The organism is Halopseudomonas salegens (genome assembly GCF_900105655.1).
GTDB lineage: Bacteria > Pseudomonadota > Gammaproteobacteria > Pseudomonadales > Pseudomonadaceae > Halopseudomonas > Halopseudomonas salegens.
In genome coordinates, this window is record NZ_LT629787.1 from 803,661 (window position 1) to 859,593 (window position 55,933).

Sequence of the window (55,933 nt, forward strand, 5' to 3'; positions counted from 1 at the left end):
GGCCGCCGAAGCAGCGCTGGCGGCCGAACGTCAGCCCTTGCGGGTACTGATTGATGGTCGCTTGCGCGTGCCTTTGCAACAGCGACTGTTTCAACTGGCAGGTCCTACCCTGGTCGCGACCTTGAGCGATCAGCGCCAGAGCGACTATCAGGCTGTCGGCAGCGAATTGCTGGCGCTGCCGAATGCCGACGCCAGCCAGGTAGATTTGCATCGCTTGCTGACCGTTCTGGCCCAGCGAGGTTGTAACGAAGTATTGGTCGAATCCGGCGCGCGTCTTGCCGCGGCCTTCTGGCAGGCCGGGCTGGTTGATGAACTGCTGGTCTATATGGCTCCGCGCCTGCTCGGCAGCAGTGCCCGGCCCTTGCTCGAGCTGCCCTTTACGCAGATGAGCGAAGCCCGGGATGTGCACATCGAAGAGCTGCGCGCCGTGGGTAATGACTGGCTGATTCGCGCGCGTCCTGCGGCCACCTGAGGTTGGTCGCACGCATTTTGCCGGCCCCGCCGACACACGGTGACACTGCAGGGGCAGCCAATCGCCCCCGGCTTGGGTATAATGCCGCGTTTTCCATTTTCTGCGAGCAACCCGACTATGTTCACTGGCATCATCGAAGCCGTTGGCCAGATTCAACGCATGCAGCCGCGCGGTGGCGATGTGCGTCTCTATGTGCACACCGGCAAGCTTGACCTGTCTGACGTCAAGTTGGGTGACAGCATCGCCGTCAATGGGGTGTGTCTTACTGCCGTCGAGCTGCCGGGTGATGGCTTCTGGGCTGATGTCAGCCAGGAAACCATTCGGCGCAGCGCCCTGAGCAACCTCAAGGAAGGCAGTCGAGTCAACCTGGAAAAGGCGTTGACGCCGGCTTCACGACTCGGTGGCCATCTGGTCAGCGGCCATGTCGATGGCGTCGGCAAGGTGTTGACCCTGGAGCAGGATGCGCGCTCCTGGCACTTTCGTATCGAAGCGCCGGCAAGCCTGGCCAAATACATCGCCGAGAAAGGCTCGATCACCGTCGATGGCATCAGTCTCACGGTCAATGCCGTTGAAGGTGCTATCTTTCATTTGAATATCGTGCCGCACACCATGCAGGAAACCGTGATGGGCGACTACCAGCCCGGTACGACGGTGAATCTGGAAGTGGATGTGATTGCCCGTTATCTGGAACGCCTGTTGCTGGGTGACAAGGCCGCCGAGCCTGGTACCGACAGCAACATCAGTATGGCCTTTCTGGCCGACAACGGCTTCCTCAAGTCCTGATCAAGTGCCCGGGAGGGCCGCATGCAGCTGAACAGTATCGAAGAAATCATTGAAGACATTCGTGCCGGTAAAATGGTCATCCTGATGGATGATGAAGATCGCGAGAATGAAGGCGACCTGATCATGGCTGCGCAGGCAGTACAGCCTGAGCACATCAATTTCATGGCCCGTTTTGGTCGTGGGCTGATCTGCATGCCGATGAGTCTGGAACGCTGCGAACGTTTGCAGCTGCCTTTGATGGTACAGCGCAACGGCTCAGGCTTCGGCACCAAGTTCACCGTCTCGATCGAAGCGGCAGTGGGTGTCAGCACCGGAATTTCTGCGGCAGACCGGGCGCGAACCGTGCAAGCCGCGGGGGCGCCTGGCGCCGTCGCCAAGGATATCGTCAGCCCGGGCCATATCTTCCCGCTCATGGCTCAACCCGGTGGTGTGCTGGCGCGAGCCGGGCACACCGAAGCTTCCTGCGATCTGGCCCGTATGGCGGGTTTCGAGGAGGCTGCGGTAATCTGCGAGATCATGAATGAAGACGGCACCATGTCGCGGCGCCCCGAGCTGGAAACGTTTGCCGAAGAGCATGGCGTGAAAATCGGTACCATTGCCGACCTGATTCACTATCGCTTGCTGAATGAGCGTACCGTGCAGCGGGTATCCGAACAGACGCTGACCAGTGAGTTGGGCACGTTCAACCTGATTGCCTATCGTGACAGTCTGGAGGGCCTGATCCACCTGGCGTTGACCCAGGGCGAGATTGCTCCGGAAGAGCCGACCCTGGTGCGTGTCCACAACATCGACCCGCTGCGCGATCTGTTGATGGTGCAGGAGCCGGGTCGCTGGAGCCTGCAGGACGCGATGAAAAAAGTTGCCGCCGATGGCAGCGGTGTGGTGCTTTTGCTGGGTAATCATATCGACAGCGATGGCCTGCTCAATCATGTCCGCAAGTTGTCCGGCGAAGAAGTCCCGGCTGCTCGTCGCCCGGCTACCTACAACACCGTGGGTGCCGGCTCGCAGATTCTGCGTGATCTGGGCGTGCGCAAGATGCGCCTGCTGTCGACACCAATGAAGTTCAATGCCATATCCGGTTTTGACCTGGAAGTAGTAGAATACTTGCCACGTCAGTAAATGCATCCCCGGCGGCACTTGCACGTGCCGCCCGTTCTTTAAATTCAGAGAGATTTGTCATGACTGCAATCCGTACTATCGAAGGCGATTTCGTTGCCGTAGAAGGCCGCTATGCCCTGGTGGTTGGCCGCTTCAACAGTTTTGTGGTGGAAAGCCTGCTGGCCGGCGCCCTCGATACGCTCAAACGCCACGGCGTGAAAGACGAAAACATCACCATCGTGCGCGTGCCGGGTGCTTTCGAAATGCCGCTGATGGTCAAGAAAGTGGCCGAACTCAAGCAGTATGACGCCATCGTTGCCCTCGGCGCCGTGATTCGTGGCGGCACCCCGCATTTCGAGTATGTGGCCGGTGAGTGCGTCAAGGGCCTGGGTGTGGTCTCTCTGGAATACGGCGTACCGGTTGCCTTCGGTGTGCTGACTGTCGACAGCATCGAGCAGGCCATTGAACGTTCCGGCACCAAGGCCGGTAACAAGGGTGCTGAAGCCACCTTGTCAGCGATTGAAATGGTCAGTGCGATCAAACAGCTGGGGGCCTGAGTGAGCGAGCAGCAGGCACGACCGGGCCGCTCCGGTCAACCCAAACCATCCGCCCGGCGCAAAGCGCGCAGCTATGCCATGCAGGCACTGTACGCCTGGCAGATGGCTGACCTGCCGATTCATGAGCTGGTTGCCCAGTTTCTGGTCGACAATGATTTCAGCAAGGTCGACGAGGTTTACTTCCGTGAACTGGTCAGTGGCGTGCCCGGGAACCTGGATGTGATCGACAATCACCTGGGTGACGTGCTGGATCGCCCGCTGAAGGAACTGGATCCGGTCGAGCTGGCAATTCTGCGCCTCGGGGTCTACGAACTGACCCAGCGTCTTGATGTGCCGTACCGGGTGGTGATCAACGAAGGCATCGAACTGGCCAAGACCTTCGGTGCCACCGACGGCCACAAGTATGTCAATGGCATTCTCGACAAGCTGGCGCCGCGTCTGCGTAGCGTGGAATTCAACGCGCCACGCCGGGGCTGAATCAGGATGAGCCAGGACGGCGCATCCGTCAGCGGTGAATTCGAACTGATTCACCGCTACTTTCAGCAGTCAGCCCTGACCGCTGCTGCCCCCGAATCCCTCCCCCTGCTCGGTATCGGTGACGATGCCGCGCTGTTACACATCGATCCAGGCCAGCATCTGGTTATCTCAACCGATAGCCAGGTATCCGGTGTTCACTTCCCGTTGACCTTTCAACCCGCTGATATTGCCTACCGCGGGTTGGCGGCCGCCGTCAGTGATCTCGCTGCCATGGGCGCTGCCCCCCTCGGTTTTACCCTCGCCCTGACGCTCCCGGATACCGCTGCCGACTGGCTGGCTGGTTTTGCTTCCGGGTTGGCGCAGTGTGCGCAGGATCACCGGATCAATCTGATCGGTGGCGATACCACCCGTGGACCGCTTAATCTGGGCTTTAGCGTACTGGGTCAGGTGCCTGACGGTCAGGCTTTGCGGCGTAGTGGTGCGCAACCGGGGGATTTGCTCTGTGTCGGCGGCTCGCTGGGCGACGGTGGTGCCGGCCTGCAACTGGCACTGCAGCAGCCACTGCCGGACGGGCTCAGCCAGGTGCAAGGTGATTACCTGCACCAGCGTTTCTGGCGCCCGCGTGCGCAATTGGACCTGGGTATCGCCCTGCGCGGCCGCGCCACTGCAGCGCTGGATATATCCGATGGCCTGCTGGCCGATGCGGCGCATATAGCGGCTGCCAGCGGTGTGGCTGTGCATATCGAGCAATCATCCCTGCCAGCCTCGGAAGCTCTGCAGGCCTGGCCGGAGAATGTCCGCAACCAATGGATGCTGCGCGCCGGGGATGACTACCGCTTGCTGTTCAGCCTGCCTGCCGCCATGCTTGCAGCCTTGCGTGCCGAACAGCCTGACATTCAGGTCATCGGCAAGGTTCAGGCGGGGAGTGGTGTCTGGCTGGATAGTGGTCAGGGGTTGCAGGCCGTCAGCGGATCTGCCGGCTATCAACATTTCTCCCCATCCTCAGCAGGAGCTGCCGATGAGTAACACACCCAACGGGCAACCCCACGCCCCCGCGTCGGTATGGCGCAATCCGGTGCACTTCCTCGCCTTTGGTTTTGGTAGTGGGGCTATCGCCAAGGCCCCAGGTACCTGGGGTACGCTGGCCGCAGTCCCTTTTGTCCTGCTCTGGCAACAATTGCCCCTGGCCGGTTATATTGCGGTGCTGGTAGTGACCACCCTGATCGGGATCTGGCTGTGCGATCGTACCGCCCGGGACCTGGGTGTGCACGATCATGGCGGCATTGTCTGGGATGAGTTTGTCGGCCTCTGGTTGACCATGCTGCTGGCTCCGCCGGGCTGGGGCTGGTTGCTGGCAGGGTTCCTGCTGTTCCGCCTGTTCGATATCTGGAAGCCCTGGCCGATTGGCTGGGTTGATCGGCGCGTCGGCGGCGGCCTCGGCATCATGCTGGATGATCTGATTGCCGGGGTAATGGCCCTGGTGGTTTTGCTGCTGGCAGAATGGCTGCTAATCTTGGGAGCCTCTGAACAACTCCTTGCCAGCTCAGGCTTTCAGGCTGGCGCGTAATCAAGGCGCAATTTTGTCGGTGTATGTCGATCCAGCAAAAAATTGCAACGATGAGTACGTGTCAGCCTGAAAGCCCCGAAGGGCGAGGCCTGAAGCGCACATCTGCGGCACTTTGTTGCTCGTAAAGGCAACCAGCCTTCACGTCGCAACCAAGCCCAGCATCTGCACGCTTCAGGTCACGCTGAGCACGCAAGGAGTTATTCAGAGGCTCCCTTGATCTGATACCGGGCATGGGCCCTGACAGGAACGTCACAATGAATCTTCTAGGCAGGATGGTGCTACTGGCCTTGATCGGGCTGTCTGGCTCGGCATGGGCTGACCCTGAGGTGCGCGTTGTCGGTTTGTTCAGCAATGCCGCGGTGGTCAATATTGACGGTCAAAGGCATATGCTGCGGGCCGGACGGCCAGCAGTGCAGGGCGTTGAACTGGTCACGGCTGACAGCCGTACAGCGACTCTGCGCATCAATGGTCGTGAACGGGTGCTGGGTCTTCAGCGCGATTACAGCGAAGGTTTTGCCGAGCCGGAGCGGCAATCTGTCAGCATAGGTCGCAGCCAGGGCGGGCATTTCCGAACCACGGGGTCGATCAATGGCCATAGTGTGCAGTTTATGGTCGATACCGGCGCCACCAGTGTTGCCCTGAACTCGCGGCAGGCGGCGCGCATGGGCCTCGATTATCGTAGCGGCACCATGGTGCAGGCAACCACTGCCAGCGGAAATGTCCCCGGTTATCTGGTGACCCTGAATCGTGTGCGCATCGGTGAAATCGAGTTGACCCAGGTGGAAGGCCTGGTACTTGAGGGCGGCTTCCCGACCGAAGTATTGCTCGGCAACAGCTTTCTCAGTCGCTTGCGAATGGAGGACCGGGGCTCAGTGCTGATTCTTGAACGGCGCTACTGAGCTTGCTGGCTCCTGGTTAAGCACATCCGGTCACCATTCAACGTCGCCGCCGGCGTCGACTCCTGCTAATATAGCGGCCCTTTTGCAAATGCTGCGGCTCACAGGAGTTCGGTGTGGCGGTTATCTATATTGCCTCGTCCCAGTTGCCTACCCAATGGGGTACTTTTACCATGCATGGCTTCCTGGAAGAGGAATCCGGCAAGGAGCATGTGGTGCTGACCATGGGCGATGTGGCCGATGGCGAGCCAGTGCTTGGTCGCTTGCATTCCGAATGCCTGACCGGTGATGCGCTGTTCAGCCTGCGCTGTGATTGTGGTTTTCAACTGGAAGCCGCGCTGGCGGCGATTGCCGCCGAAGGTCGTGGTGCGCTGTTTTACCTGCGTCAGGAAGGTCGGGGTATTGGCCTGATGAACAAGATTCGCGCCTATAACCTGCAAGATGGTGGCGCCGATACCGTGGAAGCCAACGAGCAGCTCGGTTTTGGCGCCGATCAGCGCGACTATGCCATCTGCCAGCCGATGCTCGCCCACCTCGGTATTACCAGTCTGAAGTTGTTGACCAACAACCCGCGCAAGGTCAAGGCGCTGGAAGGCTTCGGTATTGAAATTGCTCAGCGTTTGCCGCTTCAATTCGGCCTTAACCCCCACAACAGCAAGTACCTGGCGACCAAGGCTGGCAAGCTCGGTCACATGCTGGGCAACATGCATCAAGCGGAGGCAGACTGATGGATTCTGCAATCAACTGGAAAGCCCTGCAACGTAACTGGCGCATGCAAACCGGGGTGTCATTGATACTGCCGATTGCCCTGGTCTGGCTGCTGCGGGACAGTTCGGGTTCCTGGGAAGAGGCAGCTATTCCCTTGTTTGTGCTCGGCCTGGTCAGCATGTTTCTTACCCTCTGGCGTTTCAGCCCCTACAAGCGAGCACTGGTAGCGGTCGGTAACTTGAGTGAACAGGTCAATGCGGCGGATACCGAATCCACCTGGGCCAACCTGCATCATCAGCAAATGCTGGGTCTGCTGAACGCCAAGATACCCGGCTGGATCGGCATGCTGCATTTCGTCTGTACCGGTGAGCTGACGCCACTGATCTTGTTGGTACTGGCCAGTCAGGGTTTGTTGCTGCTGTATCGTCCGCCCAGTGCCTGGGTCAACGCGAGCCAGGCTTGATGCGTGGCTGGCTGTTTGCCGGCCTGTTACTGCTGACCCAGTCGGGCCTTGCCAGCGAGCGGGTGGTGAGTCTGGCCCCTTTTCTCACCGACCTGATGCTGCAGCTGGAGGCCGGTGAACGTCTGGTCGGTGTGATGGATGATGATCAGCGCGCCCCAGAGCTACCCGAGGTACCCCGTGTCGGCGGTTACCAGACGTTGTCTGCCGAACGCATCATCGCCCAGCGCCCCGATCTGATCCTCGCCTGGCCCTCCGGAAATCCATCCATATTGCTCGACCAGCTGGAAAGCTGGGGGATGCGCGTAGAGCGTTTCGAGCCCCAGCGGTTGGCTGATATCGAACCTATGGTGCGTGAGCTGGGCGAGCTACTCGATCTGACCGCTAGCGCCGAACAGCTGATTGCCGACTACAAGCGCGATCTGGCCAGGCTAGAGCGCCCGCTGATGGAAGACTCTCCCAAAGTATTTATCCAGCTGTGGGATGACCCCATCTATACCATCAGCGATCAGCAACTGCTCGGCGATGCCCTGCGTCATTGCGGCGCGCGCAATGTGTTTGCCGACTTGCGCATCCTCGCCCCGCAAATCGGCCGCGAAAGCGTCATTGCCGCTGACCCCGACATCATCCTGCTGTTCTCCGGTGAGCCAGAAAACGACCACCCCTGGCACCAGCGCTGGCGGCAGTTTCCACAAATGAGTGCAGTGCGCAATCAGCGCCTGCATGCGCTCGATGGCGATGCCCTGGTACGTCCGACACCACGCATAGCCGAGGGTCTGGCTGATTTGTGTGCGGTTATCTGGCAACAGAAAGACAGTGCCATCAAGCCGTCAGACCGGTAGCCCGGCCAGCCATTCCTGGTCCAGAAAATGCCCGGTCTCTCTGATGGCCGGCAAGAGCTGCTCATCGGCAAAGGGGCACCCGGTCTGCCCCGGATCGACCTGCCGGGTTTTGCCAGCTTGCTCCGGACGATGGCCGGCACCATTGCGCAGAGCTTCCAGCAGAGGCTGATAGCCGGATTGCCAGGCTTGCAATGATGGCAGGCTGTGACGCAGAGCCTTGAGGATGGCCATACCGGCATAGTCGAGGTCACCCCAGAACCAGGGTTGCACATTCAGCCATTGCTGTTGAAAAGCAGTGCTGTCAGAACCGGGCAAAAAGGCGAAACGGGTGTGCGCACTGAGCAGGCGCTCAGCACTGGCACGAAAGCCAGCGCTGTACACCAGCGCACAGTCGGCAGGGGGCTGGTCGGCCAGTTGCAGGAAGCTGTCCTGATTCTCGATCAGCAATACCTGGCTAAAGCTACTTGGTGCCCAGGCGTTGAGTAGCAGTGGCCGCGGCTGTATGGCCGCTGCACGCGGCCCATACAAGGCGAACAGGAGTTCACTGCGCTGGTCCAGCAGCTTGGAATGGCCGGCGAAGCAGCGTGCGGCAACATGCCTGGCGGTGGTCGCCTGACCAAGATAATCGCCGATGCGGGCAAACCCACCCACTAGCTCATCGGCGGCAAAGTCGGGCAGCTGGATCGGGTTGTTCAGCAACGCCTGACCCTGATCGATAAAGGCAACAGCGTGTCGCTGCACGGCGGCGGACCAGGCAAGCAGGTAAGGATCGACTTTGGGTTGCTGCAGCCAGGCGCGCAGAATGTCTTCCTTGGCCGGGTCAAGGCGCAACTGGGTGTTCAGATAAGGTTCGTCGTTTGGTCCGGCTTTACCTGGCTGGATAGTGAATATCGCGTGATCTTTGGCCAGGCTTTGTAGCAGTTGCCAGCGATAATCGGTGTCCTGGTTGAAGTCGAACAGCGCTGGCAGGTTACGCGGGGTGATGCGCCGGGTGACTGCACGCTGGCGGTCGTTGTGCAGCCGCTGCAAGCACCATAGCAGCAGGTCGCGCACCCAGGGCTCTTCGGCGAGCCAGGGTGGCGCAGCAGGATGCGTGCTCACACATCCTCCATAAAATCCAGCATGCCTTGCTGACGAATCACCCGGCGATGCTGTGCCCACAGGTCGGCGACCTTGTCGGTATTCAGCTGCTGGCGGTCGAGCAATACGCGGGTATTGAGTTCACCGAGGGCTTGCACGCTGGGCACCTTGCTGAACACGAACTGGTTGCTGATCAGGTCGAGGAAGGGGCCGGCCTTGCTGGTCGGCATGATAAAGATCAGCTGCAGGCCCAGGGTCTGCGTCAGGTAGCCGATGACCTCGCGCGAACGAATTTCATCCATGTGCATAAAGGCTTCGTCGACGATCACCATGCGCAGGTGGCTGTCACCGTCATTGAAGCGGAAGGCGCTGGTGACCGCGGCGGCGCGAATGATATAGGCCGGGGTTTCCAGCTGGCCACCGGAGCCGGTGCCGTATTCGCTGAGGCGAATCGCTGGTTTGTTCTGCGGGTGTTTGAGAATGTCGTAACGGCGATAACGGCGATAGTCGCTGAGCCGTTCCAGTTCACGCAGGGCCTGTTGCTCATCACCGTCAAGCAGCAATGCAAGCAGGCGATCGCGCACCTGGCTGGCTTGCTCGGACAGGCTGTTATCGAACAGGCTGGCGCCGTCTCCCAGGTTGGGCGTGTCGATAATCTCGCGGAAGAAGTCCCAGTACTCCTTGAACTCGGGAATCCAGCTCCATTCGAACTGGAAGCGTTCGCGGTCGGCGCCGAACTCATGGTGTTCGAGTTCCTTGTTGAGATTTTCCAGAATGCGCCGGCCGTCGTTGATGGCCTGGTGGATCTCGTGGCAGAGGTCGCTGACAAAGGTGGTGTTGAAGGTATCGCGCAGGCTGGCCAGCTGTTCCTGTTTGGCCAGCAGGACATTGTTGCGCAGCCGGTTGTAGAGGTTGTCCAGTTGCAGGCGCAGTTGGCCGACATGACGGTAGAAGGCGGCGCTGTGCAGCTCGGCGGGGCTGTCCTGGAGTACCAGGTCAGCCGGCTGCGCCTGCTGATTGTAATGCTCGATGGCGCGCTCCAGATCAACCGCTTGCTGGTGCAGGCGGCTGGTCATGGCAGCGCTCTGGTCGCTGAAGTCGAATTCGCCATGGGCCTGGGCCAGTTGATCATCCAGCGCCTGCAGACGGTCTTGCGGGTCAATGCCCGGCAACTCGGCGGCGGCATCCAGTAGGGCCTGCTCGGCAGCTTCTTTGCGCTCCAGCAGCTGATCGCTGTGATCGGCAAACTGGCGGACCTGGGCGCTGACCGTGGTCAGCTTTTCCTCCAGCCGACCCTGCTGCTGATCCTGCTCCTTGCCTTGTTGCTCCAGCTCTCGGTAGCGCTGGTCGGCCTGTTCCTGCTGTTGCTCAAGGTCGCGATACTCACCGAGGTCAATCCGCTCCAGCTGCTGCTCGATTTTGTGCAGCTGTTGTTGACTGGCGAGTAGCTGGTTGGCACAGGCGACATAATCCAGCGGCTGCAACTGGGCCAGGTACTTGTCCAGCTGACCCAGCAGGGCGTATTCCTGACGCAATTGCTGACGCTGAACCTGCAGCTGTTCCAGGGTGGCTAGCTGGGCCTTGAGGTTGCGCTCGCGGGCGGCGGCCCCGAACACCAGTTGGCTGTCGTCCAGGTCGCAGCGGAACAAGGCATAGTTGCCCGAGCCCAGCCCCTCCTGGGTAATGCCGCGGCGGGTTTTACGCAGCGCCTCTGCGTCGGCAACCCGCACTACGCTGCCATAGGAGGCGCGCAGGTAGTATTCGGCAATGCGGTGGCCAAAGCGCATGACGTGAACGATGGAGTCATCCGGCAGGGTCAGGCGCTCGGCATCCTGGCGCGCCTTGTCACCCTGAATCACCCGGGCACGGTTGCGATCACGACCGCTGAGTTGGCGCACAATGCGGATGGCACTGGCTTCATGTTCAGGCTCGACCAGAATGCCGTAACGGCTGCCGCCGATATAGCCTTCGATTGCCATTTGCCAATCGGGGTCGACCACGTCGATATAGTCGCAAAGCACCCGCGGGTCCGCTTGCGGGCATTGCTGGCGAATCGCGCGCAGGGCGTCTTCGACATATCCGGGGTAGGTCACCCGGCTGGAATTGAGCGCGGTAATGCGTTGTTCGGTCTGCTGGATCTGCCGATCGGCCTGATTCAGATCAGCCGCCTTGCCCTGGCTCTGACGATCCAGATGCTGGCGCAGGCTGACGCCTTCAGTGTCTTCTGCCTGCAGGCGTTCGACCAGCTGATTATGCGCCTGCTGCTGGCTGCGAATACGGTCCAGACCGGCATCCAGCGGGGCCAGGTCGAGCAGGTCACGGTTGAGCAACTGATCAAGCTCGGTGACCGGTTGCTGGTCGTCGGCCAGTACCGCGTTGACGGCTTGCTGCCAGCCGCGCGAGGCCAGTTGTGGCAGTTGCACAGCCAGGCTGTGCTGGGCCAGCAGTTGCCGGGTGCTCTCCAGTGCCTGGACATTGCGGTCGCGCTGGTGGGCCTGCTGCAACAGGGGAGCAATGGCACTCTGCACCTGGGTGCCCAGGTGTTCGCGCTGCTGCTTGAGCTGATCCTTGTTTTGCAAGGCCGGAATGCCCTGGCGTATGGCTTCGAGGCGAACCTGTTCGCTATGCGCCTGCTGCAACCGGTCGGCAGTCAGTTGCTGGTCCGCTTGCAGGCGTTGCAGGTCAGCGCTCAGCTGCTGCTGGCTGTCCTTGGCACTCAGATACCCTTGCTGGTTTTGCTGCCAGCGCTGGGCGGCAGCCAGATAATCCAGGCCGGTGCGCTCCAGCCAGCCGTTCTGATACTGCTCCGACTGTTCGCGCGCCAGTTGCAGGGCGTCGACGGCGCCTTTGATGCGACTGGCCTCCTGTTCCATGCCATGGACGGTACGCAGCAGGTCGCGGATGCGTTTGATGGTGTCGCCAAAGTCCCGTGCTTCCAGCACTTCCTCGGCAACAAACTGGTCAATGGACTTGACCGGCTTGTAGGCCATGAAGTTGGCAAAGGTACGCGCAGCATGCTTGGCTTCGCGCACCGAGACGGCATCCCGCTTGCCACGCAGGGCACCATACAGGCGGGCCAGATACTGGCTTTTCTTGTCGTAGACTTCGACCTGAGCCTTGCCCAGGCGCTGGCGAAGCAGGTTGGGCAGTTCGGTCAGCGGAATCAGGTGCCGTGCACCGTCCTGCTCCCGCTGAAAGTCACTCAGACTGAGCATTTCGCCGGGCAACAGCATCAACAGGAGTTCATCCTGCCGCGCCTGTCGGCTGCTGCCGGCGGCATCCAGATGCGCGCGCACGCCAATCACTGCGGTAAAGGCTTCGGCGCTTTCTCCCCTGGTGGGATGAAATACCCCGGCGATATAGCCGTCACTGTCCCAGGGGCGGGCGAAGGCGCCGTCATCGCAACCCAGTACGTAGGAGGCGAGGGTGCGTACCTGCTTGCCACCGCGGCCTCGCTGAGTGGTTTCATCCTGCCCGGGGTTGTAGTTGAACAGGTTGTCATGCGCGGCGGTCATCAGCGTCTGCAGGGCATCGGCGGCGGTGGTCTTGCCCGAGCCGTTACCCCCCGAGAACAGATTGACCGGGCCATAATCCAGCTCGGCATTGGGCAGGTTGCCCCAGTTGAGTGTGATCGAGCGTTTCAGATACATCAGCTGGGCTCCTGGTCGGACGCGGCGCTTGGTTCAGCGTCACTGTCATCCGTTGGACTGGCCAACTGGCCGAGTGCAGTGTCGGTGACCAGGCTGAGAATGCCGGGGCGAATGGTCAGCCAGGCTTCGCTGTCCGGGCCAGTGTCGGCCGGGCTGCGGATCAGGCGCAGTTGGCGCATACGCCGCAGCAATGCCTGACGTTCGCCCTGCTGATCGGGCAGGGTGCGCCCGAGCAGGTTGCGATAGGCGAGGTTGAGGGCTTCCAGCGACAGCATGACCTGACCCAGTTCATCCACATCGCCCTCACGCAGTGCCTTGTCGTATTCGGCACGCAACACCAGAATCAGCATCACTTCCTGTTGGTTCAGGCGTTCGCGCAGACCGCCCTGATCCTGTTCGGCCGCATCGATCAGGCCAGGCACTTCGGCGCCGGGCGGGAATACGCGCAGCAACTGAAAGCGTGGCTCATGCAGAATGCGGATGCGCAGGACCTGCAGGTAGTCTTCCACCAGTTCGGCGACTTTCAGATAGCGGTCATAGAGTTCGGCCTCGCGCTTGCTCTGATCGCGGCTGAGTACGCCGCGATCGAGCAAACGGATCATGAGTTCGGAGAAGTCGTCGTTGCTCAGGCCGCGTTCGCTGAGGGCGGCGTCGAGGGCATCACGCATGGTCGTCGTGTTCCAGTTCAATAATGAAGCCGTCGCGACGGCGGAAATAGGTATCGGCAGCCAGGGTGTGCCCGGTCGGTTCCACGCGCACACGCAGGCCGCGTGCGGCATGCTCGGCGCCGGCCAGCTCAATCAGATGGCTGAGCGCCAACAGGTCACTGGCGTTGTTGATCGGCAGGTCGCGGTTGTCTATCTGGCGTGCCTCACCCAATGCATTGCGCAGGTAGTCGCGCAGATCGCCGGCGTTGATGCTGAAGGCCTTGTCGAGCAACTGCTGGATGGCCAGTTCGCGCAGGGTAGCGGCATCCACTGCCTGCTCTTCGGCCATCAGGCTATTCACCGGCGGCCGCTGGCGCCGCTCGCGCAGGCGAATCTGGCCGGGATCAACCAACCCGATCTGCACGCTGGCCATCTGTTCGCCAGCCGCCTCCAGCCGCGCCTCACGCTCGGCATCCGGCAGTGTTGCCAGTTCACGGCACAGGGCAACTATGTCGTTGTGCTTCTGGCTGTGCAGGTAGCTGAGTTGGCGAATGATGATGTCGGCGCGCTGTGTAAAGCTCTGCAGGGTCTTGCGCAGGGCGGGCAGCATGATGTCGGCGGCATTGCGCAGGCGTTGCTCGATGCCATCGAGCAGTTGCCACAGCACCGAGCTCTGTTCATCCACCACCAGGTCAGGCGACAGCCGGCGCAGTTCACGCTCGGCATGGGCTTTCCAGTCACGGGGTTTGCGCCGGATGCGTTCAATGGTTTTGAGAATGCGTTCGCGGTGTTTTTCCACGCTGTCGGCGGACAGGCGAATCGCCAGATCGGGCTGGAAGCGTCGCTCCATGAATTCGAAGAACTGTTCGCTGGCCTGCTCGACCAGTTGCTGGGCCTCGACTTCGCGCACCAGCTCCCGCTTGCGCTCTTCCAGTTCGGCGATGATATCCGTGAAATCGGCGATAATGCGCTCGGACGCTTCATGCGCGTCCAGCAGGTCATACACTTCGCCGTGCTCAAGGAAGGCTGCCAGCGCGTTGAGCGTATTGCGCGTATTGCGATGACGGGTACGCACGCTACGTCCACCGGCCTCGACCAGTGACTGGGTAAACAGCCGGCCCATGCGGCTGAAGGGGTAGGTTGACTCGAAGGTAGCCTGGTCAACCTGACGTTCCAACCAGCCGTGTTCGATCAGATTGTTCAGAATCCAGGCGGCTTGCTCGCGGTTGCTCTTGAAACGACCGCTGTCCTGATCATCGCCATCCAGCAGGGGCGCGCGCTCCAGGGCCTCACTGAAAATATCCACCACCTGGTCGCGCTTGAGAGATTCGCCGTAATCGGCGCTGGCGCTGTACAGCCGCTCATGCAGCAGGCGCAGGCACTCGATAACCTGCTCACGGTATTTGCTGGTCAGCGGGCGAAAGAATTGCAGGCGCGCGGCAGTAAAGAACATGGGGCGTCCGATGCGGTGAAAAGTCAGCGGCTATTATGCCTGAAAGGGGGTGGCGGGCAGCAAGAGAGGTTTTCCCATTTCCGTTGGGTAGAGTGGCTTGTATCTTCCGTGCAACCGGTTACAATGGCGCGGCCCGCTTGCAGCGGGTTCGTTATGGTGGCCTCGTCGGTCCCCTCGCAACGATCAGCCGTGAACCTGGTCAGGCCCGGAAGGGAGCAGCCACAGCGGTTATATTGTGTGCCGGGGTGTGGCTGGCGAGGTTACCACCCATCATTATTCCCCTGTTCCCGATTGTTTCACTTCGCGTCGTTTGACCTTTGCCCCTCAATTACCCCGTGTTATATATATGGCCACTGGCCAAGCTTGCTTGACAGCACTCCTCCTTTTTGTGGCACGGACTGCCGACAACCCTGCTTGTGTGAAACGCCGCCAGACAGACACCCCGCACCCTTTGTTGTGCACCGGTGGGGCGGTAGCGTGCCTGAAATCGATGAATGTAAACCGGAAAAGTGATCATAACGACCGATATCCGGGAGAAAAAGTACATTCGATCGGTTTATTCTGGTTAATCAGCAGGTTAACGACGTAAAGACAAATGTTGATATGAGCCTTGATGACCGTTTTGTCGACGGGCTGATGGTTAGCGACCAAGCTGGGAGCAAGTCACTGCAAGGCTTGCACGCGATATTGGCCTAAATGGCAGGTAGACAAAATGATCAACGATATACTGGTCGGAGAGGCCGCTATATAAATGTTATACGCACTGGAGGCGATTATGAGTTGGTTAAATAAGATATTTGGAAAATCCAGTGAATCAGAGAATCTTCAAGACATAGTCACTAGCTTCAATTCAAAAATCGATGACATTCGTAAAGCTGGGTCGGTTGATGGGGAGCATTACACCGATAGCGTGGAGCAGATAAGGCAACTTAAACGCGAGGGAAAAAATCAAGAAGCAATCGAAGTACTTCTCCGCTCAATTGACGCAACCGAATCAGAATCGAAGTGTACAGGTGAAGGCTGGGGTGTGGCTCCGTGGTACTACGAACAGCTAGCTATCCTTTACCGTAAAGAAAAGTTATATCACAAAGAAGTCGAGATTTTAGAGCGCTATGAAAGCCAACCCAAAGCAGCTGGTGTAGGCCCTGAGAAGCTAGCTGCACGCTTGATAAAAGCTAAAGAGCTATTGGCGAAGCATGGCGTATAACAAGCGGCAGCACGGTGACCGCTTCTCCGCCGCTCCGCGGCTACAAATCGGCACATGTGCCGGGTGTTGGGCACCACAAGCTAATTTCGAGGTAACTCCCCATAATGCCGGCCCCTGAAAAAGAATATTTCACTTTGACTGAAATTATGGATCGCTGGGCTCGTTCAAAGGTCGATCAAACAACCTTGCTCGACTATGCAAGAAGAGATCTACTGGTTTACTCCGTTTACTTGAGAGAAATCGGGAGCCACAAACGCGAGACCATTGAACCCGATGGGGCAATCCGAACAACCACGGTAAGCGCCATGCAATTTGTTGCCCCAGATTTTACTTATCAGCCAATAAGATACCTCAAGGCAAACGATGCTCGGCGTATACTTGAAGCAAAAGTGGGCGAGCAAATTGCAGTATCAGTCCTGTACACGTCAGCAGAAAGAAATAAAGAAAGAGGCACAGGCTATGCACAGCCACTTTACTTTGAGTCCAAAGACTTGCTGATAACAAAATCAGAGAGAGACCGCTTTGAAAAGCAGCATAAGCTTAGCATTGGCAGCCGGAGTGAAGCTTCTTGGAAATGGCTAACAGACACTAGTAACCAAAAAGCCTTAACACTTATAGGCAGTGCTATTACAGCAGTCGGAATTACACTATGGCAGTTATACGTTCGCTTTTTAAGCTAATAAGGTGGGTGCGGTGCCCAACAATGCGCTCAAATCGCTCACTTCGTTCGCTGGGACGGGCTAAAGCCCGCCCCTTAGCTTAACCGTTAGAGCCCAAAAAGGGGCATTACGATGATTCGAGCACTACTCGCAATGCTGGTGACTTACGGCTTAATCCTTCTTCTGTTAAGACTGGTTCCGAGTCAGCTATTTATATCTGGTTGGTTCGTTTGGCTGATAACCTCAACCTGGTTTTTTATAGCTGCCGTTGGCGGGAGCATTTGTGCTTTGACCAGTCGAAATCATCCAGTTATTCGCGCACTTATCGTGGTTTCTGTTGGGATGATGCTCATACTAGTCCATGCGAACTGGGGGGCACTGGTGGAGTCAATTCAGTCAATGGTATTCATTGCAACTAAAAGCACCATGGTCGCAGGTACGGTTGCATTTTTAGTTGCGACAGCGCTTCAAGGCTCTAACAAAGCATTGCAGCGGACAAGCCGCTGAATGCGGCGTTAAATGTAATCATGAATCGACACAAAGTTATTGCTAAGCTCATCCAGTTGAGTGTTCTGGTCTTGAATTTATTTAGAACGCCGGCGGCGTGGCCGTATCCGTTTGAGAATCTAGCTCAATTTGAAGATGAAACGCTTGGCCGGGAGCTCTATAATTTCTTAAGTATTAGAAAACTAGGGTATCTACCAAAATACGAAGAGCACGATTCCTACCACGTGTTGCTGGGGTACGGAACGACAGTCACAGAAGAGTTGAAGCTTCAGGCGTTTATGTGGGGTAACAAGAATTCCACTTTCGCTGGTAAAGTCCTCTTTATACTTGGATGGATGGTTTTCCCGTCAAAGCATTCATTGTTTCGGAGAGAAATAATTCGAGGAAAGAGCGCTAAGCCTTTGTCTAACATTCCTGTTGCATCCATGATCCCAAAGAACCTTTCAGAATTAAGGCGTGATTTTTGTATAAGCTAATTGTAACCATAGCTGTTGTTTTTTTCGCATTTGTTTTGTGGGTAATCTACTTGGCGAATACAGGGGGGAGCAGTGTTTTCTTCGATTTTATTAGATCGATCCCTTACGGCGACAAGCTAGGGCATATGTGCCTTTTTGGTTTTTTGACTTTGGTCACTATTATCGGATCAAAGTTTCGGTCTTTTTCTTGCGGCGGGTTTGAACTATATTATGGTGCTGTGTTGGTTGGACTATTTGTAGTTGTGGAGGAACTTAGTCAGGCATTTATACCATCTAGAACTTTTGACTTTGTGGATTTAGCCGCAGACGCGGTGGGTATAGTAATCGCGGTCGGCATTGCCTACGTAGCAAGCAAACATTTAACAAATGTAGCCACCTGACACAAATTGCAACGCGCCTTTTGGTGTTCGCGTTGCTCACAATACACCAAAAGGCACGTCACAATTTGTGCAGGTGCTACAAGCGTTAGCGTTTAAAGGAGTCAGGAATGGAGAATAAGGCGACGAAAAAGCAGATCGCTCTTGGCTTGGTGGTGATATTCGCATTGCTTGCTCTCGTATTGTGGATTATTTCTTCGATATGGAATTGGTTTTCGAGCTTAAACTCTAATTTAGCTGTCGGCATGCTAACCGCTTCTTCGACCATAATTGTTGCAACAATTACATTGGTTCTCGGTAGGTTTTTTGAGCGCGTTAAAGAAGCAGAGGCTCACTTAAGAGCCCAAAAAATCGAAATATATGACGAGTTTTTAAAACGTTTCTTCTCATTGTTCTTCAACACGAAAAATGACGGTGAGGTCGATGATGAAGATCTGGTTCCATTTCTTCAAGAGTGGCAGAGAAAGCTTGTGGTATGGGGCGGACCAAAAGTGTTATCGAGTTTTGTCTCTTGGAAGCAATATCTAGCATCGGGAAAATCGGATGCACATAGTGTCTTTCTTATGGACGAGTTCTTTCGAGCAATGAGATCAGATATTGGTCTGTCAAACAGAGGACTTACCAAAGGATTCTTTTCGAATCTAATTTTGAGACACGCAAATGTCTTTTTAGAAGAGGCAAAAATTAATCCAAATATTACTTTGTCAGATCTTGCGAAAATTGAGAAGGATCGTGGACTTGAATAAAAGCGCTAACAAAGTAAACCAATTCGCGCCTGTCGGCGCCGGACGCTCACTACGTTCGCGCCGTTGTTTACGACGTTGAGGCTGTAGAAAAACCCCTGATTTGCTAGGATTTGGGCAGACCAACAAGGAGTGTTGCATGCCACGCTTCAAGCCCTGCGACTACAGCCAGCACAGCATGGTGGTGATCAACTACCAAGAGCAGCTCCAGCCAGGTACGTTCGAGTACGCCGTTCACTACCTGATTGAACACAAGCTGGATCTGTCGGTATTTCACCCGCGTTATCGCAATGAGGACACCGGCCGCCTGGCCTACGATCCAGCCATCCTGTTGAAGATCATTCTGTTCGCCTACTCCAAGGGCATTACCTCCAGCCGCCAGATTCAGTGGTGCTGTGAAACCAACATTCTGTTCAAGGCCCTGTCCTGCGATACGGTCCCGCACTTCACCACGCTGGCGAGCTTTGTCAGCGAGAATACAGAAGCTATCGAAGCTGTGTTTGAGCAGGTGCTGTTGGTTTGTCACCAGCAGGGTTTGCTGGGTAACGAGCTGTTTGCTATCGACGGTTGCAAGACCTCATCCAATGCCGCCAAGGAGTGGTCAGGCACCGGGGCGTACGTGCAAATGACAACGACATCCCAGTCGCTTACTTCGAAGGCAGACTGCTGCAATGCCGACACTGCCCCAAGCGCGAAGCCTGTATGCACAGCCCGCAGTCAGCAGAGCACCGCAAGGGCGCAGGACGACAAGTATCGTTCCAGCTTGAAGCCAAGCGGCCATCCAGTTACACCAACTAGATGAAGCACCGGGTGGATAGTCCTGAAGGCAGGGCGATCTACAGCCGCAGGATGTCAGTGGTGGAACCTGTGTTTGGCAATATCGGCAACAACAAGCGGTTGAATCGCTTCAGCTTGCGGGGCCGTAGAAAGGTCCAGAGCCAATGGCAGTTGTATTGCCTGGTACATAACATTGAGAAGCTGGCGAATTACGGACAATATGGCTGATAGCACTGGGTTGCCAAGCCTGCCAGAACACCAGTACAGCGATAAAATCAGCTTTTGGCCGGCAACTGAGAAAACACAACCCTGATGATTCGGGGTCACACATGAACAGGAAGGCGGCGGCTGGATGAGTCCGAAATGGTTTTTTCTACAGCCTCGTTAAATGTACGGTAACCCATGACTGAGAAAGCCACAGCTAAGCTCTCAACGCTAATAGGGCTCACCTTCTTGGTTGTGCTGTACCTCGTTGATATAGCCTTTGGCGGCTGGGGTCACCTGTTCTCTGAAGAGTCTACGGTAAGCGCAACATTGGCAACGCGCACTTTCTGGGGTGTAGGTTCTATTGGGCTTTTGGTAAATCTATTCTTGATGTGGCGAGATATGTATAGACGTGAAAAATGGAGCTGGTTTATAACTACTTTTTTCATATTTTTCTTTAGCGCTCTTGCCTATTATTTTGCTGAGTATAGGAAGCACGATGGATAATACATTTAACCAATCGAAACACTTTGCAGCCTTCGGCTGCCGGACGCTCGCAAGCTCGCGCCGGTGTTCTCGGCGTCAACATCCCGAGGAGAGATATTGATTTGAACGAATATGATTTTGATATTTTCATTAGTCACGCGAGTGAAGATAAGGACGACTTTGTGCGTCCCTTAGCGAATGCTCTAAAAAATGAGGGGGCAAAAGTATGGTATGACGAGATGTCACTCTCGGTTGGCGATAGCCTAACTAGGTCTATTGATAAAGGGTTGTCAAAATCCAGATATGGCCTTGTTGTTATATCTCGCTCTTTTGTCGAAAAACCTTGGCCTGAGTACGAAATTAGAGGATTAAATGCTAGGGAAATTGGTTCAGATAAAGTTGTTTTACCGATTTGGCACAATGTGTCACGAGAAGAAGTTTTAAAATTCAGTCCTTCATTAGCTGATAAGTTGGCGTTAAATTCGGATTTGCTATCGGTTAAAGAAATATGCAAACAGCTTTTAGCCATTATTAGGCCGGATCTTCTTACTAAGCTGCAGAGAAAGGAGCGCTACGCTCAGCTAAAGAAAAATGCAAAATTAGAAAAAGTTGAACCAAAACTTATTAAGGAAAGTGGCTATAAGCATAAAGCGCTTCCAAAAGATCTGCTTGGGCGTATTCGGTTAATAAGGGCCTCGCTCTGGGGTGTTGATACACACTCAATGGATCACTGGGTGGATGGGTTCAAAAGGGATTCTCATCCCTCAAATGAGATCGCTTGGTGGGAGCATGTTGCTGCGGTTTACACCGAATATGTCAAGTCAGTGGCAGGAGATGGAAAGGAGCAGCATTCGGCAATCTATAAAGCGATATTCCTTATTTGTAATGGGGAAGAGCCTGAAAACGTAAAGGGTTTCGTGGGCTTTCTAACTGAAGATGAATTTACGTTGCTTATTGGTGAATGTTGGTCTAGGGCGCCGCTAATAGATATAGAAGAACAATTTGAGTTTAAAAATACTGAGCTAGATGAATCCACTCTTGAATTGATCAATAAAATTGGAGTGGAAGATTTCAACTAAGTGTTTTAACAAAGCGTTCCACCGGACAAGCCGGTGAACGCGACGTTGAGGCTGTAGAAAAACCCCTGATTTGCTAGGATTTGGGCAGACCGACAAGGAGTGTTGCATGCCACGCTTCAAGACCTACGACTACATTCAGCACAGCATGGTAGTGATCAACTACCAGGAACAGCTCCAGCCAGGTACGTTCGAGTACGCCGTTCACTACCTGATTGAACACAAGCTAGATCTGTCGGTATTTTACCCGCGTTATCGCAATGAGGACACCAGCCGCCTGGCCTACGATCCAGCCATCCTGTTGAAAATCATTCTGTTCGCCTACTCCAAGGGCATTACCTCCAGCCGCCAGATTCAGTGGTGCTGCGAAACCAACATTCTGTTCAAGGCACTGCCCCAAGCGCGAAGCCTGTATGCATAACCCGCAGTCTGCAAAGCATCGCAAGGGCGCAGGACGACAAGTATCGCTCCAGCTTGAAGCCAAGCGGCCACCCAGCTACACCGACTGGATGAAGCTCCGAGTGGATAGCCCCGAGGGCAAAGCGATCTACAGTCACCGAATGTCGGTGGTGGAACCAGTATTTGGGAATATCGCCACCAAAAAGCGGTTGATTCGCTTCAGCTTGCGGGGCCGTAGAAAAGTCCAGGGCCAATGGCAGCTATATTGCCTGGTACACAACATTGAGAAGCTGGCGAATTACGGACAATATGGCTGATAGCACTGGATTGCCAAGCCTGCCAGAACACCAGTGCAGCGATAAAGTCAGCTCTTGGTTGGCAACTGAGAAAACACAACCCTGTTGATTCGGGTCAAACATGAACAGGAAAACGGCGGCTGGATGAGTCCGAAATGGTTTTTTCTACAGCCTCGTTATGCAAAGCGATTGGAAAAGAATCAGATTATTTATGAACCTTACTGAGCTAGATATTATTGTTGCTGAGCTGATGTTTCCGATTCTGGTGGAAATAGTGCACACCCGAGAGAAAGTTGGCTACAAGGAATTAGCTGATTTGATAAAGGCCAAGAATTTCCATGTGCCTGAAATTGCAAATATCACCCAGCGCCACATTGGCAGAAAGCTAGGAGTGATCTGGGAATTTACCAAGTCACAAGGCTGTCCCCATATCGGGTCGTTGGTGGTTTTACAGTCGGGTGAATGCGGAACTGGAATTTCTTCCGTAATCAAAGACTTGCCTGAAGAAAGAAAAAAAGTAAAAGAATTCGATTGGTCTAAAATATCTCTTGATTTTAAAAACTATATTTCCAAAGTAAAGTTTTCAAAGAAAGAGGGTGATGAAAAACTGATCAAACGATCGAGGGAGCAAGCCAAAGACAAATTTATTCAGTACTGGCAAGCGATAAAGGATGAGGCACCAGTTTCGCGAGACGAGGCGTATGAACTGAAAGAGCCTGTGTTGCAGCTAGTTCAAGAGGGTTATAGACCTGAGGTTGCTTTTTCTGAAGAGTTGCTAAAATTCGCACTAAAAAGACAACCAAAAAATCCCGAAAGCAGTTATGTCTACATTGGGCAGTATATTGAGTACGATACCAATGCTCCAATTTTTGACCAGCTAAAAATCGGTTATACGACAGATATCGATAGCCGCGCACAAGTGCTAAGTGGTGGTGTGGATGGCCCACTCAGGTTCGATGTGAAGTGTTATTGGGAGTTTGAAAGATATGTTGCTTATGCAATAGAGCAACGGTTACATGGAAAATTTTCAAGCTATCGAAAGCGAGGAGAGTTTTTCGAGAACATAGATGGATTGCTAGCTGAGCTTGTAGATGACGAAATAACGCAAAAATACGAACAATATTTAAAGTCTTCAAGCTATGAATAGTCGCATTGCATAACCAGTGAATCAAGCCGACCGTTTTCCGCTGGTGCTCCAAACGGCGACTTATTCTAGCGTTAAATGTACAGAAGGAGGTCCCCCATGGGGCTGAAGGGAAGCTGTTTGTGTGGCGAGATAAGTTACGAAATTGACTCAGTGGATATGCCGATTGTGCATTGCCATTGTCAGACTTGTCGTAAAGCCCATGCGGCACCGTTTGCCTCCACTGCAGGAGTAAAGCGCGAGAATTTTCGTTGGCTCAGCGGCATGAGTTCTATCTCTACGTTCGAATCCTCCCCGGGCAAGTTACGCCATTTTTGCAAACGCTGTGGTTCTCATTTGGTAGCCGAGAGGCCTGCGCAGCCACACGTAATTGTTCGGGTAGCCACTCTGGACGATGATCCCGGTTTAAAACCAGAGGCTCATATCTGGGCGTCGCACGATGTGCCATGGCTTGAGTACGATAGGGTATGTAGGCATAGAGAATCGCGAGACGACATTTAATAAATCAATCAAGTTCGTTCCCGGCCTGGCGGCGGTCCACCGGATGCCCCTGTCGGGTCACCGCTAATTTTTAGCGTTATGCGAGAAGGAGGATAAGGTGATTCGAGTAGTTTACCGCTGGAAAGTAAAGGAAGACGACTTCGTGAATTTCCAAGAGGTATGGAGCCGCACCACGAATCACATACATGAGACTGTGGCGGGAGCGTTGGGAAGCTTTATGCTTCGTAGCTCGGAAGATCCGACTGAAATTCTGACAGTGGCAAAGTGGGATTCAGTAGAGAACTGGAAGGCCTTCTGGGTGGCGGATAATCCTTCCGAGATGAAAGGGATGCGGGAGATAGGTGAGCGGATTTCCGTGACCGTATACGATGAAGTTGACGACTTTACGCGGAGTCACGTTGAGTAGCTCGACGGAATCGTTTACGTGCCACATAACCAGTGGCTTTGCGACGCACCTACAATGGCGCTTCGGTGCGTCGCAAAGCGAAGGCGTTAGTTTCCTTAAGGAGGAAGGATGCACCCACCAGCATACGAGCATGATGAAATAAGAAACTTGTACCCTGGCGTGTACTTTCTGCACGGGAGCATAAAAATGGGCCCGGGCATGAGGATGAACAGGAATATGATCATTCTCAAGGATGGTGACGAACTGAGTTTGATTAATCCGGTTAGAATGAATGATGAAAGTATTTCAACGCTAGATAAGCTTGGGAGCGTTAAACGTATTGTAAGACTCGGGGATTTTCATGGCCTTGACGATGCTTTTTATATTGAGCGGTACAAATGTGAGTTTTGGGCGCAAGATGGGCAAGAGACATACAAATCGCCGCAGATTACAAACCAAATATCTACCTCTGTAGAGAGCCCTTTTCCAGACTCAGAGTTTTTTATCTTCGAATCCGCTAAGTATCCGGAGGCAGCACTGCTCATAAAAAAGCAAAAGTTACTGATTACTACCGACAGCGTGCAGTACCATAGTGATTGGAGTTATTTCACTTGGTTCACGAAATCTGCTTTCAAGCTTTTAGGGTTCAAAACCGGAATTAATATTGGGCCTCCTTGGCTCAAGCGTGTAACCGCCAAAGGGGATTCTTTAAAAACTGATTTCAAAAAACTTTTGGAGTTGGATTTTGATTCTATTGTGGCGGCACATGGGCTGCCAATGCGGTCAGGGGCTAAGCAGGCGCTAAAGCAAGAGGTCAGCCGTGTATTCAAATAAGCTAGCAAGTAGCTTAAGTACGTTCCGGCCTTCGGCCGCCACCGGACGCCCTTGACAGGACGCCGCTAAACAAAAGCGTTATGCTCAGAGAGAATCATGTTTAAATTCAGTCAATTAGTTGGTGTCTTATTGGTGGCCATAGCGCTTACTGGTTGTTCCGGATTCAACAGCGCCATGGATGTGCAGGATGACTACGCATCGAGCATTGAAACCACCGAAAGCGCTAGATTCTTTATAAGTCAGGAATATAATCCCTCGATTACGAGGGGAATGATTGAAACGACATTCTCAGCTTCTGTCCCTGCGGGGTGGTACACACCTGTAGCTGATTCGGCAGGTCGTACCTTTTATCAGGCACCTGAAGGATTTGAATATCGTGCTGGAGAAAAAATCGAATCTCGGGTGGGCGGTTTGGTCCAAATAAAGGCAGAGGGGCACTCAAAATTCTATGTTTGGTATTTCCCCAAACTATTGGACTACTTAGAGGTTCAGCCGAACGGCACATGGATAGAAGAGGTTGAGCCAGGTTTTTTTAATATTGCTGCTAGACCATGGGTAGAAGCGGACCTCAGAGTTGAAAGCAGCATAACAAGTGACTGTGGTGTCAACGTTCATAATTAGGCCTTTTTTTCACGCTACGGCTCCTGGTTTTTCTCCACGGTGAACATCTCCATGAGCTGACTGCGCCGCGCCGACTGGCCCGCTGTGCCGGTCGTTAAACGCTTACAGGCCATGTGTTTCCGAAGCTATAGGAGGGATTCTTGCTTATATTGCGATTCGCCATTTATGGATTTATATTTTTTGGGATATCTGGGTTTATGACAGAACCTTACCCACCAACAGAGGGATGGCTGCGATTTTCGTTTTTGATGGGTTTGATAGGTGCTCATATAACGTCTTTAGGAGCTTTATCTGCTCGAATTTTATTTCTGCTCTACGCTGATCTTTTGAGAATTCCGGATGAATGATTTTGATCTGGCCGATGGATTTCTGTTTATTGCTCCCGCGCTGTTTCTGATTGCTTTTCTGGCTCTGTGGCCTTACATCTATATCCGAATCAAAAGGGGAAGCAATCAATTTTTGTTTGTGTCAGCATTTTTTGGGACCGTAGTTATCACAACTGCTCTTTTACAGGCAATTGCACTTCCTTTTGGAATTTTTATGATAAAGCTATATCCTCAATTTCAGGCACAAGGCATAGGGGGGTATCTGGAGCCCTTTATTTCGATTTTTGAATTTATTGCTGATTGGTGGGTTATTCTGGTTTATCCTAGTTTGTATCTATTTCTACCTCCTATGCTGCACCGGAGGTACGAAGTTTTTCGTTTAACAAGTGCAGGCAAGGGACGCTCCTAACGTCGCGTCCCTGCTAAAAGCGTTAGCAACCCTTGGCTCTGAAGCCTTTGTAAACGGAATTGAGAATGATCCGACCATGCCCGTCTTGTGGTAAGCCCGCATACACTCAGTTTCAACTATGGCGTCATGCTTTCATGGGCTCCGTTCTGACATGCCCTCATTGCTCATCAATTGCGTATATGAATCGAGGTTGGTTTGCTGAGTTGTTCTTGTTCATTTTTGTAGAACTGGCGTTCCTCATATTGCTGGTAGCGGCAATGGTTTTATGGGGAAATTTGCTGCTAGGACTCGCGATATTTGTTGCTAGCGCATGTTTTTTTGCTTGGAGACGGACTCGAGCTCCTTTATATGTGGTTCATGATGTATCTGATCGATAGATCAGTTGCTAACCAGTCGCTGCATCCGACGCCAGTTCCAGGCGCGGGTGAGCTACAACGTTATGTTTCTTGACCGCACCTGTTAACTGGTGCTATTAATAGGGCCAAATCGTTGACTGGGTAATCACTATGCAAGTGAAATTTTCCGAGGATGTCATTCCTCTATCAGAGCTGAAGATCAATCCTGGAAAGGTGGTTGGTCGAGCGCAAAATACGCATCGCCCCATCCTGCTCACCAGCCGTGGCCGCGGCATAGCTGTTGTTCAGGGGCTCGAGGATTATGAGAGAACCGCAGAGGAATTGCGGTTTGTAAAGGCGGTGGCGCAGGGGCTTATGGATGTTCGCGAGGGCAACACCGTATCGTTGGAGGACGCCAGGAAAGCGTTGGGCATCAAGTAAATGGAATTACGCATCGCACAGTCCGCTCTTGAGGACTTACAGGCTATTCAGGAGTATTACAAAGAGCAGGATGTGCCACATATCGGTAATGATTTCGTCGCTGCTATCCTGGAGCACTGTGAAATGCTTCAAATCCACCCTGATGCTGGCCGAATTGTTCCTGAATTCAACATGGATCATATTCGCGAATTGATTCACGCGCCGTTTCGAGTTGTCTATCTCAGGCAGGCTAAAGAGGTTGTGCTCATACGAGTCTGGCGGAGTGAGAGGCAGCTCGAATTACCAGCTAACGAAATATAACCAGGCCATGCACCGGATGCCAAAACCTCCGCTTCGTTGCGGTTCTGTCACCGGTGATGGCGGGCGGTATGCGTCCACTGGGAACGACAGATGACCGTAGATGTTAAGGGAGAACAGGTTCGTATTGGATCTAAGGTCAGAGTTTTATCTGTTCATTTGAAAGATTTGGATTGTTTGCCCGACGAAGAAGTTAGTCGCATCAATTCAATTGTTGGCCAAGTTTTGAGCGTCTATGACATCTCGTCTAAGTACGTGAGTGTTAAAAAGGTTTGGGAAGATGGAGGCGTCTTAAGTGAGGGACTATCGATGAATTTACTTTCGAACCAGATTGAACTGGTGGAGTTTTAGCGCACAGCTGAGAGTGAAATGCATAACCAGTCATTGTTGGCGGGCAATCATTCCACCGCGTCGCGGCTCCAAAATTGCCGCAAAGTTCTGCGTTATGCTCACACGAAGTCAGTCTTCGTCATATGAAACGTGAGAGCATTGAAATGCTCATCGATGGCTCGGGTAACATTACCATTGGCAGAGCTGGGCCGGTTCGCTGTGCGGCGACCGCGTCTGATGAAGACCCGTGTCTTGTGATGTTAGTTCGTCAGCCTGACGAGTCATTCGAGGATTTGCGTGCACGATTGGATCGCGCCATTGCAGTTGCAGTCTGGGTCGCCGTTAAATAAAAAATCATTCTTGGGAGCGGGTATGAGTCTGTCGGGTTTTTTCTTGCGTTTTACCATTATATACACCCTGGTTATGGCGGCAGCAGGCATTACGGCGGGCGTGTTGGGTCTGGGTCAGGTCAGCGCTTTGAATACACCTATTTTGCTGGCTATTGCATACTGGTGCTTCTATTCCTATTGGAATAAAAATGCACGCATTATCGAGGGTGGTGAACAATGGGCATTGATCTTCCTCGCGCTCGCAGGTGATGTTTTGGCCAGCATTTTGTTGGGTATGCCGACAGCGCTGGCAAGTGACATGCCCGTTGCATATCTGTTCCTGGGGCTGCTGGTTGTGACCCCACTGCATTTGCTGATGTTTGTGGCAGTCAATTTCGTGGTCAAAAAGCAAATCATCAAGCTGCACCCCGACTGGTGCAGTGCCAGTAAAGCCGCAAGCCCGTCACAACCCGATTGACTGTTGTCCATCGCGGGCCTGGCTGTGGATTGAGCAACGGATGCGTTGATCTGTTGCGTCCATCTTGCGTCTCGCAATGTCTGCCGGCATTGGTTACAGTAGCCGCTTGTTGACTGACCGATGTGGATATTCCCCAGCCCATGAGTTATCAGGTATTAGCCCGTAAATGGCGTCCGCGACTGTTCCGTGAAATGGTCGGGCAGACCCATGTGCTGCAAGCGCTGATCAATGCGCTGGACAACAATCGCCTGCATCATGCTTACCTGTTTACCGGCACGCGCGGCGTCGGCAAAACCACGATTGCGCGGATTCTGGCCAAGTGCCTGAACTGCGAGCAAGGTGTCAGTTCCGAGCCATGCGGCGTGTGTTCCGCTTGCCGGGAGATTGACGAGGGTCGCTTTGTCGACCTGATCGAAGTGGATGCTGCCAGCCGCACAAAGGTGGAAGATACCCGTGAATTGCTGGATAACGTGCAATATGCGCCCAGTCGCGGTCGCTTCAAGGTCTACCTGATCGACGAAGTTCACATGCTTTCCGGGCACAGTTTCAATGCCTTGCTGAAAACGCTGGAAGAGCCTCCGGAACACGTCAAATTCCTGCTTGCCACCACCGATCCGCAAAAACTGCCGGTTACCATCCTGTCACGCTGTCTGCAGTTTTCGTTGAAGAACATGACGCCGGACAAGATGGTCGATCATCTGCGGCATGTGCTGTCCGATGAGCAGATTCCGCATGATGACGAATCACTCTGGCTGCTCGGCCGGGCCGCGGATGGCTCCATGCGTGACGCCCTGAGTCTGACCGATCAGGCGATTGCCTTTGGCAATGGCCACCTGGAGGTCAGCCAGGTGCGCACTATGCTGGGCACGATTGACCATACCCAGGTGTTTGCGCTGCTGGATACCCTGGCCGCCGATGATGCCCGTGCCATGCTGACGCTGGTCGCCGAGCTGGCCGAGCAGGGGGCTGACTTTGCCGGTGTGCTCGCCGAATTGATTACTTCCCTGCAACGCATAGCTCTGGCGCAAGTCGTTCCGGAGGCTGCTGATGCCGGGCAGGGTGATGCTGCCCGGGTGCTGGAACTGGCGCGCAGCATCAGTGCCGAGGACGTACAGCTGTTCTATCAACTGGCGCTGCATGGCCGGCGTGACTTGCCGCTGGCGCCAGAGCCGCGGGGCGGGTTTGAAATGACGCTGTTACGCATGTTGGCGTTCCGTCCGGGAACCCTGGGTGAACCCGACAGTGCGCCACCCGACCCGGCGGGAAAGCCGGCGCGGAGCAGCCAGGCCCGGGCTGACTCCGCAGTGGCGGGGGCGCCGGCAGCAGTGCCTTCTGTTGCCGCTACACCCGCGGCTGCGAAGGAGCTTGCCAGCCCTGCCGGTGAGCCCGCCACACCCAGTAGCGGCGTCGCTGCGCCAGCGCAGGCCGCCGAATCGGTAGCCGCTGCAGCGGTTGCTGAAGACCAGGCCGCTGAAACCGGTGAGGCTGCGGATTCAGCGGGCATGGAGCCGGCAAAAGCCACTGCACCCCAGCCGTTGAATGCCGCCACTCCGGTCAAGCCGCCGCAGGATGAACCGCCCGCGGATTGGTTGCAGGCTGCCCCTGATGAGCCCGCCGATGAGCGTGCTGATTATGATGACGAGGCCGAGCTGGCTGAATATCAGGGTGACTGGACGCCGGCTGCCGAGCCGGAAGCCACAGGGGCCGATGCGATCAGTGATCTGCCGCTGGCCACAGGGTTGGCTGCTGAATGGTTGGCATTGTTCCCGCGCCTGGCCTTGAGCGGCCTTACCCTGAGTATTGCTGCTCACTGTCAGTGGGTGCGGCAAGAGGGTAACCAATGGTTGCTGCATCTGGACCCGAGCAACAGCGCCTTGTATAACGATAATCACCGTCAACGTCTGCAACAGGCTATCAGTGACTGTACCGGTGAGGCGGTTGAACTCATGGTTGAGGTTGCTGCTCCAACCGAGGAGACACCGGCGATTGCCGAGGCACGTCGCCGGCATCAACGACAGTGCGAGGCTGAAGCGACTATCAAGGCTGATCCGCTGGTTCAGGCGTTGATCTCCGAGTTTTCCGCGCGAATCTGCGACGACAGTATTCGCCCCCAGGACATACCGGCAAATTGAGTGAGGATGCAATGATGAAAGGTGGCATGGCAGGCCTGATGAAGCAGGCGCAAGAAATGCAGGAAAAAATGCAGAAAATGCAGGAAGAACTGGCCAATGCGGAAGTAACCGGGCAATCCGGTGCCGGCATGGTGTCGGTGGTGATGAACGGACGTCACGATGTGCGTCGGGTCAGCATTGATGACAGCCTGATGGGTGAAGACAAGGAAATCATCGAGGATCTGGTAGCCGCGGCCTTCAACGATGCCGTGCGCAAACTGGAACAGCAGAATCAGGAAAAAATGTCCGGTTTGACGTCCGGCATGAACCTGCCCGACGGTTTCAAGATGCCCTTTTGAGGCCACTGAATGAGCTTTAGTCCACGAATCCGGCAGTTGATCGACGGCTTGCGGGGGTTGCCTGGTGTCGGTCCGAAGACCGCCCAACGCATGGCCTTGCACTTGCTGGAACGTGATCGCGGTGCTGGCCGGCAGCTGGCTGTTGCGCTGGAAGCGGCGATGGATGGCGTTGGCTATTGCCAACGCTGCCGTAGCCTGAGCGAAGAAGACCTTTGCCGTCTCTGTTCCGACCCCGGGCGTGATGACAGCCTGCTCTGCGTGCTGCAAAGCCAGGCCGATGTATGGGCGGTCGAACAGGCAGGCGGGTTCAATGGTCGTTACTTCGTGCTCAAGGGCAGTCTGTCGCCGATTGACGGTCTGGGGCCGGAGGAAATCGGTATTCCTGCCCTGCTGGCGAGTATGCAAGGCAGGGCGGTGACCGAGGTGATTCTGGCCACCAACCCCACGGTAGAGGGTGAGGCCACCGCGCACTATATTGCCGGGTTACTGCGTCCCAAAGGTATCAGGCTGTCCCGTCTGGCCCACGGTATTCCTCTCGGGGGCGAGCTGGAGTTTGTCGACGGTGGCACCCTGGCGCATGCGCTTGCCGGGCGCACCGTCCTTGACTGAGCACCCAATCAGTACGCTTCAAGACGCTAAACGGCCACTCTGGTAATCCATTATGGCCTGCTCAATTTCCTGCCGGCTGTTCATCACGAATGGACCGTATTGGATAATTGGCTCGCCGATGGGTTTGCCGGCAATCAGCAGCGCCCGACTTCCCGTTACTCCTGCTTGCAGGGTCAACTGATTGCCCTGGCTCAGGCGTCCGAGTTGTTTGGGTTGCAGGATGGTGCTGCCCTGGCTGCCGTCAATTCGCACATCCCCTTCGTACACGTACAGCATCGCGGTGTGCTCCGTCGGCAGTGGCAGGCTCAGGGTCTCTTCCGCGTTGAGGTGCAGATCAAGATACAGCGGCTCGGTGCTTTTGCCCTGAATCGGCCCTTGCAGAGGCTTGCCGCTCAGGTTCAGAGTCCCGGCAATCACTTTGACGCTACCGCCACCCGGCAAGGTGCCGCTGGCGACTGCATCAGCCGGCAGGTCCTGATAATGGGCTGGCTGCATCTTTTCCGCTGCCGGCAGGTTGATCCACAACTGAAAGCCGCGCATGCGACCGCTGGTCTGTTGCGGCATTTCCGAGTGAATGATGCCGCGCCCGGCGGTCATCCATTGCACCCCGCCGGACTCGAGCAGGCCCTGATTACCCAGGTGGTCTTCATGCAGCATCCGGCCTTCGAGCATATACGTGACGGTCTCGAAACCACGGTGTGGGTGTGCGGGAAAGCCACCAATGTAGTCGGCAGCCGAGTCGGAACCGAATTCGTCCAGCATCAGGAAGGGATCGAAACGTTCAGGCCCCTGACCGCCGAAAACCCGGGTCAGTTTGACACCGTCGCCATCAGAGGCAGGGCGTCCGATCAGTTTTTCTACCAGATTACGGGTTTGAACAGTCATGCAAACCTCCTCGGTCAGCGGAGCCGGCGACACTGCCGACTCTGGTCATGACTGCATTCTAGGATTGAATTTTTTGCGATAAAAGCAGAATAAAGCGAATGTTTATATCAGTAAATTCGATGCTTTGTGCTTTTATTGGGTGTCGCTGTCGCTGTCGGTTTCTTTTTCCAGCTCTTCCACCTCGGCAATAATGCGGTCGTAGGCTTCACAAGCCGTGTGATCACTGCGGGTAGGGTCTTCTACCTGAAGCTCGATCAGCTTCTGGTTGATGCGCTGCAGCTTGTCGGCATCTCCATAGGCCACTCGCTCCAGAGTGGCGGCCAGTTCGGCGCCTTTCTCCATGGCGGCCTCGGGGGTACATTCGTCGGCAACAGCGGGCATGGCTGCAGCCAGCAGACTGGAGCACAGCAGGGTCGCAAGCAGAGGGCGTTTCATAAGTATTGTCCTTTGGTAAACAGACCTTCATCTTAGCCGGAGCCAGGCCAGCTTCCAAGCGCACAGGCTCAAACCAGAGCCTCGCGCACTTGCAGCAAACGCATTGAATTGGTCCCGCCGCGGGAGTTGTAGACATCGCCTTTGGTCAGAATTACCCAGTCTCCGGACTGCACCAGTTCACGGCTGAGCAGTGCCTCGATGGCAAACTGATCAACCTCGCTTGAGGGCATCTCCGTCGGGTTGAAAGCCACCCCGGTAACCCCGCGCAGCAGGGCGGCGCGGCCCAGCGTGTGCGGGTGCGGTGACAGGGCAAAAATACGCAGAGGTGAACGGATGCGTGACATGATCAAGGGTGTGTAGCCACTCTCCGTCAAGCTGATAACCGCGGTGACGCCGGGGAAATGATTGCTGGCATACATGGCTGACAGGGCAATGGTCTCGTCGCAGCGAGAAAACTCCTGATACAAACGATGTCCGGATTGCTGGCTGCTCGGGTGCTTTTCCGCCCCCTGGCAGATACGATCCATGGCCTTGACGGCATCCACCGGATAATCGCCAGCGGCAGTTTCAGCCGACAGCATCACGGCATCGGTGTAATCCAGCGTGGCATTGGCTACATCGGAAACTTCGGCCCTTGTCGGCATCGGGCTGTGAATCATCGATTCCATCATCTGGGTAGCGGTGATGACCAGTTTGTTCTGTTTGCGGGCACGGCTGATGATGTGTTTCTGGATGGCTACCAGCTCAGCATCGCCAATTTCCACCCCCAGATCGCCCCGCGCAACCATGACCCCATCGCTGGCCTGAATCAGCCCGTCCAGCGCGCTGTCATCGGCGACCGCTTCGGCACGCTCGATCTTGGCAATCAGCCAGGCGTCGGATTCATTGTCGGCAAGCAGTTTCCGCGCCTGTTGCATATCAGTGGCGTCGCGCGGGAAAGACACGGCGACATATTCCATCTGCAGTTCGGCGGCAAGGCTGATGTCAGCGTGGTCCTTGGGCGTGAGGGCGGTGGCTGACAGCCCGCCGCCGCGCCGGTTGATACCCTTTTGATTGGACAGATCACCACCGACAGTAACCTGACAGCGTACCTCGTCGCGGCCGACACTCTCGACACGCAGAACCACGCGGCCATCATCCAGCAGCAACTCGTCACCGGCGCGGCAATCCTCGACCAGTTGCGGATAGTCGATACCCACCACGTCCTGGTTGCCGGCATCCAGCGGGTGGCTGGTCGAGAGGCGGAAATTATCGCCCGGTTCCAGGTGAATATGGCCATCGGCGAAACGGGCAATACGGATTTTGGGACCCTGCAAATCACCCAGTAAGGCGACATGGCGGCCCTGCTCGGCAGCGGCTTCGCGTACCCAGGCGGCGCGTTGACGGTGCTCATCGGCATGCCCATGGGAAAAGTTCAGGCGGGCGACGTCCATGCCGGCGCTGATCAGCGCGGCAATGTGTTCCGGGCTGTCGCAGGCCGGTCCCAGGGTGGCAACAATCTTGCAGCGGCGTTGGGCCACGGGCAGCTCCTTCTGGCAATGGGGTTAAGTGCCACATACTATAGAACAGAATGAACAGCTCAAGTCCAGCGGAGATGACATGCATCCACGGGTAATTGAAGTAACCGAGCGCGTAGCCAGACGCAGTGCTGCCAGCCGGCGTGCCTGGCTGGCGCAAATGGATGCTGCCAGTGGTTCGCAAGAAGGCCGCCAGCGCTTGTCCTGCGGCAATCTTGCCCACGGAATGGCGGCCTGCAGCATGACGGACAAGCAACGCATTCGGCTGCCGGATGCGATCAATCTGGGCATTGTCACTGCTTACAATGACATGCTCTCGGCGCATCAGCCGTATGCCGAATTCCCACACCAGATCAAGCAAACGGCCCACGCCATGGGCTGCACGGCCCAGGTGGCCGGTGGGGTGCCGGCCATGTGTGATGGCGTTACCCAGGGGGAGCCCGGTATGGAGCTGTCATTGCACAGCCGGGATGTGATTGCCATGGGTACTGCGGTAGCGCTGTCGCACAATATGTTTGACGCGGTGTTGTGTCTCGGCATCTGCGACAAGATCGTGCCGGGTCTGCTGATGGGGGCCTTGCGTTTTGCCCAGTTACCGGTGTTGTTCGTGCCTGCGGGCCCCATGGCCTCGGGTTTGCCGAATGACGAGAAAGCTGCCGTGCGCCAGCGTTTTGCGGCTGGCGAGGCCAGTCGCGAGGAGCTGCTGGATGCCGAAACACGCTCCTATCACAGCCCGGGCACCTGCACCTTCTATGGCACGGCAAATACCAATCAACTGCTGCTGGAGGCCATGGGGCTGCAATTGCCGGGTAGCTCCTTTGTGCACCCGCACAGCCCATTGCGCGCGGCATTGACCACCGCAGCCAGCGAGCAGGCGATCAAGCTGGCACGCAACTCGGTACGCCTGGCAGACATGTTTGATGAGCGCAGTCTGATCAATGCAGTGGTCATGCTGCTGGCCAGTGGCGGCTCGACCAACCTGACCCTGCACCTGATCGCGATTGGTCAGTCCGCCGGTTTGCAGTTGCGTTGGGATGATATGGCCGATCTCTCGGCAGTCGTACCCAGTCTGGCGCGCATGTACCCCAATGGTAGCGCGGACGTCAATCAGTTCCAGGCTGCCGGTGGGCCGGCCTGGATGTTTCGCGAGCTGCTGGCTGCGGGAGTGCTGCACGCCGATGTGCGCACCGTTGCCGGAGAGGGACTGGAACATTACACCCGTGAGCCGGTATTGCGCGACGGTGTCCTGCATTGGCAGCAAGGGCCGGAAGCCAGCCTGGATGCGAGCATTTTGCGCTCTCACGGCGATCCTTTTTCCATTGAGGCCGGCTTGCGGTTGGTTGAAGGCAATCTCGGGCGCGGTATTGTCAAGGTGTCAGCTGTCGACCCTGCGCACTGGCATGTCAGCGCGCCCTGCCGGATATTTCACAGCCAGAGCGAGCTGATTGCCGCCTTTGAGGCCGGTGAGCTGGAGCGTGATCTGGTTGCGGTAGTGCGTTTTCAGGGGCCGCAAGCCAATGGCATGCCTGAGCTGCATAAGCTGACGCCTTATCTGGGTGTGTTGCAGGATCGTGGGTTCAAGGTCGCACTGGTGACCGATGGGCGTATGTCCGGTGCCTCAGGCAAGGTGCCGGCTGCCATCCATGTCTGTCCGGAAGCGTCTGCCGGTGGCCCATTGGCACGTTTGCGCGATGGTGATCTGATTGAGCTGGATGCGGGCAATGGCAGGCTGGCCGTGGCGGTCAGTCCGAGCGACTGGCAGGCCCGTGAGCCGGACCCAATGCCCAGTGAGCCGGCGCGTGGCTGGGGGCGTGAACTCTTTGCTGGCATGCGCGCAGCTGTCAGTCCGGCAGAAGAGGGCGCCAGCAGTTTTACTGCCGGCCTGCGCATTGCTGACAGTGATCAGCCGGTATGACGGTTATGGCAGACTGCAGCCGGCGGGGTGTCCAGTGGCATCCCTGCGCTGATGCCGAGGACCAGGCGCGCTGGCTGGCTACGCAGGTCGCAGAGACCCTGCAGCAGTGCATTCGTCAGCGCGGCGTAGCTCGCCTGGCCGTATCAGGGGGTCGCAGTCCGGAGGTTTTCTTACGTCAGCTTGCCCGTTTCTCGCTGGACTGGCAGTCGGTGCATCTGACGCTGGTCGACGAACGTTGGGTGCCACCGGAACATGCCGACAGCAATGCCGGGCTGGTGCAACGCTGCCTGGCCGAACACTGGTCGCTGATCAATTGGTTGCCATTGTATCGTGGTGTCAGTCCCGAGGCCGATGCGCAAGTGGCAGCGGCGGAGCTGGCTACCTGGCCCGGCCTTGACCTGATTGTGCTGGGCATGGGTAGCGACGGGCATACGGCTTCCTTGTTTCCGGATTTACCCGATTGGCCAATGCTGTGCGCGGTGGATTGTCCCTGGCGTTGTGTTGCCCTGCCGGCTACGGATGAACGCCAGGCCCGCCTGAGTCTGACCGGCCGACTGTTGCACAGTGCTCCGCGACAATTGCTCGCCATCAGCGGTCAGGCTAAGCTGGATACATTGCAACAGGCCTTTGAATCGCCGCTGGCACTGCCGGTCGGGGCTTTTCTCAAGCCACCTTTGGACATTGTCTACAGCCCATGAGGCTGAATGGATGCACATGAGCCTGGCTGACAATACACGAACACTTGACCGGATTTTTGCCCATTCACCTTTGCTGCCGGTGCTCAGCATCCAGCGCGAAGCGGATGTATTGCCATTGGCGGATGCCTTGGCGAAGGGCGGGGTGACTACTCTGGAAGTCACCCTGCGCACGCCCCTGGGGTTGAAGGCGATCGCTCGCCTGCGTGCCGAACGACCCGAGCTGACCGTTGGTGCCGGCACGGTGCTGGATGGTCGACAGTTTCAATCGGTGCTGGATGCCGGTGCACAATTCGTCGTTACCCCGGGTTGTACTGACGAGTTGTTGACCCTGGGGCTGGATAGTCCGGTGCCATTGCTGCCAGGCATCGCAACGGCTTCGGAAATCCTCATGGGCTATCGGCTGGGTTATCGTCGCTTCAAGCTGTTTCCGGCGGAAGTGGTCGGCGGCCAGGCGGCGTTGAAGTCATTTTCCGGCCCCTTTCACGGCATCCGTTTTTGCCCGACCGGTGGTATTGGCCTGAGCAAGCTGGCGGACTATCTGGCATTGGACAACGTGATGGCGGTGGGCGGCACCTGGATGGCGCCGCAGCGCATCGTGGAACAGGGTGATTGGGCTGCAATCACCGCGTTATGTCTCGAATCGAGAGCCATGTTGCCAACTACGCCCGGGGCGTAGTTGGCAAGGGTGCATCGAGGGAATCAGTGGTCGGGTTTGCTCGGATCGACAAAATCATCCGGCTTGATGACCAGTACATCGCAACCGGCCTCATCCAGCAAGCGCTCGGCGGTGTGACCGATCAGTGCGCTGTCCAGGCGTGAGCGTGATACCGCCCCCATCACCAGCAGATTGATGCTGTGTTGCTCGATGAATTCCGGGATGGCTTCTTCGGGATAACCCTGCAACAAGTGACTGTGTTCGGCATCCACCGCGCTATTCTCGGTCATCTCACTGAAGGCTTTGGCATGACGGTCACGAACATCGCCGGCGTAGCCGTCATAATCGGTTATCACGCTGGCATCAAACACCAGAGTCCGCGGCAACGGATTGTAGCAGTGGGCGATGTGTAGCTGGGCCGAGGCTCTTAGCGCGAGTGTTTCGGCAAAGCGGATCAGCTTGCGATCCAGGGCGGCCGGTTTGTCGGCATCATGCAAGGGGTCAACACTGGCACAAATGTGTTGCAAGGGATCGTCAGCCTTTTTGACCAGCCACAGAGGCGCCTCGCAGTGCCGGATCAATTGCCAGTCGGTATTGGTCAGGAAAAGCTTCTTGATCGGATTGTGATGGTGCGTGGTTTTCAGTACCAGATCGGGGTCATGTTCACTGATGGCGCGCAGGATATGCCGGTCCCGGCGCTTGCCCCAGACCGCCTGGGTGGTCACCTTGTTGCCCTTTTGCCGGATTGGCCTGGCCAGTTTTTCCAGCCGGCTTTCATGGTGCTCGAGCAAGGAAGCGCGCGCCTGCTCCAGGCCGGGCGTGTCAAACAGCCAGCCACCATCCAGCGCCGGTACATACTCGACCAGAAACAGGGTAACGTCAGCCTCCGGATACAGGTCACAGAGCTGGGCAGCCCGACGCAGGCAGGGTTGATCCTCTTCGCTGGTCGGATCAATGACGACCAATAAATGTTGCAGATCCATCAGTACACTCCTTGGCAAGGCATAGCGTCAGTCTAGAACACCCGGCACAGATGTGAAGTGATCCAGATCAAGTCAAGAATCTGTGCAGAGTGCCGATAATAATGACAATAATCACCGACTGAATAGTGACATCCATGATTGCCAAAACCGTATTGCTTGCATTGTGCGCCTCTGTTCTGCTGCTGTCCGGCTGTGCTGGCAGCCCGCAAAAACATCTGGGCCGTGCCTATCAGGCCTATGAAGCAGGTTCCTGTGAGCAGGCGCAGCAGGCGTTGATCAGGGCAGAACACCATAACTATTCCCGCGGCCACCTGCAGCCGGACATTTCCTTGTTGCGCGGGCTGTGTCTCGAGCGACAGGCGCTGTATCTGGATGCCGCTCAAACCTACCATTTTATCCTTCGGCACTATCCGCAAAGTGAACCCGGCTACCGTGCTGGCGCACGGCTGGAAACCCTGCGACAACTGGGCTACGTTGATCCGGCACAGCAACTGAAGCCGCAAGACTGAAAAAGCAAAGCAGTCGAGAATGTGCAGTTCCGATGCTGTCAATGAGCTGCTGATCGCACGCGCGCACGGAGTGCTTGTATCGCTGTTGCGGCAATGCAGATAATGTTTTCAGTGGTTTTCCAGGCGGCAGACTGACGCTGGCTGCGCTATGCTGACCCGGAAGCAAGCTCTTTCTGGTTAAACGAATATGCACGCAGAATATTCCCCGGTACCCCATCGGCGACTTATCGAACGGCACCAACTGAATGCCTATCTTCAGGTATTCAATGCCTGGAATCAGCGCAGTCTGGGTTATCTCGCCAACATTTCCTGCTTTGGTCTGATGCTGCACAGCCGTCTGCCGTTGATTGTCGGGGCTGAGTATCAGCTGTATTTGTGCCTGCCGGGGCTGGACGGGCAAACGCACAGGCTTGATTTTCGCGCGAGCAGTTGCTGGTGTCGGGCCGATCCGGTTGCCGGGGACTATGCGACCGGTTTGCAACTGCTCAGTGGCAAGCGCGAATTCGCCCAATTGGCTGCCGAGCTGAAGTCGTACTTCAGTTTTGTTGACCCGGTGCAGGCCTGATCGGTTAACCTGCCTATTTGCGGCGGGGACAGGCAATGGCAGACACTTTCTTCTGGTATGACTTCGAATCCACCGGGATTGATCCAAGGCGTGATCGCCCCTTGCAGGTCGCGGGCGTCCGCACCGATACCGAACTGAACGAAATTGCCGAACCGCTGTGTATCGACAGCCAGTTGTCGCCGGATATTCTGCCGCATCCGCAGGCCTGCCTGGTCACCGGTATTGGCCCTGATCGAGCCATGGCCGGTCTGCCGGAAGCCGAATTTATCGAGCGCTTGCAGAATGAAATGATGCAGCCTGGTACCTGCAGCGTTGGCTACAACAGCCTGCGTTTTGATGACGAGATGGCCCGCTTCAGCTTTTATCGCAACTTTCATGACCCCTATGCGCGTGAGTGGCAGGGCGGTAATAGCCGCTGGGATCTCATCGATGCCCTGCGGGCCGCGCACGCTTTGCGCCCCGAAGGGATTGAGTGGCCGGAGCAGGATGGTTTCACCTCACTGCGGTTGGAACGACTGACGGCGGCCAATGGCATTGATCATGGCCAGGCCCATGATGCCCTGGCCGATGTGCGGGCAACTATTGCCATGGCGCGGTTGCTGCGCCAGGCGCAACCCCGGCTGTATGGCTATTTGCTCGGGCTGCGCAACAAGCGTCAGGTAGCCAGCCTGATTGACCTGCAAGGGGTCAGGCCGCTGGTGCACGTGTCCGGCCGTTTTGGTCGCGAGCGACAAGGCCTGGGTGTGGTCTTGCCATTGGCCTGGCACCCGCACAACCGCAATGCGTTGATCGTGTACGACCTGACAGCGCCGCTGGAGTTGTTGATGGATCTGGATGCCGATCAACTGCGAGCACGGCTTTACACGGCCAATGATGATTTGGCGCCAGGTGAGCAGCGCCCCGGGCTGAAACTGGTGCACATCAACAAGTGCCCGGTGCTGGCTGATACCAAGGTCTTGCGCCCGGAAGATTGCCGCCGCTTGCAGGTCGATTTGCCCGCGGTTCAGGCACAGGCCGATGTCCTGGCAGGCAGGCGTGAGCAATTGCTGGGCAAGCTGCATCAGGTTTATAGCGACACGCCGCCGGCCAATGGCGACGAAGATGCCGAAACACAGCTCTATGCCGGCTTTATCAGTGATCAGGATCGACGCTTGTTGCCGGCTATTCGTCAGGCCGGAGGGGAGGCGCTGGGTAATGCGCAGTGGTCCTTGCAGGATCAACGCTTGCAGGATTTGTTGTTCCGTTACCAGGCACGTAACTTCCCTGAGTCCCTGTCTGCGTCACAATTGGACAGCTGGATGCAGTTCTGTCGTCAACGATTGTTGGGCGAAGTACCCGGTGCCCCCCGTACCTGGCATGCATTCAATAGTGAAATGGAGCAGGCCATGGCGCAAGCGAGTGAGGAACAAAAAACCTTGCTGAACGCGTGGAAAAGTTACAGTGCCGAATTGGCAGATTATTTGAAGTTATAAAGTCAGCCAGAGAATAACGCGCACAAAAAAGGGCAGTTAAAACTGCCCTTTAAAGTCGCTCAGCCGGATTAACCGATAATGGTCATCCAGGACTCAACGGTATCGTTACCGTATTCCTGTTTCCAGGCTTTCAGCGTCTTGTGGTTGCCGCCTTTGGTCTCGACAATTTCACCGGTCTTCGGGTTCTTGTATTGCTTGACCTTGCGCGCGCGCTTCGGACCAGAAGCCTTGGAGCCTTTGACTGAAGGGGCCAGCTTGTTATCCGGATCAATGATGGAGATAACGTCTTTCAGCGACTTGTCGTATTGATTCATCAAGTCACGCAGTTTTTCTTCAAATTCGATTTCTTTCTTCAGTTTGTCATCATTCGACAGTGCATGCAGCTTGTCGGTCAGGTCACGAATTTGATCTTCCAGCGAACGGTACTCTTGCAGCTTTGACATGAAGTGTCACCTGTTGGGAATAAAGGGAATGTTAAAACATGGACGGCACAATAATAGTTAGTTGTTGCGCCGAGTACAAGTGCTGGCAGCCTGTTGTTGAAGTGTTATAAGTGAATCGTCATGTTTCTGGACAAAACACAGTGTTAAGCCAAGTAATAGCCGCTGCATTTAACGGTCAGCAAGGGTACTATGCGAATCCTTGTAGAAAAGGTTCAACAGGCCATACGCATGCATACCTATCGTCTCGTGATTGCCTGCCCTGACCGGGTAGGCATTGTTTCCAGAGTCAGCAACCTTCTGGCCACCTATAATGGCTGGATTACCGAAGCCAATCATCACTCGGACAACTTGAGTGGCTGGTTCTTTATGCGGCATGAAATTCGGGCCGACTCCTTGCCTTTTGATCTGGACGGTCTGCGTACGGTTTTCGCGCCCATTGGCGAGGAATATCAGATGGATTGGTGGGTCAGTGATTCCCGACAGCAGAAAAAAGTAGTGCTGATGGCCAGCCGGGAATCCCACTGTCTGGCTGATTTGCTGCACCGTTGGCACAGCGGTGAGCTGGGTTGCGAGATTACCAGCGTGATTTCCAACCACAATGATCTGCGTTCAATGGTCGAATGGCATGGTATTCCCTTTCATCATGTGCCGGTTGATCCTGCCGACAAAACGCCGGCTTTTGCCCGGGTGAACGAACTGGTCAGGGCTCAGCAGGCTGATTGCATTGTTCTGGCGCGTTATATGCAAATTCTGCCGCCCGAGCTCTGTGCCGAATATGCCCATCGCATTATCAATATCCATCACAGCTTTTTGCCGTCCTTTGTTGGCGCCAAGCCTTACCATCAGGCAGCCGAGCGCGGGGTCAAGCTGATCGGAGCGACGTGTCACTATGTGACCGAGGAGCTCGATGCCGGTCCGATCATCGAGCAGGATGTGGCGCGCATCAGTCACCGACAGAATATCGAAGACCTGGTACGACTGGGCAAGGACGTGGAGAAAATGGTGCTATCCCGTGGGCTGCGCTATCACCTGGAAGACCGGGTGCTGGTTCACGACAACAAAACGGTGGTTTTCAGCTAAGCTGAAAAGAGATCAATTGCTTGCGCATACCAAGGAGTCAGCATGCTCAAATCGGTAAAGGTTCGGGATTACATGACCATTGATCTGGTCACTTTCAAGGCCGATATGGATCTTTTTCGCGCCATTGATGTGCTGCTTGCGCATCGGATTTCCGGCGCACCTGTCGTCGATGACGAAGGCCATTTGCTTGGGTTGTTGTCCGAGAGCGATTGCCTGCGCGGCATTTTGTCTGGCAGCTATCATGAAGAAGCCGGTGGCACAGTGGCTTCGGTAATGACCGTCGTGGTGGAAAATATTGATGCCGATGCCGATATTATCAAGGCTGCGGAGCACTTTATTCACAAGGGCCGGCGCCGTCTGCCGGTCATGGATGAAGGCTTGTTGGTCGGGCAGATAAGCCGCCGCGATGTATTGCGCGCGGTAAAAGCCTACAACGAACACGGCGCGCCCAAATGAAACCGGCTGCAGACGACGCAGAAACCAGCAATCCGCTTGACAAGGCGGTTGCCGAGGCGCCACCGACACTGGGCAGTGGCTGCCTTGCACGGTATGACATTGATGCCATGGACGACACGCTGGGTGCGGATTTTTCCTCTGCGACCCGCTTGTTACTTGTTGCAACAGAGTCACCGAAAGATCAGCCTTGCAGCTGATGTGAAATTGCTAGTATATGTCTTGCAGTCTTGATGGTTATCCGTTGCAAGCGATAGTTGTTCAGCGATTGGCGACAGGATGTTGTTCTTTACCGTTGTCTTTTGGTGACCCGGCCAATGTTGAAAAAGATTCCTGTCAGCCAGGTGCGCGAAGGTATGTTTGTGCACAAATTCTGCGGCTCCTGGCTGCAGCACCCCTTCTGGTCCAGCAAGCTGTTGATTGCCGACGCAGCGACCCTCGCAAGGATCCGCGCCTCCTCAATCAAAGAACTGATTATTGATCTGTCGCGCGGCTGTGATGTGGCGAGTGACCCGCTGGTACCCCCGTTTGAGCCCGACGCCGATGCTGATTCTACGGTGATTGCCGGTAACCACTTTGTTGATATGGCCAGCCAGCAAGCATCGCCGTCCGTGCTGCCGACTTCTTTTACTGAGGAAATTCGTCAGGCCCGAGATATTGTCAATCGGGGTAAAGAGGCAGTCATTACCATGTTCGCTGATGCTCGACTGGGGCGAACGCTGGAAACTGCAGGCCTGAATGAATTGCTTGATGACATGAGTGCTTCAATATCGCGTAACTCCCATGCCTTGATCAGTGTGGCCCGAATAAAACGCAAGGATGAATACACTTACCTGCATTCGGTGGCTGTTGCGGCGATGATGATCGGTATGGCCAGGCAGCTGGAACTGGATGAAGAGACGACCAGGCTGGCCGGCATGGCCGGTTTGCTGCATGACCTGGGCAAGGCAATGACCCCGGAGGACATTCTCAACAAACCGGGAAAACTGACCGATGAAGAGTTTGCCGTGATGCGTGAGCACCCGGTTCTGGGGCATCAGTTGCTGCAGTCCTGGGCGGGGGTGCCCGAGGCTGTGCTGGATGTGTGCCTGCATCATCATGAAAAGGTTGATGGGTCGGGCTACCCCTGGCAGCAGTCTGGTGAGCAAATCAGCTTGCTCTCGCGCATCGGTGCGATTTGTGACGTGTATGATGCGGTAACCTCTAACCGGCCATACAAGGCAGGCTGGGATCCGGCCGTTTCCATCAGTCGCATGACCAGTTGGCAAGGGCATTTTGATTCAGCCCTGTTGCAGAGCTTTGTTCGTATGCTGGGTATTTATCCGGTGGGGTCGCTGGTCAAGCTGGCTTCAAACCAGCTGGCGGTTGTGATCGAGCAGCATGCTGGCTCGTTACTGACGCCAAAAGTGAACGTATTTTATGCCATCAAGTTACGGCAGAAGATTGCGGTCAAGACTCTGGATCTGGCTGATAACCAGATAGATGACCGGATTGTCAGCCGCGAGAACCCGCAGGACTGGGGGTTGCAACAGCTCGAAAAGCTGTGGTTGCCAGACTGATTGACCGGGAGCTGGGTGATGCAGGGGAACAGGAAGGGGAGGCAGTGGGCTGCCTCCCCTCGTTTTTCAGGCCGAGACCGATTCTGGCTGGTCAGTCCTGGTGTCAGCCGGGTCCGCGGTGCGGATCAGATGATCAAAGGCAGCCAGCGCCGCCGTCGAACCTCCGCCCATGGCGACAATGATCTGCTTGAACGGCTCGGTAGTCGCATCCCCGGCGGCAAATACACCGGGTACGGACGTTTCACCGCGCGCGTTGATCTCGATCTCACCGAATTTGCTCAGCTGCAAGCCGCTGTCTTTCAGCCATTCGGTATTCGGGATCAAGCCAATCTGTACGAAAGTGCCGGCCACATCCAGTTGCTTGCTCTCACCAGTGACGCGATCGGTATAGGTCAAGCCAATGGCTTTCTTGCCATCGCCACGCACTTCGGTGGTTTGAGCGTTCTTGATAATGGTGATGTTGGCCATTGAGCGTGCCTTGCGCTGGAGCACTTCATCAGCGCGCAAGGTATCGGCAAATTCAAGTACGGTGACATGCTCGACAATACCAGCCAGGTCGATCGCTGCCTCGATACCCGAATTACCGCCACCAATCACGGCCACACGCTTGCCCTTGAACAAGGGGCCATCACAATGCGGGCAATAGGCAACGCCCTTGCCGCGGTATTCACGCTCACCGGGCACATTCATTTCACGCCAGCGCGCACCGGTGGACAGAATGACGGCCCGGCTGCGCAGGGTGGCGCCGTTTTCCAGGCCGATTTCCACATACTCACCACTTTTCAGCGAGCTGGCTTTCTGTTCGGTCATCAGGTCAACATCGTATTCCTTGACGTGCTGTTCCAGCTGGGCCACCAGTTTCGGACCTTCGGTGTAGGATACCGAGATAAAGTTCTCGATCCCGAGGGTGTCCATTACCTGGCCGCCAAAACGCTCAGCCACCACACCAGTGCGAATGCCTTTGCGTGCTGCATAGATGGCTGCAGAAGCACCCGCCGGACCACCCCCTACGACCAATACGTCATAGGGGGCTTTCTGGTTCAATTCCATCGACTTGCGCTTGGCGGCACCGGAGTCGATCTTGTTGACGATTTCGGCCAGGGTCATGCGACCACTACCGAAGGATTCACCATTCAGGAAGACGGAAGGCACGGCCATGATCTGGCGCTCTTCGACCTCATCCTGGAACAGGGCGCCATCGATCATCACGTGAGTAATGTTCGGATTCAGCGTCGCCATCAGGTTCAGGGCCTGCACTACGTCAGGGCAGTTCTGGCAGGACAGTGAAATATAGGTCTCGAAGTGAAACTCGCCCTTGATGTTGCGGATTTGCTCCAGCAGCGCCGGGTCCGCCTTGGACGGATGGCCACCGCTTTGCAGCAGGGCCAGCACCAGCGAGGTGAACTCGTGACCCATGGGGATACCGGCGAACTCGACGCGCGGTTCGGTGCCCTGCGCGGCGATACCGATACTCGGTGTGCGCTTGGCTGTACGGTTGATCAGGCCGATCTTGCTCGACATCTCGACAATCTCGACCGCCAGGTCACGTAATTCGTTGCCCTTGGGACTGTCATCCACGGACACGCTGATCTCGATCGGATTAACGATGTGCTGCAGGTACGTGTCCAGTTGCTTCTTCAGGTTGGCGTCCAACATATGCGTGTCCTTGTGTGAACAGGTAAAATTCAGGCGTAAAAAACCCGGCCCGCCGGAGGCAGCGCCAGGGCGCTGCAACGGGCCGGGTTGCTGGGCAGGTCTTAGATCTTGCCGACCAGATCCAGTGACGGAGCCAGAGTTGCGTCGCCTTCTTCCCACTTGGCCGGGCAGACTTCGCCCGGGTTGGCGCGAACGTACTGGGCTGCCTTGACCTTGCGCAGCAGGTCAACGGCGTTACGGCCGATACCTTCTGAGGTCACTTCAACGGCCTGGATGATGCCATCCGGGTCAACGATGAAGGTGCCACGGTCAGCCAGGCCCATGTCTTCGCGCATGTTGTCGAAGTTGCGGGTGAGGGCGCCAGTCGGGTCACCAATCATGGTGTACTGGATCTTGCCAATGGTTTCCGAGCTGTCATGCCAGGCTTTGTGGGTGAAATGGGTGTCAGTGGACACCGAATAGATTTCTACACCCATCTTCTGGAATTCGTCGTAGTAGTCAGCAACGTCGCCCAGTTCAGTGGGGCAGACGAAGGTGAAGTCAGCGGGATAAAAGAAAAATACCGCCCACTTGCCTTCGATATTGGCATCAGTGACTTCGATGAATTCGCCAGCCTTGTAGGCTTGTGCTTTGAACGGTTTTACCTTGGTATTGATTACAGACATATAAAACTCCTTGGTTAGGGGTTGGCAATGTGATGTGGAAGTCAGGCTTATAGTAAAGCGGGCGCTCCCATACTAAAAATAAATTTAGGCTAAATGATGGATAGGCAATCTCTATTCGTCAGGACGAAAGAAATCACCGTGCCTTTTGCCTACCCTTGATAAGTGGGTTCGAACCCTGTTTATTCAAGGGTCCGGCAAAAAAACGGTTGTTATTGGCAGCTTATGACTGGACGACTCACCTTGCGACCAGCACGTCATTAACACTACAGTACGCCCAAGCATAGTTAAAAGGTATCACTTGTGGGTGAAGACAGTGTTTCGGCAGTTTTACAGGACGGGTTGGGGCGGCGAATCGATTACCTGCGTATCTCGGTAACCGACCGCTGCGACTTCCGTTGTGTCTATTGCATGGCCGAAGAAATGACCTTCTTGCCCCGCGATCAGGTTCTCAGTCTGGAAGAAATCGAGCGTCTGGCGCGGTTGTTCGTCAGTCAGGGCGTGCGCAAGATTCGCTTGACCGGTGGCGAACCGCTGGTTCGTCGTGGCATCGTTGATTTGTGCCAGCGCTTGAGTGCCATACCGGGCCTGGATGAGCTGGTAATGACCACCAACGGCTCGCAGCTGGTCAAACTGGCACAGCCGCTGGCCGACGCCGGTCTCAAGCGCCTGAACATCAGCCTGGACAGCCTGGATGCAGACAAGTTTGCCGCCATTACCCGTACTGGCCAGTTGCAGCAAGTGCTGGACGGTATAGCCGCCGCGCAGCAGGCGGGCTTTGAGCGTATCAAGCTGAATGTTGTGGCCTTGAGAGGCCGTAATGCCGATGAAGTGCCCGCGCTGGTTGATTTTGCCTTGCAGCGGGGGCTGGATATCAGCTTTATTGAAGAGATGCCCTTGGGTGACGTTGGCCGCTCGCGTGCCGAAACCCTGGTGACCAGCGCCGAGCTGCGCGAGCAGATCGGTCAGCGTTATGGCTTGATCGATAGCGCTGAAAGCAGTGGTGGTCCGGCACGCTATGTACGTATTGAAGGTTTTCCGCAATCACGCATTGGTTTTATCTCCCCGCACAGCAACAACTTCTGCGCCAGCTGCAACCGTGTACGCCTTACTGCCGAAGGCCGCTTGTTATTGTGCCTGGGGCATGAGAACGCCCTGGACATGCGCGCATTGGTCCGTGATAACCCTGACGATGAACCGGTATTGGATGCTCTGCAGCGAGCTTTGTATCTGAAGCCCGAGCGGCACGAGTTTGACCCGGAAGAAGTCACCCTGGTGCGTTTCATGAATGCGACCGGTGGTTGAGACTTCTCACCCCATCACTTGATATGCGTCAACGTCAGTAAGGCACACAGCGTTTAGGCTTGCTCCTGATACGTCTTTGCTTGCAGGTTGCCGCTATGTCCAATGCCATTTGCTGGGATGCCGAGCTGATCCGTCGATATGATCAGGCCGGCCCACGTTATACTTCTTATCCGACTGCTGTGCAGTTTCATGATGGCATTTCGCCAACGGATCTGACCCGGGCGCTCGCCATCAGCCAGTCCGGGAAGCGTGATCTGTCGCTGTACGTGCATATCCCTTTCTGCGCCAATATCTGTTACTACTGCGCCTGCAACAAGGTCATCACCAAGGATCGCAGTCGTTCAACGGCGTACCTGGAAAGCCTGTACCGCGAGATCGATCTGATCAGCGCCCATGCTGGCCGTGATCAGGTGGTTGAGCAACTGCACTTTGGTGGCGGCACGCCGACCTTTCTCAGCCACCAGGAGCTGCGTGACCTGCTGACCAAGCTGCGAGCGTCTTTCAATCTGCGGGACGATGACCTGGGTGACTACAGTATCGAGATCGACCCGCGCGAAGCCGACTGGGCAACCATGGGGTTGCTACGGGAGATCGGCTTTAACCGGGTCAGTTTCGGCGTGCAGGATATCGACCCCGAGGTACAGCGCGCAGTCAATCGCCTGCAAAGCCTGGAGCAGACCAGTCAGGTAATGGAAGCCGCCCGCGCTCTGGCCTACCGCTCGATCAATATCGATCTGATCTATGGTCTGCCAAAGCAGCATCCGGAGAGCTTTGCGCGCACGGTGGATGCGATTATCGAACTCAAGCCGGATCGCTTGTCCGTGTTCAATTATGCGCATTTGCCTGAGCGCTTCCTGCCACAAAGGCGCATCAACAGTGAGGATCTACCCAGTCCGGCCGACAAATTGCGCATGTTCGAGCAGAGCATCAAACAACTGACTGACGCGGGTTACCGCTATATCGGCATGGATCATTTTGCCCTGCCGGATGACAGTCTGAGCATTGCCCAGGAAACCGGTGAACTGCAGCGTAATTTCCAGGGTTACACCACCCATGGTCGTTGCGACCTGATTGGTCTGGGTGTCTCTTCAATCAGTCAGGTGGGTGATCTCTTCTGTCAGAATACGGCGGATATCAAACAGTATCAGGACCGAATCGACAGTGGCGAGCTGGCGACCTGTCGTGGCCTGGTCAGTAACGATGACGATCGCCTGCGGAGGGCGGTTATTGCCCAGCTTATCTGCCATTTCAGGCTGGAGTTTGCCGACATCGAGCGGGCCTGCCATATTCGTTTCCGGGACTATTTTGCGGAGTGCTGGCCGGTATTGCAGCAAATGCACCGCGATGGCCTGATCAATCTGACTGATCAGGGAATCGATATCCTGCCGGCCGGACGCTTGCTGGTACGCTCGGTCTGCATGGTCTTCGATGCCTATCTGGCAGTGGACAATCAACAGCGTTATTCACGGATTATCTAGTGAACTGACGCTGCGGGTAAAAAAGGGACGGCGTTCAGAGCGCTTGATCGTGTAAACTTGGCCTTTGATCAGCAAGCTGCTTTATGAGGCCAACATTGTGTCATTGACTATTCTGGGTTTGTCCGGCGCCCTCAACCATGATCCTTCTGCTGCGTTGTATGTGGACGGCAAATTAGTTGCCGCGGTGGAAGAGGAGCGCTTCGTCCGGGACAAGCACGCCAAGAATCGCATGCCCTATGAGTCCGCCAGGTTCTGTCTGGAGCAGGCGGGCATTACGCCGGCAGATGTCGACATCGTCACCATTCCCTTTGCGCCAATCAGTATTTTTGGCCCGGCCCGCTGGAAGTATGCCAAACGCTACTGGTATGCGCCGGACCGCGCTCTGGATGCCATCCTGATGGGTAACCGGCGCTTCAATCGCTACAAGAAGCGCATTGAATGGTGCCTGCTGCAGCTGGGCTTTGATTTGAAGAAGGTCAAATTGGAGCCGGTTGAGCATCATCTGGCCCACGCCTCGAGTGCTTACCATTGCTCCGGCTTCCATGAAAAAACCGCGATTCTGGGTATCGATGGCAAGGGTGAATATGCCACCACTTTCTTTGGCTACGGCGAGAACGGCAAGATCCACAAGATCAAGGAGTTCTATGATCCGGACTCTTTGGGTGGCTTGTATGGCGCACTGACCGAATACCTTGGTTTTGAAATGCTCGATGGCGAGTTCAAGGTCATGGGTATGGCACCTTATGGCGATGCCGCCAAATACGATTTTTCCCGTCTGGCCAAATTTGAAAAGGGCGAGCTGATCATCAACACCGATTACGCCAACGTGATCGGTTTTCGGCGCTACAAGGAAAAGGGCAAGGGCTATTATTTCTCACCCAAGCTCATCGAGTGGCTTGGACCCAAGCGCCAGGGCGACATCGCTGATGACCCCTATATTCACTATGCTGCCAGCATGCAGGCCTTGTTCGAGAAGCTGGCGCTGGAAATGCTGGACTATTATCTCGGTGATATCCTGCGCGAGACCGGAAAACTGGCCTTTGCGGGTGGTTGCGCCCTGAACGTCAAACTCAATCAGCGCATTATTGCTCGTCCCGATGTCAAGGAGCTGTTTGTCCAGCCAGCCTCGGGTGATGCCGGAACTGCAGTCGGTGCCGCCGCTTATGTGTCGGTAAAAAATGGCGTGCCGGTCGAGAAGATGGAGCATGTCTATCTTGGACCCGGCTACAGCAATGAAGACGTCATTGCGGCCTGCGCTCGGCACCCGAGCAAACCGCAATGGAAGCAGCTGGATGATGTGCCGGAATACATCGCTGAGGTACTGGCGGAGGGCAATCCGGTGGCCTGGCTACAGGGCCGCATGGAATTCGGCCCTCGCGCACTGGGTGGCCGTTCCATTCTGGGCTGCCCGAGTGCCAGCGGCGTTGCTGACCGAATCAACGAACAAATCAAGTTTCGTGAGCGCTGGCGCCCGTTCTGCCCTTCGATGATTGACAGCGTTGCAGCGCAAATGCTCAGTGTGGATCACCCTTCACCCTTCATGACCTTTACCTTCGAAGTCAACGATGAGTGGAAGAATCGCGTTCCTGAGGTGGTGCATGAGGATGGTACGGCACGTGCCCAGGTGCTCAAGCGTGAATACAATCCGCGATATTACGATCTGATGAAAGCGCTTGAACGTCTGACCGGCAACGGTGTAGCGCTCAATACTTCGCTGAACCGTCGCGGTGAGCCTATGGTGTGCTCGCCGACGGACGCCTTGAACATGTTCTTTGGCTCTGACCTGGAGTATCTGATCATGGAAGATATCCTGGTGGTCAAAGAGCATGACTGACGGGTTGATAGTGGAGTCAGTAGAGTAATTCATGAAAAGGTATAAAGTGCTGCAACTGCAGCTTGACTTCAACGTCAAACAGCATTCATTTGCAGACTTGGCGGAACAGATTGTGCTGGCCCTGCCCACGGACGAGTTTGAGGTTGTGTCGGGTTATCTGTGTGGAAAACCGGAGAGCGGTGAACCTGCAAGCAAAGCCGAGCGCTCGGTGTATTTTGATTTTGATAGCAAGAGCTTGCGCGGATTAAGGATCAGAGCCTTGTGGAAGCTTTACAGGTACTGCAAGGCCGAGCAGTTTGACCTGATCATCGCCAATCGTTTCAAACCAATCAGCATGCTGCTGATATTGCGGAAATGGCTCGGCAACTGTCTGTGTATCGGGATTTTTCATCGGATAGGTGATCTCGAGCGCCCATATCGCCAGCGCCAGATCAGCCGATATGGGCGGCGTGGCTGGACGTTCGTTGGCGTCTCTGAAGCTGTGCGTGCCCATCTTGTCGATTACCAGTGCGGCTTCACCCCTGACAACACCACGGCAATCACCAATGCCATTGATATTGATGAAGCCGTTGCTTTGCAGGTGTCGCGTGAAGAGGCCAGAACCCGTCTTGGCCTGTCTCGGGATGCGGTGATTATTGGCGCTGTAGGTCGTCTGGTACCGGTCAAGGGCCACAGCACCCTGATTGATGCTTTCGATAAAATCAGGGACAGATACCCCGACGCTCAACTTGCAATTATTGGCGAGGGCCGTGAAAGGGCCGAGCTGGAGAGCAGAATACATGAACGGGGCCTGGCCGGTCGGGTGCATCTGATCGGTTTTCGTGCCGATGCGTTACGCTATGTCCAGGCGTTTGATATCTGGGCGATGCCGTCCTGGAATGAAGGTCTGGGCCTGGCGTTGTTGGAGGGGATGAGTGGCAGTTTGCCGGTTATAGCCTCCGATGTGCCGGCCATGCGCCCATTGATTGAAGGGGCGGGTGGAATTGGATTCCCACCGGGCGATGTTGATGCCTTGTCCCGAGCTCTGGAAAACTACCTGGCGTTGACTGCTGCCGAGCGGAAAGAATTGGGTGAGAAGTCCTTTTCTTATGTGACCCGTCATCATTCGATACAAGCCTACCATCAAGCCTACCTTGGCCTGGTCAGGACAACGCTGAAAGCAAAGTCTGTCGAGATAAAAAATGCCTGTTAATGCTGTCAGAAATTTTCCGGCTACCCGTTATTTCAGCTGGGCATTGATCGTATTCCTGGCAGCCTTCGTCGTGTTGCCGAGCAGCAAGGCAGTCAACAATATTTACTATATTTTTTTCGCTCTGCCTGCACTGCTGCTGCTTGTCGCCGGTCGATGGTCAGGAGCAACGCCCAGTCTGTTGAGTGCACTGCTTGCGGCCATGTTTTCGTGGCTGCTGATCTCCGGGTTGTATGTCGATGGGCATGTTTCCAAGGACCTTCTGTACGTAGGCATTTTTTGCCTGGCTGTTTATTTGTGGGTTGATCCCGGGATTTTCGACAGTGCCTTGTTGCGCCGTAGTCTGTTTTGGGGGTTGGTGCTGTATGTACTTGCCTCGGTTGCCATTTATTTTTTCAGCGGTGATTACGTTCCAGGTCAGCGGGTAGTCGAACTGCCCAATCGCCTGGCCGGCTCCATCCTGACCAGCATGTTGATAGTGTGCTTTCTGGGCTTGCTCTTGCCTTTGTTGCTGGCAAGGATGTCGTATGTCGAGCTTGTTCTGGCCATCCTGTCGGCTTTTCTGGTTATCGGTTTTATTCTGCAAAGCAGATCCGGCCTGGTAGGCATGCTCGTTGTGTTGGCGGTCGTTTTCGGCTGTTTTGGATATAAAGCTGCCTGGTTGAAACGGCTGCTGCTGCTGATGCTTGCTGTCGCAATGGCGGGGCTTTTTGTCTGGTTGCTGAAAAGCTCTGCTGTGGCAGCCGAGTTGTTGACCCGTGAAGACTCGGGGCGCTTTGAGTTGTGGCGTGAATATTGGCTGGCCTGGCAGTCCTGTGGCTGGTTTTTCGGCTGTGGTTTTACCATTGAAGACAGCGTTATCATCCGGGAAAACTACGAAATCTATCACCCGCACAATATATTTTTGACCTTCGGTTTTTACGGCGGCTTGTCGACCTTGACGCTTTTCTTGCTGACGGCCTGTTGCGCGCTGGTTGTATCATGGCGTCGGCGTGATCCCTGGTTTGGTTATTTGCTTCTGGCTTTGATCATGCTCATGTTTGATGGTGGCTCGCCGCTCGGTAGTCCTGATGAACTATGGTTGTTGGTATGGCTGCCCATTATGATGATTGCCGCGCGAGAGAGAGTGTCGATAATGCGTGACCGGCCGGATCATCGAATTATTGAGAATCAGGGGGTGCAGTATTGATGGCTAGTGCCCGGGTCGTCTACTTCTCGAAAATGTTCCAGGCTGTGTCTCATCTGGCTCAGGTGGCTGCGGTGCTGCCTGGAACCTTCGTCAGTAGCCGGAGCAGCACGTTGCGAGCATTCAAGGGGCATTATCCACAATTGCCCTGTGCCCGTTATTCCAGGTATTTTGCCGCGTTTGCAAAAGGCAACCAGCTGTTGAACAGGGCGGACGTGATTGTCACCGGTTCGCCCTATGGACGCTTTCTTGCGCCTTATGTCGAGGCGCGAAAATGTACGGTATTTCATGGTACCTACATGATGTTGTCGCGTGATCAGATCAGACGCAATGCACATTACGATCTTCTCTGTGTCATCGGCCCCCGCATGAAGACCATGATGAGCCGTTATGCGGATGAATTTGATCTCAATACCGTGGAAACCGGATTTCTGCCCTTCTGTGAGTATCCCGAACAAAGCGCGAATCAGCGGCATGCGACATTATTGCAGTTGGGGCTGGACCCGGCACTGAAAACGGTCCTCTATACGCCAAGCAGGCGAGGGCTGGGGTCCTGGGAACGGGTTGCCGAGCAGCTGGTCAGAACCTTGCCGGGGCATTTCAATCTGATCATGCGGCCGCATCCAAGCCAGTCGCTTACCTCCAGACGCAAAGACCGTAGCAGCTTTGCAAACGTTCGAAAACTATCCGCTGGACGATCAAACGCTCTGCTTGATCTGAGTGTCTACCCGTTATCTACTGTACTGTCGGTTGCTGATCTGATCATCTCGGATGCCAACTCCCCCAGTGAAGAAGCGCTTTTTTACGACATACCGCAGCTGTTTATCGAGACGGATGATATTGATCGCAACGTGATAAAAGGTATCGGCGTGCGTGAAGGAATGCACAGCGACGACCTCGACAAACTGTTGTCGCTGTATGATTGTGGGCTCAGTATGCGGGTGGATGCCAAGCCTGACTTTTCCGTAATTGTTGACCAGGCGATTGCTGATCAGCAAGCCTACGCCGGCCAGCGGCAAGATTACTTTGCCTGGGTGTTTGGTCAACGTGATCGCAATGCCAATCAGCGTGTTGCCGCTGCGATCAAATCCAATCTGTTGCAACAGGAGCCCAAGTAATGTTCAACAACAAGACGATTCTGGTAACCGGTGGTACCGGCTCCTTCGGCAATACCTTCGTGCCAATGACGCTGGAAAAGTACAATCCGAAGAAAATCATCATTTTCTCGCGGGATGAAATGAAACAGTGGGATATGGCAAAGAAGTACCAGGATGATCCGCGGCTGCGTTTTTTCATCGGTGACGTGCGTGACAAGGAGCGGCTGTATCGCGCCCTGGACGGGGTTGATTTTGTTGTGCATGCGGCGGCCACCAAGATTGTACCTACCGCTGAGTACAACCCTTTCGAGTGTGTAAAGACCAACGTCATCGGTGCCATGAACCTGATTGATGCCTGTATCGATAAAGGTGTTCAGGGCGTGGTGGCTCTATCCACCGACAAGGCCAGCAGCCCGATCAATCTGTACGGCGCGACCAAGCTGACGTCAGACAAGTTGTTTGTCTCCGGTAACGCCTATTCAGGTGAACATGGCACACGATTCTCTGTCGTGCGATATGGCAATGTCATGGGTTCACGCGGTTCGGTCATTCCCTTTTTCATGTCGATCCGGGACAAAGGCGTGTTGCCGATTACCGATGAGCGCATGACCCGCTTCATGATCTCCCTTGAGCAGGGGGTAGAGTTGGTGTGGCACGCGTTCGAGGATATGGTCGGCGGCGAAATCTACGTCAAGAAAATCCCTTCGATGAAGGTGACTGACCTGGCCCACGTGGTTGCACCGGAAGCCAGACAGGACGTCATTGGTATTCGTCCCGGCGAGAAGTTGCACGAGCAAATGATCAGTGCGGAAGACTCTTATTACACCTATGAATATCCTGAACACTTCAAGATTCTACCGGTAATCAACAACTGGTCGGAATGTGCCAATCGCATCAAGGATGGCAAGAAAGTACCTGAAGGTTTCGTTTACTCAAGTGACAACAATCAGG

At 55.4% G+C, this 55,933-nt stretch carries 60 protein-coding genes, 1 other RNA gene and 2 pseudogenes (2 of these 63 only partly in view); 52 read left to right on the top strand and 11 right to left on the bottom strand.

Features of this window, described 5'->3' with window-relative positions:
* From ribD to BLU07_RS03625, 11 genes are all read left to right on the top strand, one after another.
* Positions 1–472, top strand: partial view of a bifunctional diaminohydroxyphosphoribosylaminopyrimidine deaminase/5-amino-6-(5-phosphoribosylamino)uracil reductase RibD gene (gene ribD, locus BLU07_RS03575; RefSeq protein ID WP_092384231.1) — the final stretch only. 641 nt of this gene lie to the left of the window's left edge; 472 of the gene's 1,113 nt are visible here — the last part of the coding sequence; its start codon lies beyond the left edge, outside the window; it ends in the stop codon at positions 470–472.
* Positions 473–589: 117 nt separating this feature from the next.
* Complete coding sequence (locus BLU07_RS03580) at positions 590–1,255, top strand: riboflavin synthase (protein WP_092384233.1); 666 nt, start codon at positions 590–592, stop codon at positions 1,253–1,255.
* 21 nt (positions 1,256–1,276) lie between these two features.
* Positions 1,277–2,374: a bifunctional 3,4-dihydroxy-2-butanone-4-phosphate synthase/GTP cyclohydrolase II gene (ribBA, locus tag BLU07_RS03585; RefSeq protein WP_092384235.1), complete on the top strand. Its 1,098-nt coding sequence runs from the start codon at positions 1,277–1,279 to the stop codon at positions 2,372–2,374.
* 59 nt (positions 2,375–2,433) lie between these two features.
* Complete coding sequence (gene ribH, locus BLU07_RS03590; RefSeq protein WP_092384237.1) at positions 2,434–2,910, top strand: 6,7-dimethyl-8-ribityllumazine synthase; 477 nt, start codon at positions 2,434–2,436, stop codon at positions 2,908–2,910.
* Entirely contained in the window at positions 2,911–3,387 is a 477-nt protein-coding gene (nusB, locus tag BLU07_RS03595) for a transcription antitermination factor NusB (RefSeq protein WP_231701681.1), read from the top strand.
* 6 nt (positions 3,388–3,393) lie between these two features.
* The gene (gene thiL / locus BLU07_RS03600) at positions 3,394–4,413 is read left to right on the top strand and encodes a thiamine-phosphate kinase (protein ID WP_092384239.1); all 1,020 of its coding nucleotides are present in this window, start codon (positions 3,394–3,396) and stop codon (positions 4,411–4,413) included.
* Entirely contained in the window at positions 4,406–4,954 is a 549-nt protein-coding gene (locus BLU07_RS03605; protein WP_092384241.1) for a phosphatidylglycerophosphatase A family protein, read from the top strand. The genes thiL and BLU07_RS03605 overlap by 8 nt, the downstream gene beginning before the upstream one ends.
* Positions 4,955–5,208: 254 nt before the next feature.
* Positions 5,209–5,853, top strand: coding sequence for a retropepsin-like aspartic protease family protein (locus BLU07_RS03610; protein WP_231701682.1), 645 nt, complete (start codon positions 5,209–5,211; stop codon positions 5,851–5,853).
* Positions 5,854–5,966: 113 nt separating this feature from the next.
* Positions 5,967–6,578 (top strand): GTP cyclohydrolase II, encoded by a 612-nt coding sequence (ribA, locus tag BLU07_RS03615; protein ID WP_092384245.1) that lies wholly within the window; start codon positions 5,967–5,969, stop codon positions 6,576–6,578.
* Positions 6,578–7,021, top strand: coding sequence for a hypothetical protein (locus BLU07_RS03620; RefSeq protein WP_092384247.1), 444 nt, complete (start codon positions 6,578–6,580; stop codon positions 7,019–7,021). The genes ribA and BLU07_RS03620 overlap by 1 nt, the downstream gene beginning before the upstream one ends.
* Positions 7,021–7,860, top strand: a complete 840-nt coding sequence (locus tag BLU07_RS03625; protein ID WP_092384249.1) for a cobalamin-binding protein — start codon at positions 7,021–7,023, stop codon at positions 7,858–7,860. The genes BLU07_RS03620 and BLU07_RS03625 overlap by 1 nt, the downstream gene beginning before the upstream one ends.
* On the opposite strand, the gene BLU07_RS03630 is transcribed toward BLU07_RS03625, so the two are convergent.
* The 4 genes from BLU07_RS03630 to BLU07_RS03645 are packed head-to-tail and all read right to left on the bottom strand — an operon-like array spanning position 7,849 to position 14,690.
* Complete coding sequence (locus BLU07_RS03630; RefSeq protein ID WP_157719071.1) at positions 7,849–8,961, bottom strand: Wadjet anti-phage system protein JetD domain-containing protein; 1,113 nt, start codon at positions 8,959–8,961, stop codon at positions 7,849–7,851. The two genes, BLU07_RS03625 and BLU07_RS03630, sit on opposite strands and share 12 nt — an antisense overlap.
* Complete coding sequence (locus tag BLU07_RS03635) at positions 8,958–12,590, bottom strand: ATP-binding protein (protein WP_092384253.1); 3,633 nt, start codon at positions 12,588–12,590, stop codon at positions 8,958–8,960. The genes BLU07_RS03630 and BLU07_RS03635 overlap by 4 nt, the downstream gene beginning before the upstream one ends.
* A complete protein-coding gene (locus tag BLU07_RS03640; RefSeq protein WP_092384255.1) occupies positions 12,590–13,258 on the bottom strand; it encodes a DUF4194 domain-containing protein in 669 nt (222 codons plus the stop codon). Before BLU07_RS03640 ends, BLU07_RS03635 begins: the two co-directional genes overlap by 1 nt.
* Positions 13,251–14,690: a Wadjet anti-phage system protein JetA family protein gene (locus BLU07_RS03645; protein WP_092384257.1), complete on the bottom strand. Its 1,440-nt coding sequence runs from the start codon at positions 14,688–14,690 to the stop codon at positions 13,251–13,253. Before BLU07_RS03645 ends, BLU07_RS03640 begins: the two co-directional genes overlap by 8 nt.
* A 163-nt stretch (positions 14,691–14,853) precedes the next feature.
* Between BLU07_RS03645 and ffs the strand changes: the two genes are divergently transcribed.
* The 24 genes and pseudogenes from ffs to recR all read left to right on the top strand — a co-directional run bounded on the left by ffs (position 14,854) and on the right by recR (position 31,406).
* Positions 14,854–14,950, top strand: an RNA gene (ffs, locus tag BLU07_RS03650) — signal recognition particle sRNA small type.
* A gap of 515 nt (positions 14,951–15,465) precedes the next feature.
* On the top strand, positions 15,466–15,897 hold the full coding sequence (locus BLU07_RS03655; protein ID WP_092384259.1) for a hypothetical protein: 432 nt from the start codon (positions 15,466–15,468) through the stop codon (positions 15,895–15,897).
* Between the two features lie 104 nt (positions 15,898–16,001).
* Entirely contained in the window at positions 16,002–16,577 is a 576-nt protein-coding gene (locus BLU07_RS03660; RefSeq protein ID WP_092384261.1) for a hypothetical protein, read from the top strand.
* 111 nt (positions 16,578–16,688) lie between these two features.
* Positions 16,689–17,063, top strand: a complete 375-nt coding sequence (locus tag BLU07_RS03665) for a hypothetical protein (RefSeq protein WP_092384263.1) — start codon at positions 16,689–16,691, stop codon at positions 17,061–17,063.
* A 20-nt stretch (positions 17,064–17,083) separates the two neighbouring features.
* Positions 17,084–17,539 carry a Coq4 family protein gene (locus BLU07_RS18040; protein WP_092384265.1) on the top strand — a complete coding sequence of 152 codons (456 nt, stop codon included), beginning with the start codon at positions 17,084–17,086 and terminating at the stop codon, positions 17,537–17,539.
* Positions 17,527–17,919, top strand: a complete 393-nt coding sequence (locus BLU07_RS03675) for a VanZ family protein (protein ID WP_092384267.1) — start codon at positions 17,527–17,529, stop codon at positions 17,917–17,919. The genes BLU07_RS18040 and BLU07_RS03675 overlap by 13 nt, the downstream gene beginning before the upstream one ends.
* Positions 17,920–18,026: 107 nt before the next feature.
* Positions 18,027–18,662 carry a hypothetical protein gene (locus BLU07_RS03680; protein ID WP_092384269.1) on the top strand — a complete coding sequence of 212 codons (636 nt, stop codon included), beginning with the start codon at positions 18,027–18,029 and terminating at the stop codon, positions 18,660–18,662.
* 136 nt (positions 18,663–18,798) lie between these two features.
* Positions 18,799–19,664, top strand: a pseudogene (locus BLU07_RS03685) (transposase).
* A gap of 174 nt (positions 19,665–19,838) precedes the next feature.
* Entirely contained in the window at positions 19,839–20,147 is a 309-nt protein-coding gene (locus BLU07_RS03690; RefSeq protein ID WP_092384271.1) for a hypothetical protein, read from the top strand.
* A gap of 101 nt (positions 20,148–20,248) precedes the next feature.
* Entirely contained in the window at positions 20,249–21,205 is a 957-nt protein-coding gene (locus tag BLU07_RS03695) for a toll/interleukin-1 receptor domain-containing protein (protein WP_197675057.1), read from the top strand.
* Between the two features lie 106 nt (positions 21,206–21,311).
* Positions 21,312–21,918 (top strand): annotated as a pseudogene (locus tag BLU07_RS18095) (transposase).
* A gap of 190 nt (positions 21,919–22,108) precedes the next feature.
* A complete protein-coding gene (locus BLU07_RS03705; RefSeq protein WP_157719072.1) occupies positions 22,109–23,044 on the top strand; it encodes a GIY-YIG nuclease family protein in 936 nt (311 codons plus the stop codon).
* Positions 23,045–23,140: 96 nt separating this feature from the next.
* The gene (locus BLU07_RS03710) at positions 23,141–23,542 is read left to right on the top strand and encodes a GFA family protein (protein ID WP_231701683.1); all 402 of its coding nucleotides are present in this window, start codon (positions 23,141–23,143) and stop codon (positions 23,540–23,542) included.
* A gap of 97 nt (positions 23,543–23,639) precedes the next feature.
* The gene (locus BLU07_RS03715; protein WP_092384279.1) at positions 23,640–23,948 is read left to right on the top strand and encodes an antibiotic biosynthesis monooxygenase family protein; all 309 of its coding nucleotides are present in this window, start codon (positions 23,640–23,642) and stop codon (positions 23,946–23,948) included.
* Between the two features lie 216 nt (positions 23,949–24,164).
* Complete coding sequence (locus BLU07_RS03720) at positions 24,165–24,761, top strand: hypothetical protein (RefSeq protein ID WP_231701684.1); 597 nt, start codon at positions 24,165–24,167, stop codon at positions 24,759–24,761.
* 96 nt (positions 24,762–24,857) lie between these two features.
* On the top strand, positions 24,858–25,382 hold the full coding sequence (locus BLU07_RS03725) for a hypothetical protein (RefSeq protein WP_157719073.1): 525 nt from the start codon (positions 24,858–24,860) through the stop codon (positions 25,380–25,382).
* Between the two features lie 339 nt (positions 25,383–25,721).
* Positions 25,722–26,117, top strand: coding sequence for a hypothetical protein (locus BLU07_RS03730; protein WP_092384283.1), 396 nt, complete (start codon positions 25,722–25,724; stop codon positions 26,115–26,117).
* A 506-nt stretch (positions 26,118–26,623) separates the two neighbouring features.
* Positions 26,624–26,893, top strand: a complete 270-nt coding sequence (locus BLU07_RS03735; protein ID WP_092384285.1) for a type II toxin-antitoxin system Phd/YefM family antitoxin — start codon at positions 26,624–26,626, stop codon at positions 26,891–26,893.
* Positions 26,894–27,193, top strand: a complete 300-nt coding sequence (locus BLU07_RS03740) for a type II toxin-antitoxin system RelE/ParE family toxin (RefSeq protein ID WP_092384287.1) — start codon at positions 26,894–26,896, stop codon at positions 27,191–27,193.
* A 90-nt stretch (positions 27,194–27,283) separates the two neighbouring features.
* A complete protein-coding gene (locus BLU07_RS03745; RefSeq protein WP_092384289.1) occupies positions 27,284–27,541 on the top strand; it encodes a hypothetical protein in 258 nt (85 codons plus the stop codon).
* A gap of 276 nt (positions 27,542–27,817) precedes the next feature.
* The gene (locus tag BLU07_RS03755; protein WP_157719074.1) at positions 27,818–28,327 is read left to right on the top strand and encodes an ABZJ_00895 family protein; all 510 of its coding nucleotides are present in this window, start codon (positions 27,818–27,820) and stop codon (positions 28,325–28,327) included.
* A 140-nt stretch (positions 28,328–28,467) separates the two neighbouring features.
* Positions 28,468–30,459 carry a DNA polymerase III subunit gamma/tau gene (gene dnaX, locus BLU07_RS03760; RefSeq protein ID WP_092384295.1) on the top strand — a complete coding sequence of 664 codons (1,992 nt, stop codon included), beginning with the start codon at positions 28,468–28,470 and terminating at the stop codon, positions 30,457–30,459.
* Positions 30,460–30,470: 11 nt separating this feature from the next.
* Positions 30,471–30,797, top strand: a complete 327-nt coding sequence (locus BLU07_RS03765) for a YbaB/EbfC family nucleoid-associated protein (protein WP_092384297.1) — start codon at positions 30,471–30,473, stop codon at positions 30,795–30,797.
* A gap of 9 nt (positions 30,798–30,806) precedes the next feature.
* Positions 30,807–31,406, top strand: coding sequence for a recombination mediator RecR (gene recR / locus BLU07_RS03770; RefSeq protein ID WP_092384299.1), 600 nt, complete (start codon positions 30,807–30,809; stop codon positions 31,404–31,406).
* Positions 31,407–31,424: 18 nt separating this feature from the next.
* Here the strand turns inward: recR and BLU07_RS03775 are convergent, their stop codons facing one another.
* The 3 genes from BLU07_RS03775 to pyk form a co-directional block, all read right to left on the bottom strand.
* On the bottom strand, positions 31,425–32,291 hold the full coding sequence (locus tag BLU07_RS03775; RefSeq protein WP_092384301.1) for a pirin family protein: 867 nt from the start codon (positions 32,289–32,291) through the stop codon (positions 31,425–31,427).
* Between the two features lie 132 nt (positions 32,292–32,423).
* Positions 32,424–32,726, bottom strand: a complete 303-nt coding sequence (locus BLU07_RS03780; RefSeq protein WP_092384303.1) for a hypothetical protein — start codon at positions 32,724–32,726, stop codon at positions 32,424–32,426.
* Between the two features lie 68 nt (positions 32,727–32,794).
* Positions 32,795–34,246, bottom strand: a complete 1,452-nt coding sequence (gene pyk, locus BLU07_RS03785; RefSeq protein WP_092384305.1) for a pyruvate kinase — start codon at positions 34,244–34,246, stop codon at positions 32,795–32,797.
* A 79-nt stretch (positions 34,247–34,325) separates the two neighbouring features.
* Here pyk and edd point away from each other — a divergent pair, with 79 nt between their 5' ends.
* From edd to BLU07_RS03800, 3 genes are read left to right on the top strand one after another with little or no spacing between them, the layout of a single operon-like run.
* Positions 34,326–36,158, top strand: a complete 1,833-nt coding sequence (gene edd, locus BLU07_RS03790) for a phosphogluconate dehydratase (protein WP_092384307.1) — start codon at positions 34,326–34,328, stop codon at positions 36,156–36,158.
* A 5-nt stretch (positions 36,159–36,163) separates the two neighbouring features.
* Positions 36,164–36,856, top strand: coding sequence for a 6-phosphogluconolactonase (gene pgl, locus BLU07_RS03795; RefSeq protein WP_157719075.1), 693 nt, complete (start codon positions 36,164–36,166; stop codon positions 36,854–36,856).
* 10 nt (positions 36,857–36,866) lie between these two features.
* Positions 36,867–37,532: a bifunctional 4-hydroxy-2-oxoglutarate aldolase/2-dehydro-3-deoxy-phosphogluconate aldolase gene (locus tag BLU07_RS03800; protein ID WP_092384311.1), complete on the top strand. Its 666-nt coding sequence runs from the start codon at positions 36,867–36,869 to the stop codon at positions 37,530–37,532.
* A 23-nt stretch (positions 37,533–37,555) separates the two neighbouring features.
* Here the strand turns inward: BLU07_RS03800 and BLU07_RS03805 are convergent, their stop codons facing one another.
* Complete coding sequence (locus BLU07_RS03805; protein ID WP_092384313.1) at positions 37,556–38,494, bottom strand: universal stress protein; 939 nt, start codon at positions 38,492–38,494, stop codon at positions 37,556–37,558.
* 134 nt (positions 38,495–38,628) lie between these two features.
* Between BLU07_RS03805 and BLU07_RS03810 the strand changes: the two genes are divergently transcribed.
* The 3 genes from BLU07_RS03810 (at position 38,629) to sbcB (ending at position 41,040) form a co-directional block, all read left to right on the top strand.
* Complete coding sequence (locus BLU07_RS03810) at positions 38,629–39,003, top strand: tetratricopeptide repeat protein (protein ID WP_092384315.1); 375 nt, start codon at positions 38,629–38,631, stop codon at positions 39,001–39,003.
* A gap of 187 nt (positions 39,004–39,190) precedes the next feature.
* Positions 39,191–39,568, top strand: a complete 378-nt coding sequence (locus BLU07_RS03815; protein ID WP_092384317.1) for a hypothetical protein — start codon at positions 39,191–39,193, stop codon at positions 39,566–39,568.
* Between the two features lie 35 nt (positions 39,569–39,603).
* Complete coding sequence (gene sbcB / locus BLU07_RS03820; protein ID WP_092384319.1) at positions 39,604–41,040, top strand: exodeoxyribonuclease I; 1,437 nt, start codon at positions 39,604–39,606, stop codon at positions 41,038–41,040.
* Between the two features lie 68 nt (positions 41,041–41,108).
* Here sbcB and mvaT read toward each other — a convergent pair whose 3' ends face one another.
* Positions 41,109–41,483 carry a histone-like nucleoid-structuring protein MvaT gene (gene mvaT / locus BLU07_RS03825; RefSeq protein WP_092384321.1) on the bottom strand — a complete coding sequence of 125 codons (375 nt, stop codon included), beginning with the start codon at positions 41,481–41,483 and terminating at the stop codon, positions 41,109–41,111.
* 228 nt (positions 41,484–41,711) lie between these two features.
* Between mvaT and purU the strand changes: the two genes are divergently transcribed.
* The 4 genes from purU (at position 41,712) to BLU07_RS03845 (ending at position 44,575) form a co-directional block, all read left to right on the top strand.
* Positions 41,712–42,563 carry a formyltetrahydrofolate deformylase gene (gene purU / locus BLU07_RS03830; protein ID WP_092389562.1) on the top strand — a complete coding sequence of 284 codons (852 nt, stop codon included), beginning with the start codon at positions 41,712–41,714 and terminating at the stop codon, positions 42,561–42,563.
* Positions 42,564–42,605: 42 nt separating this feature from the next.
* Positions 42,606–43,019 (top strand): CBS domain-containing protein, encoded by a 414-nt coding sequence (locus BLU07_RS03835; protein WP_092384323.1) that lies wholly within the window; start codon positions 42,606–42,608, stop codon positions 43,017–43,019.
* Positions 43,016–43,216, top strand: coding sequence for a hypothetical protein (locus tag BLU07_RS03840; RefSeq protein ID WP_092384325.1), 201 nt, complete (start codon positions 43,016–43,018; stop codon positions 43,214–43,216). Before BLU07_RS03835 ends, BLU07_RS03840 begins: the two co-directional genes overlap by 4 nt.
* A 117-nt stretch (positions 43,217–43,333) precedes the next feature.
* Positions 43,334–44,575, top strand: coding sequence for an HD-GYP domain-containing protein (locus BLU07_RS03845; RefSeq protein ID WP_092384327.1), 1,242 nt, complete (start codon positions 43,334–43,336; stop codon positions 44,573–44,575).
* 66 nt (positions 44,576–44,641) lie between these two features.
* Here BLU07_RS03845 and ahpF read toward each other — a convergent pair whose 3' ends face one another.
* Both ahpF and ahpC read right to left on the bottom strand, forming a co-directional pair.
* Positions 44,642–46,231 (bottom strand): alkyl hydroperoxide reductase subunit F, encoded by a 1,590-nt coding sequence (gene ahpF / locus BLU07_RS03850; RefSeq protein WP_092384329.1) that lies wholly within the window; start codon positions 46,229–46,231, stop codon positions 44,642–44,644.
* Between the two features lie 101 nt (positions 46,232–46,332).
* Positions 46,333–46,896, bottom strand: coding sequence for an alkyl hydroperoxide reductase subunit C (gene ahpC / locus BLU07_RS03855; RefSeq protein ID WP_092384331.1), 564 nt, complete (start codon positions 46,894–46,896; stop codon positions 46,333–46,335).
* A 300-nt stretch (positions 46,897–47,196) separates the two neighbouring features.
* On the opposite strand from ahpC, the gene moaA reads away from it, so the two are divergent.
* The 7 genes from moaA to pseB form a co-directional block, all read left to right on the top strand.
* Positions 47,197–48,198: a GTP 3',8-cyclase MoaA gene (gene moaA / locus BLU07_RS03860; protein ID WP_092384333.1), complete on the top strand. Its 1,002-nt coding sequence runs from the start codon at positions 47,197–47,199 to the stop codon at positions 48,196–48,198.
* A gap of 95 nt (positions 48,199–48,293) precedes the next feature.
* Positions 48,294–49,676, top strand: a complete 1,383-nt coding sequence (hemN, locus tag BLU07_RS03865) for an oxygen-independent coproporphyrinogen III oxidase (RefSeq protein ID WP_092384335.1) — start codon at positions 48,294–48,296, stop codon at positions 49,674–49,676.
* Positions 49,677–49,773: 97 nt separating this feature from the next.
* Positions 49,774–51,510, top strand: coding sequence for a carbamoyltransferase family protein (locus BLU07_RS03870; protein WP_092389564.1), 1,737 nt, complete (start codon positions 49,774–49,776; stop codon positions 51,508–51,510).
* A 31-nt stretch (positions 51,511–51,541) separates the two neighbouring features.
* On the top strand, positions 51,542–52,702 hold the full coding sequence (locus BLU07_RS03875) for a glycosyltransferase (RefSeq protein WP_092384337.1): 1,161 nt from the start codon (positions 51,542–51,544) through the stop codon (positions 52,700–52,702).
* Entirely contained in the window at positions 52,692–53,888 is a 1,197-nt protein-coding gene (locus BLU07_RS03880) for an O-antigen ligase family protein (protein WP_092384339.1), read from the top strand. The genes BLU07_RS03875 and BLU07_RS03880 overlap by 11 nt, the downstream gene beginning before the upstream one ends.
* Positions 53,888–55,003 (top strand): hypothetical protein, encoded by a 1,116-nt coding sequence (locus BLU07_RS03885; RefSeq protein ID WP_092384341.1) that lies wholly within the window; start codon positions 53,888–53,890, stop codon positions 55,001–55,003. Before BLU07_RS03880 ends, BLU07_RS03885 begins: the two co-directional genes overlap by 1 nt.
* Positions 55,003–55,933, top strand: the 5' portion of a protein-coding gene (gene pseB / locus BLU07_RS03890; protein WP_092384343.1) for a UDP-N-acetylglucosamine 4,6-dehydratase (inverting). Its footprint extends 68 nt past the window's final position; the window shows 931 of its 999 coding nt (coding positions 1–931); the start codon lies at positions 55,003–55,005; the stop codon falls past the right edge of the window. The genes BLU07_RS03885 and pseB overlap by 1 nt, the downstream gene beginning before the upstream one ends.

Excerpts from the sequence above, each read along its gene's own strand:
- BLU07_RS03805 (WP_092384313.1), bottom strand. The coding sequence starts at position 38,494 with ATGGATCTGCAACATTTATTGGTCGTCATTGATCCGACCAGCGAAGAG.
- hemN (WP_092384335.1), top strand. The coding sequence starts at position 48,294 with ATGTCCAATGCCATTTGCTGGGATGCCGAGCTGATCCGTCGATATGAT.
- BLU07_RS03745 (WP_092384289.1), top strand. The coding sequence starts at position 27,284 with ATGACCGTAGATGTTAAGGGAGAACAGGTTCGTATTGGATCTAAGGTC.
- BLU07_RS03780 (WP_092384303.1), bottom strand. The coding sequence starts at position 32,726 with ATGAAACGCCCTCTGCTTGCGACCCTGCTGTGCTCCAGTCTGCTGGCT.
- recR (WP_092384299.1), top strand. The coding sequence starts at position 30,807 with ATGAGCTTTAGTCCACGAATCCGGCAGTTGATCGACGGCTTGCGGGGG.
- BLU07_RS03775 (WP_092384301.1), bottom strand. The coding sequence starts at position 32,291 with ATGACTGTTCAAACCCGTAATCTGGTAGAAAAACTGATCGGACGCCCT.
- BLU07_RS03645 (WP_092384257.1), bottom strand. The coding sequence starts at position 14,690 with ATGTTCTTTACTGCCGCGCGCCTGCAATTCTTTCGCCCGCTGACCAGC.
- BLU07_RS03740 (WP_092384287.1), top strand. The coding sequence starts at position 26,894 with ATGGAATTACGCATCGCACAGTCCGCTCTTGAGGACTTACAGGCTATT.
- thiL (WP_092384239.1), top strand. The coding sequence starts at position 3,394 with ATGAGCCAGGACGGCGCATCCGTCAGCGGTGAATTCGAACTGATTCAC.
- BLU07_RS03635 (WP_092384253.1), bottom strand. The coding sequence starts at position 12,590 with ATGTATCTGAAACGCTCGATCACACTCAACTGGGGCAACCTGCCCAAT.
- BLU07_RS03710 (WP_231701683.1), top strand. The coding sequence starts at position 23,141 with ATGGGGCTGAAGGGAAGCTGTTTGTGTGGCGAGATAAGTTACGAAATT.
- BLU07_RS03880 (WP_092384339.1), top strand. The coding sequence starts at position 52,692 with ATGCCTGTTAATGCTGTCAGAAATTTTCCGGCTACCCGTTATTTCAGC.
- BLU07_RS03815 (WP_092384317.1), top strand. The coding sequence starts at position 39,191 with ATGCACGCAGAATATTCCCCGGTACCCCATCGGCGACTTATCGAACGG.
- BLU07_RS03690 (WP_092384271.1), top strand. The coding sequence starts at position 19,839 with ATGACTGAGAAAGCCACAGCTAAGCTCTCAACGCTAATAGGGCTCACC.
- BLU07_RS03885 (WP_092384341.1), top strand. The coding sequence starts at position 53,888 with ATGGCTAGTGCCCGGGTCGTCTACTTCTCGAAAATGTTCCAGGCTGTG.
- pgl (WP_157719075.1), top strand. The coding sequence starts at position 36,164 with ATGGCAGACTGCAGCCGGCGGGGTGTCCAGTGGCATCCCTGCGCTGAT.
- BLU07_RS03660 (WP_092384261.1), top strand. The coding sequence starts at position 16,002 with ATGCCGGCCCCTGAAAAAGAATATTTCACTTTGACTGAAATTATGGAT.
- BLU07_RS03705 (WP_157719072.1), top strand. The coding sequence starts at position 22,109 with ATGAACCTTACTGAGCTAGATATTATTGTTGCTGAGCTGATGTTTCCG.
- sbcB (WP_092384319.1), top strand. The coding sequence starts at position 39,604 with ATGGCAGACACTTTCTTCTGGTATGACTTCGAATCCACCGGGATTGAT.
- BLU07_RS03725 (WP_157719073.1), top strand. The coding sequence starts at position 24,858 with ATGTTTAAATTCAGTCAATTAGTTGGTGTCTTATTGGTGGCCATAGCG.
- BLU07_RS03720 (WP_231701684.1), top strand. The coding sequence starts at position 24,165 with ATGATCATTCTCAAGGATGGTGACGAACTGAGTTTGATTAATCCGGTT.
- BLU07_RS03765 (WP_092384297.1), top strand. The coding sequence starts at position 30,471 with ATGATGAAAGGTGGCATGGCAGGCCTGATGAAGCAGGCGCAAGAAATG.
- edd (WP_092384307.1), top strand. The coding sequence starts at position 34,326 with ATGCATCCACGGGTAATTGAAGTAACCGAGCGCGTAGCCAGACGCAGT.
- BLU07_RS03610 (WP_231701682.1), top strand. The coding sequence starts at position 5,209 with ATGAATCTTCTAGGCAGGATGGTGCTACTGGCCTTGATCGGGCTGTCT.
- BLU07_RS03680 (WP_092384269.1), top strand. The coding sequence starts at position 18,027 with ATGGAGAATAAGGCGACGAAAAAGCAGATCGCTCTTGGCTTGGTGGTG.
- BLU07_RS03655 (WP_092384259.1), top strand. The coding sequence starts at position 15,466 with ATGAGTTGGTTAAATAAGATATTTGGAAAATCCAGTGAATCAGAGAAT.
- BLU07_RS03835 (WP_092384323.1), top strand. The coding sequence starts at position 42,606 with ATGCTCAAATCGGTAAAGGTTCGGGATTACATGACCATTGATCTGGTC.
- BLU07_RS03640 (WP_092384255.1), bottom strand. The coding sequence starts at position 13,258 with ATGCGTGATGCCCTCGACGCCGCCCTCAGCGAACGCGGCCTGAGCAAC.
- BLU07_RS03800 (WP_092384311.1), top strand. The coding sequence starts at position 36,867 with ATGCACATGAGCCTGGCTGACAATACACGAACACTTGACCGGATTTTT.
- BLU07_RS03810 (WP_092384315.1), top strand. The coding sequence starts at position 38,629 with ATGATTGCCAAAACCGTATTGCTTGCATTGTGCGCCTCTGTTCTGCTG.
- BLU07_RS18040 (WP_092384265.1), top strand. The coding sequence starts at position 17,084 with ATGAATCGACACAAAGTTATTGCTAAGCTCATCCAGTTGAGTGTTCTG.
- BLU07_RS03605 (WP_092384241.1), top strand. The coding sequence starts at position 4,406 with ATGAGTAACACACCCAACGGGCAACCCCACGCCCCCGCGTCGGTATGG.
- BLU07_RS03620 (WP_092384247.1), top strand. The coding sequence starts at position 6,578 with ATGGATTCTGCAATCAACTGGAAAGCCCTGCAACGTAACTGGCGCATG.
- BLU07_RS03735 (WP_092384285.1), top strand. The coding sequence starts at position 26,624 with ATGCAAGTGAAATTTTCCGAGGATGTCATTCCTCTATCAGAGCTGAAG.
- ahpC (WP_092384331.1), bottom strand. The coding sequence starts at position 46,896 with ATGTCTGTAATCAATACCAAGGTAAAACCGTTCAAAGCACAAGCCTAC.
- ahpF (WP_092384329.1), bottom strand. The coding sequence starts at position 46,231 with ATGTTGGACGCCAACCTGAAGAAGCAACTGGACACGTACCTGCAGCAC.
- BLU07_RS03625 (WP_092384249.1), top strand. The coding sequence starts at position 7,021 with ATGCGTGGCTGGCTGTTTGCCGGCCTGTTACTGCTGACCCAGTCGGGC.
- BLU07_RS03580 (WP_092384233.1), top strand. The coding sequence starts at position 590 with ATGTTCACTGGCATCATCGAAGCCGTTGGCCAGATTCAACGCATGCAG.
- BLU07_RS03875 (WP_092384337.1), top strand. The coding sequence starts at position 51,542 with ATGAAAAGGTATAAAGTGCTGCAACTGCAGCTTGACTTCAACGTCAAA.
- BLU07_RS03840 (WP_092384325.1), top strand. The coding sequence starts at position 43,016 with ATGAAACCGGCTGCAGACGACGCAGAAACCAGCAATCCGCTTGACAAG.
- mvaT (WP_092384321.1), bottom strand. The coding sequence starts at position 41,483 with ATGTCAAAGCTGCAAGAGTACCGTTCGCTGGAAGATCAAATTCGTGAC.
- ribBA (WP_092384235.1), top strand. The coding sequence starts at position 1,277 with ATGCAGCTGAACAGTATCGAAGAAATCATTGAAGACATTCGTGCCGGT.
- BLU07_RS03665 (WP_092384263.1), top strand. The coding sequence starts at position 16,689 with ATGATTCGAGCACTACTCGCAATGCTGGTGACTTACGGCTTAATCCTT.
- BLU07_RS03730 (WP_092384283.1), top strand. The coding sequence starts at position 25,722 with ATGAATGATTTTGATCTGGCCGATGGATTTCTGTTTATTGCTCCCGCG.
- dnaX (WP_092384295.1), top strand. The coding sequence starts at position 28,468 with ATGAGTTATCAGGTATTAGCCCGTAAATGGCGTCCGCGACTGTTCCGT.
- purU (WP_092389562.1), top strand. The coding sequence starts at position 41,712 with ATGCATACCTATCGTCTCGTGATTGCCTGCCCTGACCGGGTAGGCATT.
- ribH (WP_092384237.1), top strand. The coding sequence starts at position 2,434 with ATGACTGCAATCCGTACTATCGAAGGCGATTTCGTTGCCGTAGAAGGC.
- BLU07_RS03845 (WP_092384327.1), top strand. The coding sequence starts at position 43,334 with ATGTTGAAAAAGATTCCTGTCAGCCAGGTGCGCGAAGGTATGTTTGTG.